Here is a 57,671-nt window from a genome sequence, read left to right on the forward strand (position 1 = left end):
GTACAAGCTATTGCCCCATCTTTTAGAGGATCGCCTACTTAGCCCAGCAGCCACTCTGCACTTCGGCCTTAAAGATCAGAGTAATAAAATTATAGCTGTAGAAAGAAAATGGCTAGAGCGCTGCCTTAGCCTGCTCGCCGAACACCAGATCACCCCAAGTGCAGCATGGAGTCTTTACGACTTTTTGCCCGAAGGTACCAACTGGTGCATCGCTCTTGATCAGCAAGCCTGCCTTGTACGCACCCCCGAAGGGCAATACAGCCAGTTTGAAGATACAAGTGTTTTAGATGGGCTAATTGGCGACGCGCCGCGTGAAGATTTAATTCTGCCGGATTTAATTCAGCACACAGAGCCCGGCACTAATTTGCTGCAAGGTGATTTTGCGCAACGCAGCCAATGGCAATTTGACTGGAAAACGCTGCAAACACCCGCACTATTATTAAGTGCAATTTTTGCAGTGGTTTTACTCGGGCAAATTGGCGACTGGTGGCAATTACGCAGCACCAAGCTGGCTTTGCAGCGTGAAATGCGCCAAACCTATGCCGCAGCCTTTCCGGGCGAGCCGGTGTTCGATCCCATCTTACAATTGCAAAGCAAGCTGCGCGAAGGGGGCGGGCTCAGCAGTAATGGCGCAGGCGACAGTCTGGATCTCCTCCTGCAAGTTGCCAATATTGCAGGAAGCGGCCTGCAATTAGAACAGCTGGAATACGCCAATGGCTCGCTCAGCCTAGAATTACCCGACTCTCAAGCCAGTAGCCTGCAAACCCAGCTAAAAGGAGCTGGCCTGTCTGCAGAAACACAAGCCGCCACAACAGGACGAATGAAAGTACTCGTCCGCGCCCAAGCCGTAAAATGAGCCACACAAGCATGAATAAATTAAAAGAATTCTGGCAACAAAGAAACCCGCGCGAGCACCTCTATTTAAGCGTATGCGGCAGTTTTGTGGCTTTTGCCATCCTCTATGCAGGCATTTGGCAGCCCATCAGCACATCACGCGCCCAATTGGGCAAGCAAGTGCCGCAAATGCAGTTGCAGCTAACCGAGCTACAAAGACAATTGGCGCAGCTTAAATCCAGCCCCGCAGGCCCAAGCCGCAACGGTGATTTACGCGCGGCAGTGCAAGCCAGCTTAGATGCTAAAAATGCCACTGCGGATATCCAGGTACTTTCTGCCGATAAACTACAAATTAAAATTGCCCAAATCCGCTTTGCCGATGCCCTACCCCTGCTTGCCGCCCTGCGCAGTGAAACCGGCTCGCGCATCAGCAGCTTGCAAGTCAGCGGCCCGGCACACAACGGCTTAGTGCAATTAAGCGCAATCGTGGAGCGCCAATGAAGCAATATCTTTATCGCCGCAGCAAATTCCTTATCCCCCTTTTGCTTCTGTTTTTAATTTTGCAATTTCCCGCTTCATTTGCTTTGAAGTTTGTCCCCCCTCCTATCCAACTTGGTGGCGTGAGCGGCACCATCTGGTCAGGGCGGCTTACCCCGCTGGGTATCAATGGCCAGCAGTTGCTGGATGAAGTCCGATGGCAGTGGCAACCGGTCAAATTATTCAAGGGACAATTAGTCTGGCAACTTGATACCCGCTACGGCAGCCAGGCAGGCAACGCACGCTTAGCACTTGGCTTAGGTGGCTCCCGGTTTGAAGCGATTAAGCTCACCCTGCCCGCCGCGCCTTTATTTGCCTTAGACAAGAAGCTCGCTCCTTTTCAGCTAGGTGGCCAGCTTGAGCTTGAGGCAGACAAAATTGCGGCTCAGCAATCAAGCGAAATCAAGCTAGCCTGGCAAAATGCCAGCTCACTGGTAACGCCCCAAGCCAACCCTTTTGGCAGCTACTTAATCAAATTGCAGCCCAATTTAGACTGGGCTATCGTTCCGCAAGGCGGTGGCGCTTTAGCAATTAACGGTCAAGGCAAGATTGACCCCAAGCACGGCCCGCAAGGCGCTTTACTACTCAAGCCAGCCAGCGGCAAAGAAAACCTGTTTGCCCCTTTACTGGATCGCATGCCGTTAAACGGCGATCAGCGTGAACTCAAGCTTGGCAGCTAAGCCGCCCGCTCTATACTCCAGCAAATCGCCTGCAGCGATTTACTTATTGGCAAGGAAAAATAATGAAAAAAATCGAAGCAATCATCAAACCTTTCAAGCTCGACGAAGTGCGTGAAGCTCTATCAGAACTCGGTATTTCCGGCCTGACAGTCACAGAAGTCAAAGGATTTGGCCGCCAGAAAGGCCATACCGAGCTATACCGTGGCGCAGAATATGTGGTCGATTTTCTGCCCAAAGCCAAGATCGAAGTGGTGCTTGAAGACAGCAAAGTAGAAACAGCTATCGAAGCCATTATTAAAGCCGCCAATACCGGCAAGATTGGCGACGGCAAAATCTTTGTCACCCCTGTTGAATATGTAGTGCGGATTCGCACGGGTGAGATTAACGAGCAAGCGATTTAATAATCCCAGCATGAAACGAGGCCTCCCTCGCCAATTAATTATTCAGAAACAACACAACAGTTGTTTTGTTAAATATAAAAATGCGACTCGAAAGGTCGCATTTTTATTGGGTAAAAATAGCGTATCAAAATAACCTTTGGCTCAAAACCACACAAAAAGACCAACACAACAGAAAAACCAGCAAAGATAAGGCAGACACCTTATGAAATCTGATTTTGTTTATAATTACCCACTGCCTTTTATAAAGACTGCATCTGCAAGAATAAAGCCTCGTGCAATATAGAGACCTTCCTGCAAGCCCTTGGTTTCTCATGGCCCTTGATCTGCTCGCCTCTTTCGCCGCGGCTTATTAATCAGGATCAGCGCATTATCTCTACGAAAGAAGCTCATTCATATAAAGATGATTTTTCTATTTCTAGCTTGGATTATGAATTTGTCCATGAAATGCGAGTTAGACATATTAATGTCACTCAAAAAAATGGAATCATTGCAACATCAAAAGCAATAAAAATTTCAATACTTAAAACAGAAATGAACTTTTAAATTAAGCATATTTATATAAATAAAAATGGTGAAAAGGATTATTTTTAAGCTAGTTGTATATCATCCTGCCCAATGACTGCTGACTTGGTGGTTGATAAAGAGATACATGGCTTTACTACAAAAGGTTTTTTAAGTGATGAAATAAAAGAAGAGGGGGTATTTAATGTAGATATTATCTTCGATGTGGGGGCCATGCGCTCAGAAGGGTCAATGGCTAGAAAAAACAGGGTTACGGTAGGGCCTTGTATTTTACACAAACATACACAACCCATTATTGCTACACCCTCTAATAGCTTTAAAAAAAGCTATTTTTTCCCTTTTGACTAAATAACCAGGGTCAGAATAAAGTTAAATATGCTTGCTTCGGTTATGAAGCTATGAAATATAGCAAGATTTAAGTTTGCTCTGACCCCAATTACGTCACAAGAAACCGCAACGCAATGTCTTTGGACTTACAATAACGAGTGCCCACACATAGAACTGGGCGGCATCACCCCAAGACAAAAACTGGCATTACACGCCTAACCTCTACTTTTAAGTGAACTTAAAAACAGGGCGATTACCGTTTTTTGAAAGGAACATGGCATTTTTCATGGCACGATCTGATATTTTTGAGGTCAATCTATGCTTGATGCTATCAACAACAGCGCAAATAAATTCGGATGTATCGAAGTTAATTACAAACAATCTGAGATAACCAAGAGCGTTTACGATATCTATGGAGTGAGAACAGATGTCACTGACAGTGGCGTCTGCATGGCCATGTCCGCGAAATACCTTCTTAAAAGCATAGAGGGAAAAGACTTCTTTTCTTGGCTTGCTGATTCATCCTCAAAGTGGGAGGTGGTGTCTCAGTATCTGGATCACGATTACTCTGCACTTGCTCCGGTAGAAATGCAGGAACGCATGCAGAAAGAGTTAAAACTCCATCTTAATCATGTTGGAACGCTAAACCTGACGCCTGACAATTTTTGCCCACAGGGACTGTCGGATGCAATGAGCATGACGCTCAACGACGACAAAGGCAGCGTTAACATGTGTTATCTGCATAACCCCACTAAACCGGGACATGCCGTCGCTTGCACTAAGGATAATGAAGGCTATATAAAGTTTATGGACCCTAACTTTGGTGAAGTGTCATTCAACTCCTCTACCGAATTCGAAAACTGGATGAGTAATGTTTTTAATAAGCACTACTCTTCTTTCTCCCATTTGAGTGTCAATATATATGAGCCCTATTCCAGTATTGATAGTCAAGCTAATAGCTTAGCAGAAACTGCCAAGCCTAATCAGTTGAGTTGAAAGCCTCAGAAAGCCCGCAGGTAATCCTCCCTCAAAATAATCATAGGTAGAAGTAGAATTACGCAATCCCCTTTGATAGTGAGGATTGTGCACTCTGTAACAATCAGCAAAAAATCCGCAAATTATGCAAGATTTTAAAAACTATAGGGTCTGCCCTTACATTTGACATGAATTACTCAATTTAAGCTGCTTTACAAATCACTGTAAATTTTATCTTATGTAAAATGTAAGACCTGACCCCGTTACTCCTAACGTTACTCCTAAAATCGCCATAATCTGGCAGTCGAAATAACGTACTGCTTTCATGTAGAACTCATCAAAGACTGCGAGAAAATTCCACTTAAAAATGAACTGTTTTTGTCGGGGGGGGATTACCAATGGAGCTCCGAGTTTAGTTTAGGGAGCGACTGATTTACAGTGGATCATCGTTTTTTGAAAGAGCACAGTTCTGTTTGGGGTTAATATATAAACTTTATATGGCTAATGAAATTCAGGGTGAGTAAAAAATTATGAAGGGCTTTCTATCCTTTGTAAATATTTATGGGAATTTCAATCTGAAGATTGGGTAACTTAAGGCACTTGCCTTTAATTAAATAGGAATTTATTTAAATGAAAATATTTTCAGCGTGCTTTCCATCCATTAATAACCGCAAAGAAAATGAAAAAGAAATTTCCGTTGATGGGCTGGACAAAAAAATACACTCTGCCATTATTAAAAACCACTGCATTTCAAAATCCGCATGTCATCATACAGCAATAGAGATTGCCATGTTTGATGGTAAAATAGGGAAAGAAACAAAGTCTGAATTATATAAATCGCTGGAAAATAACTATTCACAACGATATAGAGATATTATGGAAATTGGAGAGAACAACATAAATAGCAGTTTAGTTGTGGATCAAAAACAGAGTGGGTTTCTTAATTTTATCAAGCAAGACGGAGTCTTGTGTCATACGGCATATTTAAAGGCCAGTGATAATGGTAGTGTTGAATATTATCACACAAATTCTATGACAATTGACAAGGAAATCCTTGATGAATGTGGGTCTAATTCTATGTCACTAGTATCGGGATCAGGTATTACACATTATGAAATGAACCCCAGTTCAATTGCTGCAATAAATAGAGTAATTGCATCAAATAACTGGAGCGTTTCTTTTACTCCGGCATCTTCACTGACCGATCTGAATTAAATTTGGAAACTGTAATCAGTTCAGGACGCCTTTCCTGACAGGGGGCGTACCAATGAAATGCTTGATTTTTTAACACACTTTTAATTGCATTTTTTAATATGTTAAATTAATTATATGTATTTACTTGTATTGTTGAAAATATATTTAAGATGTCTTTTTGGAGTTTAAATTAGGGGAATAAAAAAAATTAGTTCTCATCAGCTTATCATTCCAGTGCGGGATAAAGTTGATCGATAAAAATCACCCCACCAAGGGTTTTCATATCAAAGGAAAAAGTTCAACGTGGGGACGGCAATCCTCCCTCAAAATAATCATAGGAAGAAGTAAAATTACGCAATCCCCCTTGATAGAGAGGCTATTACGGCCCCTGCAAGGGTAGGCAAGCAATACGCAAATGATGCAAACTTTTATACGGACATTTTTTACCGTTTTGGGCAATATTTGCCGGGGCTTGAGCCATGCTCATACAGGTGCATAAAATAGTGTGTTAAGTGGACAGGCGTGGCGGGGTCACGAGGGCGCGCGCTGGGTGCTGAGGGCAGATATCACCCAAAATGCATGCAAAAAAGCCCTAGGTTGCGGGTTTGCTGCTTGCTTGTATTTTTTTACGACGGCACGTAAGGATTGAAACGTATCACCTCCACCCCCAGCCAATCATTCAGCTCCTTCATCCGTTCCTGTAATGGCTCAATCTCGTTCTTCTCTACGTCACCCAAGCCGCCAGTGTTGTTGGGGATGATACGCATCAGCTGTGCCGGTACGCGATGGGCGCTGAGTTGATCGTCGCGGGTTACGTTCTTTATATTCCAGAAGTCATCCTTGGCCGCCACTTCAAAGATATGCAAGATCTGCATACCGTCTTTCTTACCGCCAGGCGCGTACACCATTAAGTTTTTAAAATCCCCTGGGCCTTTGCTGCCTTGTAATGCGGTGCGCAGATCATCGATATAACTTTGCGCGGCGTCGGTCATGTACAGAATAAAACCAGCGTGGCTACCGTTGGCAAAGTAGCGGCGGCGAAATAGCGTGGCCAATTCATTCAGCCATGTTGAATTAAGCACCGACAGGTATTCGGGCAGACCGTAAATCTCCTGATTAATATCTGGCTCTAATAACTGGAATACAGAGCCTTTCTTGAACTCGTACTCATTGGAGTAATCAAGGATCTGAAAATATTGCTCTTCTTTCTAATCTCCTAATCTCTAGGGTCAGGTTTTGCATTTGACAAATTAACCTGCTTTGCAAACCACTATAAATTTTATCTGATGCAAAATGTAAGACCTAACCCCATTACTTTTTCCTTTTTCAAACAAGCACCGCTGCAGCTTTTTCTACATTGCCAATGCCATCGATATTGCTAGGCTTAACACCTACCAGCTACACCTGTACACCATAAACACTTAGCTGCTCGCCTTCGGCTTACATACTTAATCTTTCCTATACCACCACACCACTTCTAATACAAAATCCAGACAAAAAAATAAAGCCGTGCAAGCTGCACGGCTTTATTGCAAGGATGACTAGGGCTATTGCGGCCGGTACGTTACTTTCAAGGTGTAATCTGCTGCGGAATAGCCGTTAAGCAGCAGGTAAGCATCGCCATTTGCTGCTAGGCTTAGCTCACACTTTTCTGTGCTATTCGGGCCGTCTGATTTGCAATCAAAAGTGCTGGTCGTTGGGGCGCTGCCTTTTCTAAGGTATAGATCTGCATCGCCTGTGCCACTCAACGCAGCGCTAATCTTGCCACCTGCCCCTACTTTAAACGGGCCAAAGCTTTGTTTTTGCCCTAAAGCCAGTTTGCCGGAAAAGTTTTCTACTTTATCCGCAGGGCCAGGGGTAACTGGGCCATCGCTTCCCAATTCCACCATAAAGGCCAGCGCCATTTTAGAAAACTTCAGGGCATGCTGAGCCTGATTGCCGCTATTGGCGTAGGTATCATTCGCGGTATGGATATACGGATTGTCTTGGCTAAACGAAGATTCAAACGGCATAGAGGCAAAATAACCCTGCCCGCTCCACGATGCATGATCCGAGCAGGCATAGCCGCATTTATCGTAACCAATTTTAATCGCCGGCAAATAGGATGTAAGCAGATTAGCTACAAACTGGTTTTGCGCGTTATCGGTATAATCGGTGTAAAGGTAGATATCTTTATCCGAGCCTTTGTAGTTGGTCATATCCAGCTGCATCACACCCACTACATTGGTATTAGCCGCTTTAAAGCTTTTGGCAATTTCTTGCGAGCCGCGCAGGCCCACTTCTTCTGCCGCATAGCCCATTAATTTAAGCGTACGGCGAGGCTTGTAGCCGCCTGCCACCATCACCCGCAATACCTCGGTCATGCTTGCGATACCGGACGCATCATCATCGGCCCCCGGTGCGCGCATGCCCTCGCCCGTACCTTGATTGCTGATTGAATCAAGATGGCCGCCCAATACCACGACCTCCCCTGAATTATCTGTGCCTTTAATCGTTAAGATCACCGATTTTTGCGCCCAGGCGGCATGGGTAAATTGTTCAACGGTAATATCGCTTCGCCCTGCTGCCATTTGTTGCCAGCGCGTTTTGATCCAGTTAGAGGCGTTCACACCGGATGTGGAAGTGTAATAGCGATTAGTAAAGGCAGATAAATCAACAATCGTTTGCGCAATGTTGCTGTCTTGCATTTGTGGCAGCAAGGCATTCACCACGCTTTGATTATCCAGCGTATACGAAGGCCTTATCGCGGCCAACAGCGAGGCAGTCGGCTGCAGCGCCTGACGCCCGGCCGCTTCGCTGGCGTGGAACATAAAGCCACCGCAGCGCTTTAGCTCGTGGTGCACAGCCTCTGACAAACCAAGCAATTGGTGCTCGTCCACCTCAACCAAATGTACGCGCTCCATGGCCAGCAGACCCTCTTGTGGCAGGATGCTTTTGCTCTCTTTTGCAATGGTTTTAGGCGCTAATTTTTGCAGCTGTAAATAAGCGGCATCCCCTAAAGTAATCCAGACTTTTTTAGGTGCCGCTTCAACAGCAGACGTGGCAATCATGCTGCTGCATAGCAATGCAGCCAGAATTTTGTAATTCATGTGTAAAATCCTTGGTAATTAGATTATAAATCCCAAAAAAAAAGCCCCACTCACATTCGGAGCGGGGCTAGGAACAACTTAATTACTGATGATTTGCAACCAGCGTTGCACCGCTAAATGCGGCATAAGCTTTTAGCAGCAGATGGTAAGTACCAGCTTTGGGTGCTGCGATGGTGATGGTTTCGGTATTAGTGGTGCCATCAGATTTAGCGTCATAGACCGAAGTGGTTGGCGCTACGCCAAATTTAGCGTAGATATCAGCATCCCCTGTGCCACCCGATGTTTTAAAGGTGAGGTTTTTAGCACCGGTAGGGATCACAATGGTGTAAGCCACTGTTGCATTTTTTGCCAAGCTCAAGCCTGTAACTGGCACGCCTTTAACCAGCACTTTACCTGGAAGTGGTGGCTTAACAGCGCAGCTTACGCCCACAGCTTCAAAAGCAGAGGTCACATCAGCAACCACATAACCACGGCTCAATGCTGCTTTTTCCACACCGCAAGCGCCTTGATCGAAGGTGCTATTGGCTGTCCAATGTAAGCGGTTCGCATCCACCATCACTTCAAAAGCTTTACGTGTATTCCAGCCTGCCTTGGTAGACAGCAAGTAGAAGGCTTTGTTGTATACACCGCTAGTCAAGTGAACATCGATGCTATCGTTATATTGGCTGGCATGTGCAATAGAGCGACCATCTTTCGTTGGATCGTCCATATAGCGTAAAGCCCCGTTGGCTTTAAAGATTTCCGCCCCTACCTGGAAGTCATTATTAGACTTCATATAGTATTCAGCGGCTTCACCTGCCATATCAGAGAACGCTTCGTTCATCCCGCCCGACATCTTGGAATAAACCAGGCCTGAGTTTTGCTCGGTAAAGCCGTGGCTTACTTCGTGAGCGGATACATCCAAGGATACCAGCGGATAGAAAGTATTTGCACCATCACCAAAATGCATGGCCGAGCCATCCCAGAATGCATTTTCATACTTGTTGCCATAGTGCACTTTCATGTAAAGCGTTTGAGTAATCGGACGCAGAGCAAACCAGTCTTTATACATATTGAAAACCACATTACCGAAGTAATGCGCGTCATTCAGCGGCGAGAATGCGCCATTAGCTGCCTTATAAGTATTGCGTGGGCAAGTAAACTGATAAGGTGCTGTGCCTGACGTGCCGTTTTTCAAATCAACCGTAATCACATTGCCGCTATTCATTTTGCAATCGTCGGTCACGACCAGCGGACCATATTTAGTACCGTATTCATACTGCCCTGTTTTTGTATTGCCACCAGGGCCAGTTGCGTCTTTATGTGCCATCCCTTCCCAACGATCCAGCACCACACCGGTATTGGCATCAAGAATAAAATGCGGGCGGCTTGGCTTTTTGCTATTGCTTGCCACAAAAGACACCACATAAATCAGCTGTGCCACATTATTTGCGCCCAGCGTAACGTAGAGTTTGGCCTGATCATTCTCGGTTTTAAACGCACGAGCCTGTGTTTTTGCCAACTCTAAAATCTGTGCTTGCGAATAAGTAGGCTTAGCGCTTGGCAAATCATTAGTTAAATCACGCAGCATGGCACCAGATAACTGAGCCTGACCTGCATTACGGCTTTCAACGATGCCTTCACCCCATACCGGTACACCTTGGTGAAACTGTTGATAGCGAGTCACCACCTTGCCATCTGCGTAGGTTTGGCTACGCGCAGTTTGCAACTCATCGGCCTTTAAACCCAACAAGCCATGCACACCATCGTTAGCGAGCGAACTTGTTGTCAGCCCGGCTGATGGTACATAGTTTTCTAAATCCACGCGTTCAGCAGCCATGGCATTGAAAGCTCCACCCAATAAAACGACCATCAGCAGAGGACGTGCTACATGATTTAATGCTTGCTTCATTATTTGCGACCCTTTTTAAGTTTAGCGGGGTATACCCCAATGAACGCCGGTATCTGCCGAGGATAAATGACAGGCACAGACAAGCTAATTAGCAGTGCTTAACTGCGTAATAGCAATTCGGATTAAGTCAACGCTGGATAAATGCGCCCCATAGATTTATAAATTACTAGCCGCTTATTTAAGCTGCGACTTTGTTATTAAACATTAGAAAAAAGTTTGACCAACATCAAGAATTTTTTTTAATTTGATGTTTTTTTTTAAAACCCTTATTAATTTCGTATAGATGACGCAATAAAATGCCAGACCTTTCAAAAAAAACATGATTCAATCCGGCTTAAATATTAGGGAATACACCAATAAAGCACGACTTATAAAAACCAGCTATCGCTATTCAATCCTGTTTAAAACAACTCGCAAATTGTGCTAATAAATTATTTAAATATCACACTCGGTTATTAGCAACAAAGTTGCAAATAGAGCCACAAAAAAACAATCTAGAACAGCGATGCGCGGAAATAAAAAAGGCCACTAGAAAGTGGCCTTTTTTATTTCCCATTACATATTACATTAGCGATTGGTTAATCACTCGGGGTAACTCACTATCCATATCATGGCCATACTCCCAAACCATAATACCGCCAAGCTGCTTGCTCTTAATATACTGCGCTTTGTATTTCAGGCTTTCCTGATCTTCGTAAGTCACCATCAAGTCACCATCAAATAGCCAGGGCGCTTTGGCAACTGGATCCCAATAACGCGTCGCACCCTTGGCCTTTAAAGCCTTGATATCTTGCCAGGTAATGCCGTCATCATAAGCGGCTTTTTTATAAGCATTAAATAAGCCATTATTGGTGCTGGCTACCCCTTGCCATGCGCGCCCATAGAAAGCACTACCCATTAGCAGTTTCTCTGGTTTAACACCTGCATTCAAATATAAACTCATAGCCTGATCAGCGCTCCAGCCACCGCCTTCAGGATCTGCTTTATTTTGATATAGATTAGTATGGTGGCTAGTTTTTTTACTCCAGGACCCGGCAAAGTCATAAGCCATGACTTTCATATAATCGACCGATTTAGCCACACGAATCACATCAATATTTTGTAAAAACCAAGCAGCAGCAGGCACGGCTACCGATAATTGATATTGCTTACCCGTTTTTGCACCATATTGATTTAAAGCGGCTTTGGTTTCTTCTAAAAGCTTGGGATAGTTTTCTTTATCGCTTGGGTCTTTTGCAATCGGCAACCAATCCGGGCCAACGGGGTATTCCCAATCGTAATCAATCCCTGCTAGTTTATGCTCATCAATTAACTTAATAACGTTCGCAATAAACTGCTTGCGAGTTTCTGGCGTTCTAGCCATTTGTGAGAAGCCATCAGCGCCCCAGCCTCCAATCGACACATTCACTTTTAAATGTGGATATTGGCTTTGCAATTTAGCCACCTCATCCCACATATTTGCAAATGGGGCGATGGTGGCGGTTTTATCCGAATTAGGCTGCGGCTCTAAATCTTTAATATAAACCTCGGTGCCATTACGAATTAAACCAAAGCTTAAATTCAAAGTGGTGAGCTGATTGCCTTGAATATCACTGGCTCGCCAACGGCGACCCATATCCATATCTTTAGGTGTAGAGCCAATCGGCCAGGTGCGGATATAAGCCACAACCTGTTTATCATGTGATTTAACAGTTGGAATAGCAGGCTCTACAGAAACAACCGTATTTTTTGAAGGTGTTGAAGCACATGCGCCAAGTAGTGAAGCTGCGGCGAAGGCGATTAGTATTTTTTTCATCCCCACATCCCGATCAAGAGTGAGGGGCCAGTTTACGACTTTATTTACTTCAGTGTAAATATTTCACAAATTAGTGAAATTTATACGACAGTTTTCTTCCTGTCTTTTTCGGCCTGCCGCCTTTCACGGAAAAAAGCTTTCAATAAATTGGACGATTCCTCACTCATTACGCCTTGCACCAGCTGCGTTTGATGATTCAAACGGCAATCAGCAAAGGGGTTAATGACGCTGCCCGCAGCTCCCGTTTTAGGATCTGTCGCGGCATAAACCACTCGGGCAATCCGTGCATGCATAATCGCCCCGGCACACATAATGCAAGGCTCTAGCGTGACATACAGCTCGCACTCGGGCAGGCGATAGTTACCCAAATGACGCGCCGCCTGCCTGATCGCCATCATTTCAGCGTGGGCACTCGGATCGTGACGCAAAATAGGCTGATTGCAACCACGGCCAATAATCTCGCCCCGATACACCACAATCGCCCCAACCGGCACCTCGCCCAGCTCTTTAGCCCGTTCAGCCTCAATCAAGGCCTGCTGCATAAAATCTAAATCATTCATCAACATACAACTTAATCAAAAAAAGTTCTGTAGACACAGAGGTAACAAGCAGCACACAAAGAAAAACCTTGAGAAATCACACGGCTAACAGCCCTGATTATGTCTCTTGCTCAATTTTTCCGCCCAGCATCATGGTCTCGCGTGCGTCCCACTGTAATAAAGGAGGTATTGTTTTCTCGGTGTGCTCTGTGTTCTCCCTGCGCTCTGTGTCTACAGATTCTTTGTGATTTTTTAAGCCACACCCAGCATTTCTGCCGCGTGTTGGCGTGTGGTACCAGTGATTTCCACGCCGCCCAGCATACGGGCGATTTCTTCAATGCGCTCTTCCACACTCAGCATGCGGATGGTGCTTAACACGCCGGATTTCGATTGTGTTTTGCTTACTTGCAGCTGTTGAAAACCACAGGCGGCGACTTGGGGTAAGTGGGTAATACACAACACCTGCCGCGCCGCGCCTAGGTCCGCCAGCATGCGGCCGACAATCTCGGCCACTCGGCCACCGATACCCACATCCACCTCGTCAAAAATCAGCGTAGGCACATTGGCAACCTGGCTGGTAATCACTTGCAGGGCAAGGCTGATACGGGATAGCTCACCACCCGACGCCACCTTGGCCATCGCTCTGGCCGGAGTCGTCGGGTGATTAGCCACCATAAACTCTACTGTTTCCAAACCAAAGCTGGCGGGGGCTTCATGTGCGTGCAGGGCAATTTCAAAACGGCTGCCCACCAAGGCCAGCAATTGCAATTCTTTAGTCACCATTTTAGAGAGCTTATCTGCGGCGGCCTTGCGACTGGCGGATAGTTGCTTGGCCGCTTTGCGATAATCTGCTTCTAATTTTTGAGCGCGGCGGCGCACAGCATCCAAGCCTGCACTGCCGCCTAATTCGGCTAGGCGATTTTGCCAAGTTGCTAGTTTTTCTGGCAGCTCAGCAGGCTCTACCCGATATTTACGCGCCATGCGAAAGATGGCATCTAAGCGGCTTTCTACATCAGCGAGGCGCGCAGGATCTAGCTCTAGGTGATCGCTATAACGGCGCAGCGCGTACACGGCCTCGCTCATTTGCGCTTCGGCACTGGCCAATAGCTCCAGCGTTTCTGAGATACCTGCGTCAAAATCGGCCAAGACAGATAAGCGTCCCGCCACCGATCCCAGCCATGACTGGCAGTTTTCATCGCCATCGGCCAACATCAACAAGCCACTTTGCACGCCTTCGATTAGGCTGGCGGCGTGGTGCAGGCGCTTATGCTCGGCTTGCAGCTCCGGCCATTCTGCTGCGGTAAATTGCAAGGCAGACACTTCATCCACCTGCCATTGCAGGCGTTCACGCTCAGCATCAAAAGCTTCGGCGTTATTTTCGGCAATCGCCAGCTCATCAACGACGTTTTTCCAATCTTTAAATAAACCAGCCACATCTTTTGCGAGGCCCGTGCTTTCTGCATAGCCATCGACTAATTCGCGCTGCACTTCAGAACGCAGCAAGGATTGCGGCGCATGCTGTCCATGGATATCCACCAACTGCTCGCCCAGCGTTTTAAGCTGCGTCAGCGTTGCTGCAATGCCATTAATCCACGCACGGGATTTGCCATTGCTGTCGATGCTGCGGCGAATCAGTAATTCTTCAGGCTCGTCCCCCAGCAAAGCTTCTTCTTCCAGCCAGGCCCGCGCATTTTTGGGCGGAGCAAACCGTGCTTGCAAATCGGCCTTTTCGGCACCGTGGCGCACCACCGCGCTTTCTGCCCGCCCACCCAGTAGCAAACCTAGCGCGTCAATCACGATTGATTTACCAGCCCCTGTTTCACCCGTTAAGGTGGTGAGGCCCGAGCGAAAGTCGAGAGACAGCTCTTGCACGATGACAAAGGATTTAAGCGAGATAGAAAGCAGCATGGCGCTTTTTTACACCTTGGTTACGGTTGCCACAGAGATTTTAAAAATCAGTGAAATGATTAAAAGCTAAAGTTCTGTAGACACGGAGATGAATGAGAGCACGAAGAACACAGAGTTATGAAGTTGCTTCAGTTAGCTTTGATAGTGAGCTACACCTTGAACCACAGAGTAAAACGAGGACACAGAGAACACGGAGAAAACCATCAAATTTATCGTTTCCTCTGTGAAACTCTGTGCACTCTGTGTTCTCTGTGGTTCGAGATTTTGCTCCCTCAATTTTAGGCTGAAATATCTTTAAGTATGGCTATTCACCCTGCACTACCACACTGAACATCATCACAATATTCGCGACAGACTCATCTTGTTTTTCTCAGTGTGCTCTCTTTATCTCTGTATCTACAGAACTAAGCCTTGTTATGCCACTACAATTACAAACGCTCACCCCAGCGTAGTTTTTCGCGCAGGGTGTCGTAGTAGTGGTAACTATTCGGGTGCAATACTCTTAAGGTATTGCGGTAGCGGCTAATCAATACACGATCTTTTTCTTGTAAATCACAGTGCGACTGATTGTCGTAATACACCCGTGCATCTTGAGCGCGGGTCAGCAAAAATTCCACCGCACAGGTATCGTTCACCACAATCGGGCGATTCGATAGCGATTGCGGGCAAATTGGTACCAGTGCAATCGCAGGCAGGCTAGGATGCAAAATCGGCCCACCGGATGCTAGCGCGTAAGCTGTGGAACCGGTTGGGGTTGAAATAATCAAGCCATCCGAACGCTGACTATATACAAAGCGGCCATCAATGAAGATTTCAAATTCGATCATGGCACCGGTATTACCCCGGCTAAACACCACATCATTAAACGCTAAGGCGTTGTCAATTTCATGACCATCACGCACCACGGTGGTTTCAAGCAGGATGCGCTCTTCGGGGATAAATTCACCGTGCAGCATGGCAATCACTAGCTCATCCATTTCATCGACCGAGATATCAGTCATAAAGCCCAGACGGCCCTGATTAATCCCTACCAGTGGAATGCGATAGGGGGCAAGCAAACGCGCCACGCCCAGCATGGTGCCATCCCCCCCCAGTACAATGACTAAATCCGCCACTTTGCCGATATTATCGCGGCTTACATCCTGATGCTCGGTAATGCCGTGTTCTTCCGCAGTGGCTTGATCAAGTAAAACTTTAACGCCAGCAGTGGTTAACAGCGAGGCAAGGCGGCGTATAGGCTCGTCCAGATTAGGCGTGCCAGCACGCCCTACAACAGCGACGGTTTTGAACAGTAGACTATGCATAAGCTCATTAGACCCGATTTTTTAATAAATAACACCCGTAGTCAGTTATGTTATTGCATTCTTGGGGCCTGCGCCTAGCCGGAAGATTCCCTTCTGGCTCCAAACGCTCCCCGCACTGGCCAAGCCTGACTTAAACAGAGGCAATGCACGGTGTGCTACACAGATATATTGCGGGGGGTAAATAAGGCGGCTCCAAGCAAGCAGCAGTGAAATAACCGGCAGTGCTGATCTACTTTAAAACCTAAGAAACTGCCCGGCATTTTTGAAAGCAGGGGCTTGCTCACAAGCGAAACTCCTTGTAAAACGAAGTAAGATTCGCAACTTGGTCCACCACCACCGCCCTATATGCTGAACGATCGTTCTCAAATTCTACTTAAAACCCTCGTCGAGCGCTACATTGCTGACGGCCAGCCCGTTGGCTCGAAAGCCTTACAGCATTTTTCCGGGCTGGATATTAGCTCTGCAACGATCAGAAATACCATGGTTGATTTGGAAGCCCTAGGCTTTGTCGCCAGCCCGCATACCTCGGCGGGCCGCATCCCCACCGCCTTGGGCTACCGTCTATTTGTTGACTCTTTGCTTACCGTACAAACTTTAGATCAACTCACTATGACAGGGCTGGCAGAACAATTACCGGTAGACAGCCCGCAACGCAGCGTAGCCGCCGCTTCGCAAATTTTATCGCAACTCACCCAGTTTGCCGGTGTAGTGCAAAGCCCGCGGCGGCATGAGCTTTTGCTTAAGCAAATCGAATTTATGCAATTATCCGAGCGCCGTGTGCTGCTGATTCTGGTGACCAGCGATGGCGATGTGCAAAACCGTATTTTGCAAACCGAACGACTATTTAGCAGCAAAGAGCTTAGCGAAGCCGCTCACTTTTTAAATGAATATTGCTCAGGCAAAACACTGGCGGCATTAAGCCATATTGTGCAAAACGAATTAGTCAGATTAAAGAGCGATATTGTCAGCCTGATGAATGCCGCTGTCGTGCTAGGGGCTGAATTAACAAGCCATAACGATTCGATGGTGATTGCGGGCGAGCACCAGCTGCTTGGCTTTGGTGATTTATCATCCAATGTGGCCAGAATGCGGCAATTGTTTGCCTTATTTGAGCAGAAAACCGCCCTGCTGCAATTGCTGGATTTAGGTAATCACGCAGATGGTGTAAAGATTTATATCGGCGGCGAATCCGGCCTAGCACCGCTGGACGACTGTTCAGTAATCACAGCGCCTTATCGCGTAAATGGCGAAATTGTTGGCACACTGGGGGTGATTGGGCCTACCCGAATGGATTATGAAAGAGTGATTCCTATTGTTGACATCACCGCCCAGCTATTGTCTTCGGCACTTTCTCAATAAACTCCTATTTAAATGACAAGGGCTCACTTCCTTAGCTCTGTCAGCGATACAAAGACACAATCGGCTCAAGGGATATGCTTTTTATGAGCCACAAGCCATATTCACTCTGAAATTGCTCAACACGATCTACCCAGCACAACATCTTCTCTCATGATTGCATAACCTTTCATGGATAATACAAACCACCATTAGAAAAGCGAAGACCATGCGTAAACTTCTCCCCCTATTATTAGTCAGCCTGATGGGCATGGCGCACGCCGACGAAGCCTTAGTTGCCCGCGAAGATGTACAGGCTTATATCAAGGCCACCGCTGCGACACATCAGTTTAGCGAAGAAGAGCTGGTGCAAACGCTCAGCCGCGCCACGCATAAAAGCAATGTACTGGATATCTTGGACCGCCCTTCCACCGCGCGCCCCTGGTATACATTCCGCGTTAATTTTGTAAACCCGGCCCGCAGTTTGGCAGGGGCCAAATTCTGGCGTGAGCACGCCATTGCCATCAAAGAAATCAGCGAGCGCTATGGGGTAGAGCCGGAAGTGATCGTAGCTATTTTGGGGGCAGAAACCAATTACGGCAAAAACACTGGCAGCTTTTATATTCTGGATGTGCTGAGCACCATCGCCTTTGATTACCCGCGCCGCGCCGAATTTTTTCAAAAAGAACTAACCGAATTCTTATTACTGGCCCGCGAAGAGAACGAAGACCCGATGAGCTTTAAAGGCTCTTACGCAGGTGCAATGGGCTGGCCGCAGTTTATGCCCTCATCGTTTCGCCAATATGCCGTGGATTACGATCAAAACGGCCATCGTGATATCTGGGCCCACCCTAACGACGCCATTGCCAGCGTGGCTAATTACTTAAAAGCACACGGCTGGGAAAAAGGCCAGGCAGCCTACGCTGCCGTCAATATCAACGCCGATATGAGCGATGTATTTGCCGATAAATTTAATCTGCATTACACGGTAGGCGAATTAATGCAAAAAGGCGTAGCTCCCCTTAATGAGCTGGATACCCAGCAAAAAGCGGTTTTATTTGCACTAGAAACCGAGCCTGGCTTTACCAGCCACTATCTAGGCTTTAATAATTTTTATGTCATCACCCGTTACAACAAAAGCACGCTCTATGCGACAGCGGTATTGCAGCTTTCTGAAAGTATTTTAAAAAGCTATCAGGAAGGTGAGGATTTAAAACCAGCTAAAGCCCCTGCCAACAAGCCTGCTAAGCCCGTCAAAAAACCGGGCGCTTGGCGTTAAATTTTAGGGTGGGCACGTTTATGCCCACGCGTTCTCTGTACTCATCGCCCCCTCAAAGGCCAATATGAAAGCAAGTATCATTATTTTGATCGCAATGATTTGGGGAGGGCTACAATTTGGCGTAGGCGGGGCATTGGGCGCTGGCCTGATCGCATTTATTGGCTATCTCTATCTCAGCAAAAAATCAGCCCCATCCGAACAAAATTCTAATGCGGCAATGAATGGTAGAGATTTACAAGCATCCCACCTCACACCGCCCTTGGAGCAAAGAGTCGCGCAGCTAGAGCAATCGCTCGCCGCCTTGCAAGCCGAAGTGCAGCAGCTCAAAGAGCAAGGCAAGGACAGCATCGCCGCCAGCAGCCCGGCTTTTGAAGCGGTAAGCCCAAGCATCACGCCGGCCGCATTACACGAAGTTGAACACAGCACCGTAGAAATCAGCATACCTGCTACGCCTTATCTGGCCGATCTTCAAGCCGAAAACATCCCAGCGACCAGCGCTCAATCGATTACCACTGAAACAAACGACTCCTCAGCGATCACGCCTTCTGAGACCAGCGCGATTGATAGGGTCGCGGCGCTCAGCCAGCAAGCCGCAATAAGTAGCCCAGCCATCGCAGCTGAAACAAGCGATGAATCAACGCTCCCTTCCTCGGAGACCAATGCTGTTGACCTAGCCGCTGCAGTCACCCCCCGCAGCCAGCAAGCAGTACCAAGCCGCCCTGCACCCCCACTCCCCCTGCTGCCAGCAGAGCCAGACTGGCTTAGCGAGCAATTATCCAAAGCCTTTAAAATGGGCAAAGACTGGCTACTGGGTGGCAATACCGTGGTGCGGGTCGGGATACTGATTCTCTTTTTTGGCGTGGCGTTTTTACTTAAATTTGCCGCCGACAACAGCATGCTGCCAGTGGAGTTTCGCTTTGCAGGCACGGCCATTGGTGCCATTGCACTCTTGGTGATTGGCTGGCGATTGCGTGACAAGCGCCGCGAATATGCCTTGATTATGCAAGGCGGCGGCGTGGGCGTGTTGTATCTCACCGCCTTTACCGCGCTGAAATTTGCCGTGATTCCTGCCGGATTTGCGCTGGTATTTTTGGTCTTGGTCGGCGTATTTTCGGCCATTTTAGCCATCAAACAAGACGCCAGATCGCTGGCGGTGATGGGCATTACCGGTGGTTTTTTAGCGCCGATTCTGACATCCACCGGCCACGGCAGCCATATCGCCCTGTTTAGCTATTTTGCCCTGCTTAATGCCGGTATTTTTGCGATGGCTTGGTATAAAACATGGCGGCCGCTTAATTTACTGGGCTTTGTGTTTACCTTTGGGATTGCCACAAGCTGGGGCGCGCTTAAATATAAGCCTGAGCTACTCGCCAGCACCGAGCCGTTTTTAATCTTATTTTTCCTGTTTTATGTGGGCATTGCCCTGCTCTACGCCCTACGCCAGCAAGTTGCACTCAAAAGCTATGTAGACGGCACGCTGATCTTTGGCACGCCGCTGGCCGCGTTTGGCCTGCAAGCCGCGCTGGTCCACGGCATTGAATTTGCACTGGCCGGTAGTGCCGTCGTGCTCTCTGCTTTCTATCTTTTAATTGCCCAGTTTTTAAGGGCAAAAAAACGCGACGAGCTGCGTTTACTGTTTGAAGCGCTGCTTGCGCTGGGCGTGCTGTTTGCCACGCTGGCCATCCCACTGGCCTTTGATGCCCGCACCACCTCCGCCAGTTGGGCGGTTGAAGCCGCAGCGATTATCTGGGTGAGCCTGCGCCAGCAACGTTTACGCTCGCTCTGCTGCGCTTTAGCTTTGCAAGTGATTGCAGGCATTGCCTTCTTTAATCATGCTGGCCCCCTACCTGATGATGCCCTAGCCATTCTGAACAGCGGCTATATCGGCGGCCTGATGCTAGCCCTGTCAGGCTTTTTCAGCGCCTATTTAATGCAAAAAGAAGCGGCTCTGGCGTGGTTTAAGCCTGGAAAAATTATTTCACCCCTTCTCGCTGCCTGGGGGTTGCTGTGGTGGACGGGCGCAGGCCTGAATGAAATCTGGCAATTTATTCTCCACACAGAGCAATCCTCAGCCATCGCCCTGTTTGCAGCTTTCAGTGCGCTGCTCGCCAGCCTTGCTTGCAAAAAATGGCAATGGCCACTGCTGCGCCTACCTGCTCTGGCGCTGTTTCCTGTGTTGGCGCTGATCAGCATGCAGGTATTAGCAACGCATCTTCATCCACTGGCGGGCTGGGGCTTGCTTGCATGGCCGCTTACCCTGCCGCTAGCGCTTTATTTATTGTGGCGGCATAAAGACGAAGATCAACAAGCGTTGCCCATCCTGCACACCGTCGGCATTTGGCTGACAAGCATTTTAGTTGCCGCCGAATTAGCATGGTTGATTAGCCAAGCCGTACCAGAAGGCGTATGGCGTACCACCGCATGGCCGATCATTTGCGCCGCCGTGCTCTGGCTGCTAGCCAGCTACGGCAACAAAATACGCTGGCCGATTGCCCGCTATCCACAAACCTATTTTATTGCGGGCGCGGCACCGCTGGCGGCAGGTTTGCTGCTGTGGGCGCTGTTTGCGCTGGGCAGCAATGGCAATCCTGATCCGCTGCCGTATTTACCGCTGCTTAACCCGCTCGATATTGCCCTTGGCTTAGGCGTGGTGGCGCTCTTAGCTTGGAAGCGTCGCTTAATCAACTTACAGTTGCTTGATTTATCCAAGCTGACCGCCCCCATCCTGCTCGCCATTGGCTTTCTCTGGCTTAACGCCATACTGCTCAGGGTGTTTCACCATTGGGGTGGTGAGGTTTACAGCCTGATGACCTTGATTGATTCACTCAGAATACAAGCGATATTTGCGCTGTTCTGGAGCGGCGTATCCACAATCGCCATACTCATGCTAAAACGCTTTGCCAAAGAAGAATCCTACGGCTCGATAGCCGCACGCCACGCATTGCGCGGCATATTGCTGGTGCTTTGGGCATGGCTATTGGCTGCCAACTTTAGCGATGGCAGCTTGCTCAATGTTCGCTATCTGCCGCTGCTTAATTTACTAGAGCTGGCGCAACTGGCGGTTCTTGGCGCGCTGTATCTGGCCTGGCGTGATTTCAAATCGACATCCGCCGATGCCGAGCTACCCAACTGGCTGGCGTATGCCACCCTTGCTACCTTATTTATCTGGTTTAACGGTGCCTTGCTGCGCAGCCTGCATCACCTGCTGGCCTTCCCGTTCTCTTTATTAGAAGCGCTGCATTCCAGCAACTTGCAACAAATACTCATGCTGGCTTGGGGGCTGTTTTCATTGGCCGCGCTCCAATTTGCCAAACGGGACAGCATGTTGCGCCTGCTGGCCATTGCCTGCGCGCCCGTGATGTTGGTGATGTGGCTATGGACTTTCTACGCCAACCTCAGCGAGGCTGGCAGCCGCTGGCCGCTGATCAATCCGCTCGATTTAATCCAGATCGGCATCTTTGCCCTACTCGGCCTATGGCTCTACCGCGTGGACAAGCTGCGCGGTGGCCTGCCGATGCAATGGCTTAAAATCGGCACCGGTGCCACGCTATTTGTCTGGCTGAACGGCGTTTTGCTGCGCACCTTGCATCATTGGGGCGATGTGCCCTATCTGCTCGGGCCGCTCTTGCAATCAACGCTAGTGCAAGCTTCGCTGTCGATATTCTGGACCGTGCTGGCCTTTGGCTTAATGCTGTTTGCCACGCGCAAAACCGACAGATCACTCTGGTTTAGCGGCGCAGCGCTATTGGTTGTCGTGGTTGCTAAGCTGTTTATGCTCGATCTATCCAGAATCAGCGGGATCGAGCGCATCATCAGCTTTATTGGCGTAGGCGTCTTACTGCTTATCATTGGCTATTTATCGCCGCTGCCACCCAAGAAGGAAGAGCCATGAGATTAATCTGCATACTGATCTTATGTATCAGCCCCTTGGCTTGGGCAAAAAACCCCACGCCAGTACCGCTGCCATCGCCGCTGACACCGGCTGTTTTTAGCCATCAGCAAATATTGCTACTCAGCGAGTCGTCGCCCTTCTACCGGCTGGATGTGCCTATCACGGTGTACCAATTTAGCCAGCGGGCCGATTTGGGCGATCTGCGGGTCTTTAACGCCGCAGGTGAACTGGTGCCCTATGCACTGGAAACAAGAGCAGCCCCGCAGCAAAATCAGCTTAGCCAGACCTCCCTGCGTTTTTTTCCTTATGACAGCAAGGCCAGCATTGAACAGCGTGATATTTCTATTCAGATCCGCAGCGACGGGCAGTTGAGCGCGCAGAGTCATACGTTCAGCAAGCAGCAAGAGAGCAGCTATATTGTTGACGCCTCACAAATCAAAGGGCAACTTGAGTCGCTGATTCTGGGCTGGCAAGAAGCCAACTATCAGGGCCAGATCAGGCTGGCGGCCAGCGACGATTTGCAACAATGGCAAGCGCTAGGCAGCACAGAAATCATCCAGCTCGATTACCAAGGGCAAACGCTCAGCCAGCCGAAAGTGGAATTGGGCGGCATCCGCGCCAAATATCTGCGCATCAGCAGCGACACCCCGCTCACGCTTAAAGAAGTGCGCTTGCAATCATCAATTGAGCAATCTGCTCCGGCAAAAAGAGCATGGCTAGCACCCGTCACGGCCCAGCTCAGCCAAGACGAGTATCTGTTTGATCTTGGCGTGCATGCACCGATCGACAGGCTGGAGATAGCCTTGCCACAGCTCAACACGGTAGTGCAAGCATCACTAGCAAGCCGTGCCACCCCTGCCGAGCCATGGCAGAACGCGCAAAGCGGCGTGCTTTATCGTCTACAAGGAAAAACAGCTGAGGCCCACAGCCCCGCGCTATCCATCTCCCCCAATAACCATCGCTACTGGCGCTTAAGCGTCAATCAAAATAGCGGCGGGCTAGGCCAGGGCCTACCTCAATTGAAAGCAGGCTGGACACCCCAGCAAATCGCCTTCGTCGCCCGCGGGCAAGCGCCATTTACGCTGTCTTTTGGCAATATGCGGGTGAATAGTGCGGCGATCAACTCGGCGGATTTAATCATCGGCAACGCGGTGGCATCGGCTGTAGCGGGCGCTTTGCAGAATAAAACCACTCCCCTCGCACCGGCCATCGCCAGCGAGCCCTCATCCGCCCGCAGCTATGGACTATGGGCGGCGCTGGTTTTGGCGGTGGGAGTATTAGGGGGAATGGCCTGGAAACTCATACGACCAGCACAGGGCTAAACCATGTCGGATCACTTTTCTAAGGTTGCAACACACTATTTCGCAAGCAGGCCGCATTACCCCGCAGCCCTTTTTGAGTGGCTAGCCAGCCAATGCCCCGAGCGACAACGGGCATGGGATTGCGGTGCGGGAAGTGGTCAGGCCTCAACCGCGCTTGCCTTGCACTTTGATTCGGTATTAGCCACCGACATCAGCCAGGCGCAGCTTGATTTACTCCCTGGTAATCCAAAGATTCTCACTCTTTGCACTACTGCAGCAGACAGCCAGTTGCCCCCCAATAGCGTGGATCTTATTTGCATCGCCCAAGCACTGCACTGGTTTGATTTAGATGCTTTTTATTTAGAAGCTAAGCGAGTTTTAAAAAAGGAGGGGCTGATTGCTGCCTGGTGCTACGGCACACCCGTCATAGACCATCCGCAAATTAATCATTTATTCCAAACGTTTTACCAAAGCGGCGTTGGCGCATATTGGCCGCCAGAAAGAAAACACGTTGAAAATGGCTACACCGATCTCCCCTTCCCCTTTACCCGACTGGCCTGCCCAAGCTTTGAACTCAAGGAAAAATGGCAGCTTGAGCAATTAATTGCCTATGTGCAAAGCTGGTCAGCCACCGCTCGCTTTATTGAAGAAAAAGGCTTCAACCCCGTTGAGGCACTCAAGAACGCGCTGGCAGAGCACTGGCAAACCGAGCACACCATCAGCTGGCCCATTACCTTACTGATAGGGGCGAACTGCCCTGAGTAGCTTTAAGGCTGCGGATCAATCGGATCAGCGCTGTGGATGGAGGCAGCTCGGGTGCTGTAGCTTGCCTATCCTGGCTCAGCACATGCGGTAATGATACAAGCCGTCTGAATAAGAAACTTGCACCGCTATTGCCAGTGCCTTGCCGGGCAAACGGCAAATTAAGATTAGCCCAATCATTATAATCACTTAATACAGAGAGGCTTGAATCCTGATTAATATCCCGCGAATAAGCCACTGTATTCTGACTGCCATTTGTATTCCAATCGGCATAAAACCCGGCATTATTCCCTCTGCCTATCAAGGCAGATTCAATTAAGGCATTTTCATTTAAATTTACACTGCTGCCATCCGAGAAATCCATACGATAATCTGTGCTGCAAGGGCTGGCATCTAAGCTGCAGATACCGCCCCAGCTAAAGCCCAGCGCATTGTTGTTAAGGTAATAACGTTGCACCGCACCCGCCGCCTTGGGATCTGTACCAAGGCCCGGCAATTGGTAGAGATAATTCATCACGCTATAGTAATTAGGCTTGTAGTTATTCGCTTGATTACCCCCATGCTCTAAACCAAAATTATGGCCTAATTCATGCATGATGGTGCTGGCCTGATAATTCAGTAATAAGTTTGTATTACTTCCCGAGCCGCTTGATAAGCCCCAATTACCTAATGTCACCAGTAAATCATTGCCATTGATTTCAGCCAAGCCTGAAGAGCCTGCCGAGCCATCCAGCTCTTGCGAGTTTGCCATTAATAGATAATGAAATATCGTTTTGCGCCGAATATCCAAACTCGCCGATTTATAGCTATATAAAGAGGCGCAGCCTGTTTTACTATCTAAGCTAATACATTTCGCATAAGTCACGGTATTGGCCCCTCCTGCCAAACCACCGCCTAAATGAAATAAGGCCGGATTAAACGTAGCGGCGTAAAGGCTGCCGGTATCAAAATGAATGCTAAAGCCTCTGGCTGTGAAAACGTCCACCACTTTTTGCAGCGCCTCTTTACGCGGAGTAATACCGGCATCGCTGGAAGCCATATGATCGACTTGCACAAAGATATCGCGCTGGCTCGTTCTGGCCCCCATCGCGAATAAATCTAAACCCGCAAACGTGCCACTCTCTACTTCTGCGCTATCAGGAATCCCATCATTATCACTATCCACCGCTGTGGCGGGCACATCGTTAGGCCCGCCGGGCGTAGCAAAGGGAATCTGTACCCAATCTACGGTGCTCTTGCTATTGGCCTGTAGCGGAAAAGGCCGCGCTAAAGACTTACCATAATCTTGCGATGTAGCAGGCAAGGCAGCCACATTTGCCCCTGCCCATGCCGCACTTGTTAAAGGCACATGGCTGCTATTGCCAAAGCGAACAAAATCCAAAGTAGCCCCCGCAAAAGTCAGCTCCACAGCGCCATTGGCATCCCAAAAAGGCACAGCCTCGCCGTTTTTGATATAAGCCGCTTGGCTGTTATCGCTTACGCTATCGTCTATTTTTGCAATCACCACAAAATAGCCGCCCGCTGCCAGCGTGATTGCAGGCAGGCTAAAGCTAACGGGCGAGACAGATAGGGTAAAAGGGGAAGAGCGTAAGCCGGAACGCGTGCGCAAGCTAACCCCACTGAGCGACACCGCGCTGCTCCCTGGGTTATGAATTTCTACCCACGCACCCGCGTTAGTTGAATCATTGGTGGAAACTTCGCTGATTAATAAACCTGCATTGGCGGCAGTAACAGGTGTTGGTGTAGGAACAGGGCTAGGCTGAGGGCTGGGAGCAGGGCTAGGCGCTAAAGTAGGAGTAAGCGTAGGGCTAGGGCTGGAGCTTGGTAAAAAAGTAGGGACGGCACTGGGCTGAGGCGCGGCGGTAGGCGTTGCCGTAGGTGGGGTAGTTGGCGTTGCCGTCGGTAAAGGCGTCGTCGTCACGATCGAGGTAGCAGGTGTCGGCGCAACGCTATCCCCCGAGCCGCCTCCCCCGCCCCCGCCGCAGGCTGTTAAGCTGATCGATGCCAACAATAGATAATACGGCGCAGTTGGTTTCATTCAGCCAGCCCCTTGTTCCGACCTAAACGCATCCCGGCGCAAACCTACGCCCCCTCATTACCATAGCAAACAGACGATTGCTCGGCAGGGAATCATTGGCGGATCAGAATGGGGATATGGGTATAAAGACTTGCCACCTTACAACCAGTAAGCAGAAATACCTCCCTAACATAAAACCCAAATCTTAAACCACGGAGAAAAGGGAGAACACGGAGGGCCACGGAGAAAAACGTATATACAAGGTTTTCTCCGTGAAACTCCGTGTTCTCGGTGTTTCAAGATTTGGGTTTTGGTGTGGGGCATAAGCTCTCAGGGAGCACTCAACACCAAACCTCTACTCGCTCACATGTTCAATTTGCAGCTGCACCACGCGGTTGCCGCGGAACTCGTTTACGCCTATGCGGTACACCGCAATGATTTTGGGCGGCAGCGGGTCGGCATGGCCAAAGCGCATGGCGTCCAGCACTAGGCCATGCGGATTGGCGAGTTTGAGCTTTAAGTGCCGCTCACCCACCAGCCGCTGCTCAACCACGCTGAATTCGCCCTGGAACACCGGCGCAGGGAAGCCCTGCCCCCAGACTTGTTTGTCTAACGTTTCAGCCACGTCCAGCGCAAAAAGCTCGGTGGACAGCTCGCCATCGGTTTCAATTTTTCGCTCTAGCGTGTCGGCATTCATCAGCTCATGGCATACCAACTCAAACGCGGCTTTAAAACGTGCAAAGTCAGCCTGGCGCAGGCTTAAACCCGCAGCCATGGCGTGGCCACCAAATTTCAGGATTAAATCGGGGTGGCGCTTGGATACCAAATCCAGCGCATCACGCAGATGCAGGCCCGGGATGGAGCGGCCCGAGCCTTTGATTTCATCGTCATTGCCATCGGCAAACACGATGGTTGGGCGGTGAAAGCGATCTTTCATTCTGGAGGCAATAATCCCCACCACGCCCTGATGCCAATCGCCTTGATAAAGGCTGATACTGTAAGCGTCTTCTACATCGATGCCTGCCAAAATGGCTTCCGCCTCGGCGCGCATGCCCACTTCAATCTCGCGCCGTTCGCGGTTCATGCCATCCAGCTCTTTAGCCAGCGGCGTGGCTGCGGCTTCTGAATCGGCCAAGAGACAAGCGATTCCTAGGCTCATATCGTCCAGACGCCCTGCCGCATTCAGCCTTGGCCCCAACGTAAAGCCCAGATCAAAACAAGATGCTTTGTAAGGCAAACGCCCCGCTGCAGTAAACAAGGCCAAGACACCAGCACTGGCCCGCCCTGCCCGCATGCGTTTCAGGCCCTGCTCCACCAGAATGCGATTATTGCCATCCAGCCTCACCACATCAGCCACCGTGCCCAAGGCAACCAAATCCAGCAGCGTCGCTAGATTTGGCTCTTTGATGCCTGCAAAAACCTGCCGCTCGCGCAGCTCGGCTCGCAGCGCCATCAGCACATAAAACATCACGCCTACACCTGCCAGATTTTTACTGGCAAAAGTACAACCCGGCTGATTCGGGTTCACAATCAGCGTGGCGGGCAATTCATCACCTGGTAAGTGGTGATCGGTAATCAGCACATCAATGCCCCGCGCCTGGGCTGCAGCCACACCGGCCACGCTGGCTATGCCGTTATCCACCGTTAAGATTAAATCCGGCGATTTTTGCGCCGCCAGCTCGACGATTTCTGGCGTAAGGCCATAGCCATATTCAAAGCGATTGGGCACCACAAAATCGACCACCGCGCCCAGCATCGCCAAACCACGCATCCCCACCGCACAAGCCGTTGCGCCATCGGCATCATAATCAGCCACGATCAGAATGTGCTCTTTCGCAGCTATCGCATCCGCAAGGCGCTTGCCCGCTTCAATAATATTTTTTAAGCCATGAAAAGGCAGCAAATGCACCAACTCGTGCTCCAGCTCGGAGCGGCTGGCAATACCGCGAGCCGCATACAAACGGGCTTCTAGCGGGGACAAGCCTTGCTCACAAAGCAGAGATTCGGCGGCGGAAGGGACAATACGGGGGGAAATGGTGGTCATGGCTGACTCGAAGTGACGGATATAAAAACTTCTAAAACTAACTTCTGTGGACACAAAAAACACAGCGTTTAAAGGCAGAACACGGAGAAAAAACTAAGGCTAGACCACGGTACGCCTAAAACTAAACGACGACTTTATCATTTTTGAGAGCCAGACTAAGGCGTAAAAAGTGATGAAAAACCTTTACGATTCTCTCTGTGTGCTCTGTGTTCTTCATGGGCTCTGTGTCTACAGACCTTTTTAGCCCGAGGCAAACGCCCAAGGTAACTTCGGCTTTTGCCAGATCTTCCAGCGTAAGGATCGGTCTGTTTGCAGGGCGAGGCCCAGCTCCGGGAAGGTGATCGCTAGCGATTTACGCTTACCAGATTTTAAATCAGCCAAGAGCGGTGCAAACCAGTCTTTTTCTAATGCCAGCCAGCCCTCACGCCAATCGTGAGCATTGCCGTAGCAGGCCCCTAGTCGTAGATGATCAAGCATCACCAAGGCGTCACCGCTTGGCAGTGCGGCAGCGTTGGCAGGAAGGGGCTGCACCTCTGAGCCACCGATATGCATCAGACCACGCAGCAGTAAATCATCTGCATAAACAGGCAGCTCGAGCACAACGGGGGTATCGGCAACGGGATAATGGGAGCCGCCCCACAGCCATAGACTATTGATGGTTTGTGCGTCGCTACGCTTATCATTCACGGCATGGGTGTAGAGATACATCTGAATTTCATTGAGCAGACGATGCCACTGTAGCGCGTCCGTGCCCTTAGGCAAGAGCGTGTTGATATCTCGGCCAATGGCGGCATCGAGTGATGTCCACATGAGCTGTGGATCTGCAGGTAAGCGTACATACCAGCGCGTTGGCGTGGCAGCCACAAACAGCATGCCGTCTTCACTAAATACGCTATTCAAACCTGCCACCAGCGCATCTGCCTCGGCTTGGCTCATTTGAAAATGATGCGCATCAAACAACAGCAGACCATCTCGCTCAATTTTAAGATGTACCGGATCGGCCCTTAGCCAAAAGCCCCCTTGGGCCGCGGGCTGATCCAAACCCAGTGTTAAAGCTGCCGCAGGTAAACTCTCCATGCCAAACAGCCCTGCCAGCCATGACTCTACCGTTTGCCTGTGCGCAGGCAGGCGCTCGCCACGGCCGCACAGCAGCGCCGTTGCGGGCAAATCTAAGCCGGTAGTAATAAAGCGACACTGATCCAAATCGGGCCAGTCGGCATAAGAAATAACAAGATGAAGTGACATAGGGGAGTTTTACAGGTGGGTTTGCTTAGGCGTAAAAACGAGGTGTTAGTTCAATTGCTAAGTAAGGTAGGGTGGGCACGATAAGACGTGTACCCACCCTACCTTTGTTTATATGAAGTAACGCAAGCTAGCTAATCAGTCTTCTTCCAGCTGAAAGCGGCGGCGATTGAGCTCTTCTTCTTTCACGCTATCGATTTCACGCATCAGGCCACGTACATCCGCTTTTTTCTCGCTGCGGCGGGCACGGCCAGTCAGCACAACGTCGGGATGCAACTCACCTTTCTCGTAATGGCTCCAAATCTCGAAGGCGTAATCGGTATTCAGTAACTCTGGGGCAAACTGACCAAAGTAAGTTGCCAAATTACCCACATCGCGCTCCAGCATACTAAACGCGCTGTTGTTGCCTGCCGCATCCACAGCCTGTGGCAAGTCGATAATCACAGGGCCATCTGCATCGACCAGAATATTGTATTCGGATAAGTCGCCATGAATCACGCCGGCGCAAAGCATTAATACCACTTGCTTGATTAGCATGGCGTGATAAGCCAAAGCCACTGTATGGCTCAGCACAACATCATTTAAACGTGGAGCAGCGTGGCCTGCGGCGTCGGTAACCAGCTCCATCAAGAGCACGCCTTCAAAGCAGTTGTATGGGGTAGGAACGCGCACGCCTGCCGCGGCTAAACGGTGTAAAGCGTCTACTTCGGCGGTTTGCCAGACTTCTTCAGCCATTTTGCGGCCATAACGGCTGCCTTTTTCCATAGCACGGGCATCACGCGAGCCTCTAACCTTACGCCCTTCTTGGTAGGCCGCGTTTTGTTTAAAGCTACGCTGATTCGCTTCTTTGTAAACCTTGGCGCAGCGAACGTCGTCGCCACAGCGCACTACGTAAACCACGGCTTCTTTGCCACTCATCAGCTGGCGGAGTACTTCATCAACAAGTCCATTCTGAACAAGCGGTTCTAATCTTTTCGGGGTTTTCATTTTCCAAAGTCCGGTATAAGCAAACAGCAGTGTGCCTTATGCCATAAATTCGCTTTTAGCGCAAAGATCGGAGCTAAAAAGGTTTTCCTTTGCGGCAGATATCCAACACATTTCTGACACCAAGCATGCAAAACAAAAAAGCTTTCACTCTTCACCCCCAAGCAGCAGAACGCCAATTGAGCCTACCCAAACAGATATACTGTAAACAATCACCCGTTCAGAGATTCACTATGTATTTAGGCCATTTGCATCACCACAACCTGCCACTGCCCGCCGCCATAGAAACCGCGCTGGATTATCTGCGCAGCACCGATTTCTCTAAAATGGAAATCGGTCGTTACCCCATTGATGGCGAACAGATGTTTGCCCTAGTGCAAACGCCCATCACCCAGACATGGGAAAGCGGCAAGCCAGAGTTTCACGCCCGCTATATTGATATTCAGTATTTATTAGAAGGCGAAGAATTGATTGGCTACGCGATTGCCAATGACACGCTCACCAAAACACATGATCAGCTGGCGGAAAGAGATATCGCCTTTGTTGCTCCGATCAGCGACGAATCTAGACTGTATTTAAAACCGGGCATGTTCGCTATTTTTTACCCCGGCGAGCTGCATAAGCCATGCCGTGCAGTGAATGAGCCGATGCGGATCAAAAAAGTGGTCATTAAGATTGCTAAAAATCAACTCAACTCATTAACAGCGACTTAGGCCGTTTTGAGGGCTGGCATGTCTGCTCAAAAATACGTAATTAAAAGGGCATAAAGGCGTTTTGTGCGTAAGCATCAAAAACAACAGTTTTGCCGCGCAAACCGCCTGAGTACTGTGAGACGCATCACTGGACTAAAACCACTAACACTTATGCCAGTGAAAGCGCGCAACTTAGCAAAGCGCGGCAAAATTGACCGGAAAGCTTACTTAGCTTATCAACATTTTGCACAAGAAACCCAGCAACTACGCCCTTAGGCCGCCATATAAACAACTCAAATCAGGCACTAAAAAACAAGGATATGCCTCAATCACGGCATAGCGCTTGCATAAAACATCACGAACAATCCAAAAACAAAAAACTTACTGTACTTCAGTACAGTATAAGAATTTACTAAACCTAGATACCCTGAAAATATCTTATCAATTTCTGGTTAATACCTCATGGCCGAACAGATCAATACCACCAAGCCGCACGCTACAATCGTTCAAATCGATGGCAAAGCTTATTTACGCGACGCCAGTGGGAACATTATTCCGCTCAAAGAGGGCCAGAAACTTGATGAGCAGCAGATTTTAGTCACCACAGCAGACGGCCACGTTCAACTGCAGCTCCCCAATGGTGAGCTCGTCGATATTGGCCCGGCCCGCACAGTACAAATAGACGCAGAGCTACTCGGCGTATCGCCGGTAGATACTACCAGCGCCGCAATCAAAGCACTGGAAGCCTCTGCCGCAAACATTGCAAGCGCACTTGCAGATGGACGGGATCTTTCTACAGAACTGGAAGCCACCGCAGCCGGCCTCAGTGGCGCAGCCGCGGGTGAAGGACACTCCTTTGTACAATTACTGCGTATTGCCGAAGGCGTTAATCCACTGGCATTCAACTTTGCTGCGGGCCAGCAAACCACAACCGATCTGCCGCTAAACCAAGGTGCGGCACAAGAAACGCCTGCTCAGGAAAGTATTCAGGCAATCAATGATGCAGTCACCCTTGATGAAGACGGCGAAAGCCGCATTAATGTACTAGGTAATGATGTAGGGAGCGGCCTAACCGTCAGCACTGCTACGGCCACGAACGGCAGCATTGTCATTAACCCGGATGGCACACTCACCTACAAGCCTAACGCCAATTTTAACGGCACAGATCAAATCACCTACACCATTATCAACACCAACGGTAGCAGCAGCACCGCCACTGTTGCGGTAACGGTTAACCCGGTTAATGATCTGCCTAATCCGGTAGACAGCAACGGCAACCCTCTAACGGTTCCCGTGCAAATCACGACCAAAGAAGATACCCCCATTGCAGGAAAAGTCACCGCCACAGACCCCGACGGAGACCCGCTGACCTTTACGCCTAAAGATCAGCCAACACATGGCACAGTGACCGTAAACCCAGACGGCAGCTACGTTTACACTCCTGCCCCGGATTACAACGGCAAAGACAGCTTTACCGTAACGGTAAGCGATGGCAAAGGCGGCACCGCCATTATCACCGTTGATGTAACCGTTGACCCGGTCAATGACGCCCCCGTTGGCGCAAATCAAACCATTACAACGCCTGAAGACACCCCGATTACTGGCAAGCTTGTTGCAACAGATAAAGACGGCGACCCGCTCACCTTTGTTGCCAAAGATCAGCCTACACACGGCACCGTGACCGTTAAGCCAGACGGCAGCTATGAATACACCCCTGCGCCTGATTACAACGGCAAAGACAGCTTTACCGTAACGGTAAGCGATGGCAAAGGCGGCACCGCCATTATCACCGTAGATGTGGGCATCACCCCTGCTGACGACCCTGCAAATATCAGTGGTAACGACCAAGGCACAGTGCAGGAAGACGGCGTACTTATTGCTAACGGCAAACTGACCGTCTCGGACAAAGATGCCGGCCAGTCAGAAATAAAACCACAAACGGTTACCAACGAATACGGCACTTTCAGCATCGCAAAAGATGGCACATGGTCGTTTACGCTAGATAACGCAGCAAATGCAGTTCAGAGCCTGAGCGACAAAGACAGCCTTAATAAGACATATCTTGTTGAATCACTCGATGGCACCAAGCACAACGTAGTCATCACTATTAATGGTAAAGATGATGCCGCTGAAATCACCCCAAGCAAGCCGGGTGATGATGCTGGTCAAGTTAAGGAAGACAGCGTTCTTACCACTGGCGGCACTTTGTTGGTGAATGATAAGGATGCAGGTCAATCCAGCTTCCAGGCCCAAACTGATGCAGCAGGCACTTATGGTAAGTTCAGTATCGGCACAGATGGCAAGTGGACTTATGCGCTGAACAACGCCGCAGCCAACGTTCAAGCTCTGGCTGAAGGCGAAACCAAGACTGAAACCTTCGTGGTCAAGTCTGCCGACGGCACGACTTCAAGTGTTGTTGTGACCATCGTTGGTACGAACGATGCAGCGATCATCACCCCAAGCAAACAGGGTGACGATGAGGGCCTCGTTAAGGAAGATACGCTTCTAACCGCTACAGGCACTTTATTAGTAAGCGATAAGGATGCAGGTCAATCCAGCTTCCAGGCGCAAACTGACACAAGCGGTACTTACGGCAAATTCAGCATCGGTACCGATGGCAAGTGGACTTACACGCTGAACAATAACGATCCTATCGTTCAAGCCCTGAAAGACGGTGATGTAAAAACTGAAACCTTCACCGTTAAATCGGCAGATGGCACAACAAGCACGGTTACCGTAACCGTCAACGGTACCAACGAATCCGCCACTGTCGGCCACGGCGCAGTGCAGGAAGATACCGTACAAAGCAGCACTGGCACACTGACTGCCACCGGCGGCGCGACCTTTGTACCGCAAACTGATGCCACTGGTACTTACGGTAAGTTGACTCTGGGCAGCGATGGTAAGTGGACTTACACGCTCAATAATAGCGCTGACAATGTTCAGGCTCTAAAAACGGGTGAATTCAAAACCGAATCATTCAATGTCACGCTGAGCGATGGTACTCAAACCACCATCACCATCGATGTGCAAGGTCTGGACGACAAGGCCGTCATCACCCCAAGCAAGCCGGGCGATGATGCAGGCTCCGTCAAGGAAGATACAACGCTGACTACCAGCGGAACCTTGCTAGTGAATGATAAGGATGCAGGTCAATCCAGCTTCCAGGCGCAAACTGACACAAGTGGCACTTACGGTAAGTTCAGCATCGGCACAGATGGCAAGTGGACTTATGCACTGAACAACGCCGCAGCCAATGTTCAAGCTCTGGCCGAAGGCGAAACCAAGACTGAAACCTTCACCGTTAAATCTGCTGATGGCACAACCTCAAGCGTTGTTGTGACCGTTGTTGGTACGGATGATGCAGCGGTCATTACCCCAAGCAAGCCGGGTGACGATGCTGGTTCCGTCAAAGAAGATACCAAGCTGACTACCAGCGGAGTCTTGCTCGTCAACGACAAAGACGCGGGTCAATCCAGCTTCCAAGCCCAAACTGATGCAACAGGCACTTACGGCAAATTCAGCATTGGTACCGATGGCAAGTGGACTTATGCGCTGAACAACGCCGCAGCCAATGTTCAAGCTCTGGCCGAAGGCGAAACTAAGACTGAGACCTTCACCGTTAAATCTGCCGATGGCACGACTTCAAGTGTTGTTGTGACCATCGTTGGTACGAACGATGCCGCCGTGATCACCCCTAGCAAGCCGGGTAATGATGCAGGCCAAGTTAAGGAAGACAGCGTTCTTACCACTGGCGGCACTTTGTTAGTGAATGATAAGGATGCAGGTCAATCCAGCTTCCAGGCACAAACTGACACAAGCGGCGCTTACGGTAAGTTCAGCATTGGTACCGATGGCAAGTGGACTTACACGCTGAACAATAACGATCCTATCGTTCAAGCCCTGAAAGACGGTGATGTAAAAACTGAAACCTTCACCGTTAAATCGGCAGATGGCACAACAAGCACGGTTACCGTAACCGTTAACGGCACCAACGAATCCGCCACTGTCGGCCACGGCGCAGTGCAGGAAGATACCGTTCAAAACAGCAGCGGCACGCTAACTGCCACCGGCGGCGCGACCTTTGTACCGCAAACTGATGCCGCTGGTACTTACGGTAAGTTGACTCTGGGCAGCGATGGTAAGTGGACTTACACGCTCAATAATAGCGCTGACAATGTTCAGGCTCTAAAAACCGGTGAATTCAAAACCGAATCATTCAATGTCACGCTGAGCGATGGTACTCAAACCACCATCACCATCGATGTGCAAGGTCTGGACGACAAGGCCGTCATCACCCCAAGCAAGCCGGGTGACGATGCAGGCTCCGTTAAAGAAGATACAACGCTGACTACCAGCGGAGTCTTGCTGGTCAACGACAAGGATGCAGGTCAATCCAGCTTCCAGGCGCAAACAGATACGAACGGCACTTACGGCAAGTTCAGTATCGGCACAGACGGCAAGTGGACTTATGCGCTGAACAACGCCGCAGCCAACGTTCAAGCTCTGGCCGAAGGCGAAACCAAAACTGAAACCTTCACCGTTAAATCTGCTGATGGCTCCACCTCAAGCGTTATTGTGACCGTTGTCGGTACGAACGATGCAGCGGTTATTACCCCAAGCAAGCAAGGTGACGATGAGGGACTGGTTAAGGAAGATACAAAGCTGACCGCTACAGGCACTTTGTTGGTGAATGATAAGGATGCAGGTCAATCCAGCTTCCAGGCGCAAACTGACACAAGCGGCACTTACGGTAAGTTCAGCATCGGTACCGATGGCAAGTGGACTTACACGCTGAACAATAACGATCCTATCGTTCAAGCTCTGAAAGACGGTGATGTAAAAACGGAAACCTTCACCGTTAAATCGGCAGATGGCACAACAAGCACGGTTACTGTGACCATCAACGGCACCAACGAATCCGCCACTGTCGGCCACGGCGCAGTGCAGGAAGATACCGTTCAAAGCAGCACTGGCACACTGACTGCCACCGGAGGCGCGACCTTTGTACCGCAAACTGATGCCGCTGGTACTTACGGTAAGTTGACTCTGGGCAGCGATGGTAAGTGGACTTACACGCTCAATAATAGCGCTGACAATGTTCAGGCTCTAAAAACCAGTGAATTCAAAACCGAATCATTCAATGTCACGCTGAGCGATGGCACAAAAACCACCATCACCATCGATGTGCAAGGCTTGGACGACAAGGCCATCATCACCCCAAGCAAGCCGGGTGATGATGCTGGCCAAGTTAAGGAAGACAGCGTTCTTACCACTGGCGGCACTTTGTTAGTGAATGATAAGGACGCAGGTCAATCCAGCTTCCAGGCCCAAACTGATGCGGCAGGTACTTACGGTAAGTTCAGCATTGGCACAGATGGCAAGTGGACTTATGCGCTGAACAACGCAGCTGCCAATGTTCAGGCTCTGGCCGAAGGCGAAACCAAGACTGAGACCTTCGTGGTCAAGTCTGCCGATGGTACGACTTCAAACATTGTTGTGACGGTTGTCGGTACGAACGATGCTGCCGTGATCACCCCTAGCAAGCAAGGTGACGACGAGGGACTGGTTAAGGAAGATACAAAGCTGACCGCTACAGGCACTTTATTAGTAAGCGATAAGGATGCCGGGCAAGCCAGCTTCCAGGCGCAAACTGACACAAGCGGTACTTACGGTAAGTTCAGCATTGGCACAGACGGCAAGTGGACTTATGCACTGAACAACGCCGCAGCCAATGTTCAAGCTCTGGCTGAAGGCGAAACCAAGACTGAAACCTTTGCCGTTAAATCTGCCGACGGCACGACTTCAAGTGTTGTTGTAACGGTTGTCGGTACGAACGATGCTGCAATCATCACCCCAAGCAAGCCGGGTGATGATGCTGGTCAAGTTAAGGAAGACAGCGTTCTTACCACTGGCGGCACTTTGTTGGTGAATGATAAGGATGCAGGTCAATCCAGCTTCCAGGCCCAAACTGATGCAGCAGGCACTTATGGTAAGTTCAGTATCGGCACAGATGGCAAGTGGACTTATGCGCTGAACAACGCCGCAGCCAACGTTCAAGCTCTGGCTGAAGGCGAAACCAAGACTGAAACCTTCGTGGTCAAGTCTGCCGACGGCACGACTTCAAGTGTTGTTGTGACCATCGTTGGTACGAACGATGCAGCGATCATCACCCCAAGCAAACAGGGTGACGATGAGGGCCTCGTTAAGGAAGATACGCTTCTAACCGCTACAGGCACTTTATTAGTAAGCGATAAGGATGCAGGTCAATCCAGCTTCCAGGCGCAAACTGACACAAGCGGTACTTACGGCAAATTCAGCATCGGTACCGATGGCAAGTGGACTTACACGCTGAACAATAACGATCCTATCGTTCAAGCCCTGAAAGACGGTGATGTAAAAACTGAAACCTTCACCGTTAAATCGGCAGATGGCACAACAAGCACGGTTACCGTAACCGTCAACGGTACCAACGAATCCGCCACTGTCGGCCACGGTGCAGTGCAGGAAGATACCGTTCAAAGTAGCAGCGGTACGCTGACTGCCACCGGCGGCGCAACCTTTGTGCCGCAAACTGATGCCGCTGGTACTTACGGTAAGTTGACTCTGGGCAGCGATGGTAAGTGGACTTACACGCTCAATAATAGCGCTGACAATGTTCAGGCTCTAAAAACCGGTGAATTCAAAACCGAATCATTCAATGTCACGCTGAGCGATGGCACAAAAACCACCATCACCATCGATGTGCAAGGCTTGGACGACAAGGCCATCATCACCCCAAGCAAGCCGGGTGATAATGCTGGCCAAGTTAAGGAAGACAGCGTTCTTACCACTGGCGGCACTTTGTTGGTGAATGATAAGGATGCAGGTCAATCCAGCTTCCAAGCGCAAACTGATGCGGCAGGTACTTACGGTAAGTTCAGCATTGGCACAGACGGCAAGTGGACTTATGCACTGAACAACGCCGCAGCCAATGTTCAAGCTCTGGCCGAAGGCGAAACCAAGACTGAAACCTTCACCGTTAAATCCGCTGACGGCACAACCTCAAGCGTTGTTGTGACCGTTGTTGGTACGAACGATGTTGCCATCATTACCCCAAGCAAGCCGGGTGACGATGCTGGTTCCGTCAAAGAAGATACCAAGCTGACTACCAGCGGTATTTTACTGGTGAATGACAAGGATGCAGGTCAATCCAACTTCCAAGCCCAAACTGATGCAGCAGGCACTTACGGTAAATTCAGTATCGGCACAGATGGCAAGTGGACTTATGCGCTGAACAACGCCGCAGCCAATGTTCAAGCTCTGGCCGAAGGCGAAACTAAGACTGAGACCTTCGCCGTTAAATCTGCCGATGGCACGACTTCAAGTGTTGTTGTGACCGTTGTGGGTACAAACGATGCAGCGATCATCACCCCAAGCAAGCAAGGTGACGACGAGGGACTGGTTAAGGAAGATACGCTTCTGACCACTAAAGGCATTTTATTGGTAAGTGATAAGGATGCAGGTCAAGCCAGCTTCCAGGCGCAAACAGACACCACTGGCGTTTACGGCAAGTTCAGCATTGGTGCGGATGGTAAATGGGCTTATGTTCTGAACAATACGGCCGCCAACGTTCAAGCACTAAACGAAGGTGAAACCAAGACTGAAACCTTTGTGGTGATGTCGGCTGATGGCACAACGTCTAATGTCGTAATCACGGTTAAAGGGACAAACGATACGCCAAGCAGCACAGGCGGCTCGGTTTCTGGCTCAGAAGATACGGCTTACGCCTTTACATGGAATGACTTTAACGCGGATTCTGTGGCAAACAGCCTGTCTATCAAGTTAAGCTCTCTGCCTGCGGATGGTGTGCTGCAATACAACGGGGTAACCATTACCAACCCTAGCCAATTCACCATCAGCAAAGCCGACATTGATGCTGGCAAGCTCACCTTTGTGCCTGATGCCAATGAATCGGGTAGCAATAGCTTTAGCACTGCGGGTGTGGGCGATCAGAAATCTGACTATGCCAAATTTGATTACCAGGTCAGTGATGGCGGCCTTAATAGCGCCAAAGTCAGCATGGTTGTCGATATCAAGCCTGTTGCCGATATACCAGTTATTTCGATTGGCGGGATCAGCTTGGTGAATGGTTCTACATCGACCGTTACGCCACCAAAAGGTGACGGGCTGACGCAGCAATACTATGCGCCTGATGCTAACGACAATCTGAACACCACAACAGCCAGAACACCCACACACATCGAAGCAGAGCTGGAAGGCAAAGTGCCAACCAGCACGACAATCGTGTCCACAGCGGATGTTTATGTTCCTGCAGGTGCATCTGCACCAACAGGTATCGCAACGGATTCTGCCTACCGGGTCAGTGGCTTGGTCTATATGGAAGAAGGCAAAACCTACACCTTCAGCGGCTATGTAGATGACACGTCTCTGCTTAAAATCGGCGGCAAAGAGCTGATGAACCGCCCTTACGATGGTTATGGCAATTTCACAGCCACCCCTTTTGTTGCGGGCAAATCAGGTTACTACACCGTTGAGTTTATCGTTTACAACGCGTCTAACGTGGGCGCAATGGATCTGAATGTCAGTGTAAATGGCGCAGCGGCCATCGACTTTAACGCCACTAATTTCTCGATCTACAGCAGCTTGGCTCAGCTTGAAAGCAAGGGTGGATTGCACAGCAATCTGGTTGCAACCGGCGATGGCGGTTACTACCCGCAAGGTATCAGCGGGCAAGAAGACAGCTTTATCAAGCTCTTTGGCTTAGCGGCCAAGCTAAGTGATACCGATGGCTCTGAAAGCTTACAAAGCCTTTCGCTCACCGAGCTTAAAGCAGGCAGCACCGTCTATGATGGCGTACGTACCTTTAACGTTGTCAGTGATGGCGGCGCATTAAACCTGACAGGCTGGGATTTAAACAATCTGCAAATCAAACCACCACTTAACTTCTTTGGTGAGTACAAAGTAGGCCTGCAAGCGGTTAGCATAGAAAACAGTACAGGGCAAACGGCAACAAATAACGCCTATGTATCGATTCAGGTCGCCAATACCAATGACGTGCCAACCACCAGCGACGATAGCGCAACCATCCGCGAAGACAGCACACCGAATCCTATTACCGGCAATGTGCTCAGCAACGATGTCGACGTTGATGGAGACAAGCTTGTTGTTCAGGCCATCAACAACAATGCCACAAATGTTGGCAAAGCGATTAGTGGTCAGTTTGGCCTGCTCACCATCAATGCAGATGGCAGCTATAGCTACACGCTGGACAATAGCAACCCGCGCGTGAATGCGCTCAACGATAGAGATACTTTAAGCGAGAAATTCAGCTACACCGTATCCGATGGCAAAGGGGGCACATCAACCGCCACGCTCACGATCAATATTCAGGGCAATACCGATCCGGTGGTAATTATGGGATCGAGCTTTAATGATCAGATTGGCGATATGTACGGGGAGTCCAATAGCCTGTGGACTAACGAAAAAACAGAAGGCACAGTGATTGATCTGCAATTGGGTGGTGGAGCCGTAGCGGGCGCACCGAATCCAAACCCTGGCCAGCGCTTCCAGTACACCCAATCTGTAAATCAAGTGATTGATGCAGGCGGCGGCAACGATTACGTTGAATCGGGCCGTGGCGATGATGTCATTTATGCAGGTGATAGCGATTCTGCCGGCTACAAGTTTGCAGATATCCTCGGCCACAAACTAATGACACTGGATCTGGGCTCTTTAGTTGACTCAAGCACCCAGCTATTTAGCGCAGCAGTTGGCGTAAGCAATCCTAAGGCCGATGTGGTCAACGGCGGCAGCGGCAACGACGCCATCTTTGGTCAGGCGGGCGTGGATCTGCTCTATGGCCATACCGGCAACGACTATCTGGATGGGGGTAACGATAACGACGCCTTACGCGGCGGCTTGGGCAATGATGTACTGCGCGGCGGTTCGGGTAATGATGTGCTTAAGGGTGACGCAGGAGATGATACTTTCCTCTGGATGCCGGGCGATCAAGCGGTTACACGAGGCGCTACAGCAGCAGGCTCTGGCAATGAGTTCGGCATTGGTGCCAATGTAAACGTGGTAAAAACAGCCACGGATGTGGTGATGGATTTCAATCAGAACACCACAGCAGGCAACAACGATAAGCTGGATATGCGTGATCTGCTGATTGGCGAAACCCATGGCAGCAACGATATTGGCAACTTGCTGAACTACCTGCATGTTGAAAAATCAGGCAGCAGCACCGTAATTCACGTCAGTACCGCAGGTGAATTTAACGGCGGCTATAACGCAGCAAAAGAAGATCAAACCATTATTCTGCAAGGGGTTGATCTGACTGGTGCGACTGATGCCGACATTCTGAAAAATCTATTGCAAAACAATAAGCTAATTGTTGATTAAGCTTTAAACAGTGCATAGCAAACGGCTCCTGATGGAGCCGTTTTTTTTATGGTCATTAACAATAAAATCCGCACAAAAAATCAATCACACAATCGCTGACAAAACTAAATAACAAATGTAAGAAATATGAAGCTTTTATTTCATTTAAGCAGGTTAAGATCTCTCCCCTGATCTGCAAACACCTGAAATGCAATGCCAATATCAAGCTGCACAAGCTGACTCAACACCCGATATAACGCCATTAAACCGACCCCGAAGTCTGCTAAACACGAGATCGCAATGACCCAACCAGCATTTAACCGCGTTTTTAATGTGTTATTTCTTTGCACCGCCAATTCAGCACGCAGCATCATGTCGGAAGGCCTGCTCAATGTACTGGGGCATGGGCGTTTTAATGCCTATAGCGCAGGTACACATCCCAGCGGGCAAGTCAGCCCATACGCCATTGAGCTACTTCAGTCACTGGGCTATGACACCCGCGATTTACACTCTAAATCATGGAGAGAATTTGAAGGTCACCTCGCCCCACAGATGGATATCGTGATTACCGTCTGTGATAAAGCCCATGGAGAAATATGCCCTAGCTGGCCAGGCCACCCCATCAGCGCACATTGGGGCTATGAAGACCCGCATGGTGAAACCGAAGCTGAAAAACACGCCTCATTTTGCAAAATATTTGCCCAAATCAAACGCCGGATTGATTTACTCGTTAGCCTGCCCTCAGAAAAACTAGAGCATTTAACGCTAAATAGCACGGTACAGGAAATCGGCAAAATTTCAGTCTACCAATAAACAGATCAATCCCGCCCACGCATGGCCGCCTCTTGAGACAAAGCCAGCAAAGTGCGCTGTGTAGCCAAAATAGCAGGCATTAACAGCAAGAGCTCATCACACAAACGGGTGGTGGTTTGGCTAAGCTCGGCACTCAGCCAATCGCACGCTCCCGGCGTTTGAGCTTTAAGCAAAGGCGCAGGCAGCACATTCAGCAGTAAATCCGGATGTAAAAAACGAATACCGTGCGCAGCGCGAAACAAAGCCTTCACGATCGCCTGCCGCTGCTGTCCGCCATCTGCCAATACTGCCGTTGTATCAGCAATATCATCCATTCGATCAAATAAGCTATACAGGGTGCGCTGGCAACGCTGAATCGATTCAAAACTCACTCCACTTTGCTCGCACTCGCTCGCTGCTGCCGAAATCAATCCCCGCATCGTTACCAGCCGTGCATTAAAGCGCCCGAGCGCCACTCCCATATCCAGCGGTACACGCCGCGCAATATGGCTATAAATCAGTGCCGATTCACGCAAATTATCCGACAATAAAAAGCGCCAATGATCCAGCGCCCGCTGCGGGAATAAAGACGCCGCCATCATCGCAATCAAGGAGCCCAAAGCCACATTGGCCGTGCGCCAAAGCGACTCATCCACCGTGCCATCCCCTACCCCCGCCACAATTACCAGCGTAATCCCCACAGTCAGCGCGGTATAACCCGCCTTATCAATAGCATGGTAGGCGCTTAATAAAATCACCAAAGACATCCAGCTGAAAGCAAGCAAGGGCGAAACGCTATAGAGAGCCAAAGCCAACAAACCCGCCAGCGCGCCCACCGTGGTCCCCACCGTCCTCTGCCTCGTCTTTTGCGCCACCGCCCCCAAATGCGGCACATTGCCCAGCATCACCACAATCGTCACCAGCATCCAGCTGCCGTGCTGAATAGGGAAACTCAAATTAATCACCAGCCCAAAAATAAAAGCCAAAGTCACCCGCAAAGCATGAATCTGGCGATGATGCTGGTAAAGAAATAAAGGATTTTTTACCGCGCGCCACGGCGCAGTCAGGAATCGAGCTAGTTTCATAAGCCTTACTATAACAAAGCAGGCTATGAGTAGAGAAGATGGCGTGATTTATCGCTCTGGTGCACGGCATAAATTACACCATTCACAAACGAAGCTTTTCAAATGATCGGGCATTCCTGATATTAAGCAGCCCCACCAATAAACAACACCCCTGCAAACGATAGCGAGTATAAAAAACGCGAGTGGCAGAATGCCACATCGCGTTTATTCAAAAGCCATACACTTAGATAATTAAAATACTTTGCTTGCTTTAATGTCGTAAGGATAGTTACCTTCACACATGCTAGGCTTGCTGCGCTTTTCAGTGCGGGTATACGTCCCTGATAAGGTTTTGGTATTCAAATCCAGATTAAGATCTTGTGACCATGTCATTAGACCAACACCACTGGCATTATCAAATGCTTCGAATTTAAAATTATTAAGTGCCATTTTTCCAGGATAATTAACTGCAATATCTGCAACCTTACTACCATCCCAAACCCGGTAAATACCTTGGCCATTAGCCTCTGGCTTAAACAGCCACGTAAAACCTACAGTTGAACCTGCTAAATTATAATCACACGCAGTTTGAGTAGGTACGGATTTACTTTGCTGACCAATTAATAACCCGGTCCACATATCGTAGCTACCATAGCGCTTACCATTTTTACGGGCGCCAACGATATCAAAAGTGCGCTTTTGTTCCAGCACCAACTTACCTGCATCATTAAAATCCTGATCTAACGTTTCTCGTTTTACATAACCCAGCTTAGGAATATGCCAACGTTTTTCAGTCCAAACAGTGCGCCCAGTTCCCCCTTTATTTTTATAACTGGCATTTGTTTTTTCCTCAGACACACACGCAACTAAAGTGCCCAATTTAGTCGCAACAGATTCACGGCCTAAGAATCGATATTCAGATTTAAGGCTTTCTGCCCCGATCGCACCGCCCAACCAATCAGCGCTTACTGTGCGATTGTGTTCAAAGCTTTTAGGCTGATCTTTTACCAAATCATCGATCAGCATTTCGCTGGTCGCACTCGCAGCAACACGTTTTTTCAACCAATAATTCTCTTTGCCATTTTGATCTATTGCTACTTCAGACCAGCCCAACATCTTTTTACGATCTGGCGAAGAATAATCCATAGCCAAAATAGTTAATGGATATTTAGTAGCCTCAGCATGATTCGTTGAATCTTCGTTAATAATATATTCACTGGGAGTTTGTAATACCGATTCACCATCCACAGTCACAGCCTTGGTGTTGGCATCAAAATAATGTTTATAAATTCCACCAGTCCAACCTTCAACAAACTTCTCTGTGCCTGACCAGTCAATTTTCTTACGGCCATCCCAAGTAAAAACAGCCAAATCGCCTTCAGCGCTATCGGTCACTTTTAAATCAGCAGGCAAAGACAATGAAGCAATACATTGGCCTAATGTTTCTTTAGCTGGATCGACCGTCACATCAGATGTTGTTGCTGCGCCAGGTGCATCATCACCACTGCCGCCACAAGCGGCTAAGACAAACGCCGCAGAAATAGCAAGGGCCATTGCACTATAAGAAATATTTTTCATATTAACCGCTTATCGAGAAAATTTTGAGTAAGGCTTGAATTATCTCAAATAATGTTTTGTAAGTATATGACGTTATGCTTTACTACTGCTTTTTGTCAAAATCTCTGAAAATTTGCATAAAATGCCACTCAGCGCGCCCATTTTCGGCGACTCGGCAATATAGTAAGCGGCTTCACCACTCAGGCTTGCGCCAACTCATCAACCTTAACCAAATACAAAAGTGTAAAAGCAATAATCATCACCACTCTAAAAGCTGATTGTTGCCCATTCCAGATCGCAGATTGCCACATTAAAAACCACTCCCCACCTATTGCAATAAACCCAAGGAACCACAAAATAATTCCAAGGGTCAGCCCTGCAATAGCAGGCCCCTTCGCCTTATTAAAAGCAGCAATATCTTTAATTGCCATCAGCAAACGAAAGCCCCCTGCCCAACATAAAATAGCCACTGCCCATTCAATAAAAATCAAAAAATGATATGCAGTACGATGTACAACAGGCGATTCAATAGATCGCCACATCACGCTATTATCAGGAAACGTTGTATCCATTTTTAAAACATGATTTACAAATCGATAATTAGACTGATAATCCATTAAATTATTAAGCGCCACTAAAGAAACAAAAAAAGCAACGGCCCAAACAAGGGCAACTTTTGAGAGTCTGGTATACATTGAATCCTCGGGAATCAGGCTGGAAAAAGTGTTTCAAACAAGTACCTTCAGTCTACATTTTGCAAAGATAAAAACATAGACTGCAGAAATATTTTGTAATAAATCAGAAAGAAAAAGAATACGATAACGAGCCTGAGAGGCTCCGTTAAAGTAAACACCCCCATCGATCGCGCCCATAAAAAAGCCAGCCGAAGATGGCTGGTTTTGTGTGTGGGGACTATCGACAGCAAGGCCAGCCTATTCACGTAAGGCCAAAACCTCAAAACACAGAAAAAACTTTAGCCTTATCTCGCAAAATATTTCATCGAAATGTCGAGAATAATTTAACACTTGTAATTATATTGATAGTCACTAGGCTTGTTATGTACACCTAGGAGCGCTTAAGCGATGTTGGTATTAGAAAATGTGGGGGATACTTCAACAGTTGCTTTATATGGCCTTCATCATGGTAACTGCTTTAACTGGGCAACCGGCTTGGCTCTCCCTCCAGGCAATCCACTTTGTAACGATTTAGCAGCACTCGCGGCAGCAAATCCAGCGGCCCCCTGTGCTGCTGTATTTACAAGGCTTCAGCACGTTCTCCCCGCTATAGTTTTCGATCACACCTTTCAGCCCATGGCTCAAAGTATGGATACTGGGGCATGGTATATGTGCGTATTCATGATTGGGAATAATTTTATGGGGGGAGAAGAAGGACGAGAAGTCCATTTTGCCCGCTTATGCCAAGATGGCTTTTTTGGGCGACCAGCTGCAAATGTAGATTACCTAACTCGATGCCAATACAACCCAGTTCAAGATCGTTGGTATAGCCACAACCCCAATTCAGAACTGCTAACAGAATATGTTCACGGTTACTATATGTTCTTCGTTAAGCGACCAATCATGGCAAAAAAAGCCACTGTTGCTGCTAAAAAAGGCGTCTCGACGTTTGACCGATCAAAAATAAACCCCGCCTTTTTTAAGAAAACTTCAGCTGAATAACTCCCCTTTATTGATCTGTTATTAATTCCACCCCACATTTACTTACCACAAAATTTCTTATTGATTTTAAACCAAACAAGAAAAGTGTGATAATTGTGAATTAATCACCTGTTTAGCATTCGGAAGGCTCCATGAGCCACTTACGCCTATTATTTTTGCTCGCTACCAGCCTCTTAGTAAGCAATGTTGCAGCAAAGCAACCGACTCATCATCAAGCCACCATTCAACAGCCAGCAGAAGAGCCGCTTGTTAGATTGCTTGGCGTGAAACATGCCAATTTAATTACGGATCGTGTATTCAAGCAGATAAATATCTTTCAGATTCTTTGGTTTTGTTTTAATTAGAAAATGATTGCTAATTGTTTGATATTAATCATAAATATCCATTTTTATTAAGTAAACTCGCGCGCATTAGTAGAAAACCTGTAAAGAAAATGAAAAATAATCGCAAAAAGGGCTTGCGCACCTCAGCTAACTTGATTATTATTCGGCCTCTTCTCGCGGAGAGATGGATGAGTGGCTTAAGTCGCACGCCTGGAAAGCGTGTATAGGTTAATAGCCTATCGGGGGTTCGAATCCCCCTCTCTCCGCCACCAATACAAAGCCTTGATTTATCAAGGCTTCTTAAAAAAAGACCGACCTCAAATGAGGCGGTCTTTTTTTTCGGGGATAACTCAGGGATAACTTTGAGATCTCACCCTTCATTTCTTTCCAGCACTTTCCACACTTCTGGGCCAACGCATCGCAACTTAATTGAGTCGCCACAACGCGGCCAGCCTCCTAAGCTCTTTTCATTTAGGAAGCGTCTATGCTCTACTTCTCGAACCCCGCCAATGGACACACCTTCGCTGTAACGCTGGGCCGTGATCCGTTCGACCAATCCCCGATTCTATTGATTTACCGTTCTGGCGATTGCCTAGGCCATGCGCCAGTCACCGAGCGCCCTACTTCATTTCTTAAACGTCTGCGTGAAATTCGCAAGATGCGGCGGCGTCATGGCTACGAGCTTAAATTTATTTCTTGCCGTGGTTGCGCTGCGCGTCCTCTTAAACAATATGCGGAGCGAAAGAAAGACCGCCCCGCCTAATTGGCGTCTAATTGATTGTCTTGGCGTTTTTCGCATTCCCAAAGTTAAACGCCAGAAAATCCAACACAGCACGGGCCTTGCTTAATGCGCCCCGCACTTTCGGGCTAGGCACTAGCGCGGCAATCACCGAGGCGACACCCACAACAGACGACGCGGCTTGAAGCAAATCAGGTAGTTGAGTAAGTAAGTTCATTTGATGCTCCTTGAGTAAAAAATGAGCACTCGACGAGCGCCCTTGTGGCTATTGAATTGCTTGGATGGAATACCCTGCATATCCACCGATTGTGTGGATAAGCCCCGATAGCTATGCATCACCAGCTGGACCAAGGCCCAAAGCTAGCCGAGCGCGGCGGTAAAACTTGGATCGCTCGCCCAGCCCAGTCAGCCCGCCATTAATCGCACGGGTGCAGCTGGCTAGATCACAGAGCAAGGCCCACTGCACGGCAGTTCGCCCGTGATACGTCGCCATATTGGCGAAAAACGCCGCCGCGCTACGGGTGGCCACTTCTGCCGTCTGCAATAGCTCCGGCTTTTGCACCAAGGGCAGGTTCAGCCAGCGCTCCATTGCGGCGTAATTGTCTTTGCCAGTGAGCTGAATCAAACCCGCCCCGCGATACATCCAGCCATCATTTGGGCCCGTATTCCCCATGCGCTTGCCGTAAACGTAATTGGCAATCTCTTGCGGTTTACGGGCGTAGCGCTCTGCCAGCTCTGGCGTGTTAAAGCGCTTTTCCCATGTGTTGCGCAAACCTTCCGCGCTGTAGTTCAAATTTTCAACCAAACTGGCGAGTTGATTGGATTCATGCGCCACCTGTGCCAAAAACATGGCCAGCACTTCAGGCTGCTTCAGCCTGAATTCAACGCAAGCCTTGGAAAGTAATGGCGAAAAAATAGCCGCTTTGGCGCGGCTTAGGTTTGGCATGATGGCGCAGAGCTGCGCGGCAGTAATCAGATCAGGCATTGTCTTCATCCTTGCTTTTGCCAGGAATCAAGGCGGCAAGCTGGCGCTGAATCCAAGGCACATCCCCCAAAATAGCCACTGCCGTTTCTGAAACAGTGAGCGCCACATTCCCCGCCAACCAAGAAATAGCCCCCGAAAAGGCAGGGCTCAAACTCCAAAACTCAGCGGCGGCCCAGCCAGTAAAGGTTGCCCCCACAAAGGCGGATAGCAGCAGGATAAATTTCTGCCACGGCGGACGAGCACCTAGACGGGAGTAAAGCATCACAACCCCGAAGGCTGCGCCGGTGGCTGGTGCGGCAATATCTGTAACCAATATACGGTCTGGCATAAGCCCTCCTATGGGCGTAAAAAAACCGCCCTAGGCGGTTGTGGGTGATTACTGCGTCTGGTAATACTCGTTTAACTCTTGCTCTCTTTGGTCATCCAGCGCCTCCCGTTTGGTGGAGGGTAGATTTTCATCATCCCTGATTTGGTGCTGGCGGCTCTTTGTGGCCCCTCTTATCTGCTGCCCCGTAATCGCCTCGTCGGGATTCCTCTCGTTGAATGCAGCAATATTCTCAATGGCTTTTTCATATCGAAGCTGTGCAGTCTCTTGCTGATCGCCATCGGCAGCATTAGCCGCTTCCAGCGTCTCAATGGCCGCGCTTTTTAGTTCGCTTTTTCTGGCGCCCAACTGCTTAACACGCTCTCGTTGTGCCGACTCTCTGGCTCGGTACTCTCTAACCACGGAAGGATTCAGCCCTAGCAACTGCGCCGCGTCTTCGCCCCAATTGGTTTCAACCACCGTTACGCCGGTTTTAGGATTAACCACGCCACCATTAACGACCATGCGCGTGGCCTTCATTACATTGGCCAAAGCCGTCGGCAGTGCGGACTGAGCGCCATCAACGACATTACCCTCTGCCATTTTCCCCGTACCCTGCACGACCCGCCTTGCCGAGCCATACACCGGCCCAAGTAAAGATAAGGCCTGTGCATCAGCCCAATTTTCAGGCGCATCGTTAAAGCCCATGGTCTTGGCTTCCCGGAAGACCAAGTCATTCATACTAATCCGGTCGGCAATATCAACTCCTAGCAAAGACAGTACGCCCCGATCCAGCGCTTTGCCCACGTCCTGCCCTGCGTGGTCAACCAGCCATTTACGCCACTCTACTTTCCAGTCCCATGGCTCGTCTTCATCACGACCAAAGCCTGACAAGAAGGCCTGCATCGCGGTTGCGGCAAACCCAGCACCTAGCGCCATGCCTAGTGTTTTATTACCACCGGCAAACTGAACCGCACTTTTACCGACAGCTGCACCTACTCCGGCAGCCAGCGGCAGCATCGGCAAGCTCGTCAATCCTGCCGCCAAGGTCTGCGCGACAACCATCGTTCCCATGATGCGTTTGGCGCGTTCGCGATCACCTAGCTTCTTTGGATCAACCAAGGCAGAAAGGTTGTGCCCTAAGAAGCTCAGCATATTTACGGCGTAGCTCTTATACATCAACACCACCCGAGCCTTGTCGTTCTGCAGCATCGGCGGCATATTGGAGATATTTAGATTGAACTGCGTATTATCCAGCGACTCCGCCGCGTAACGGGTTGCCGCCTTAATATCGCCCGTTTTCTCCAACTTCAAGCGGAATGCCGCCAAGGCCGTGGCCTGCCTATTCACCACTTCCGTGGTATGCATAAACACGCCCATATTATTGCTCACAAATTCCAACCCTCTGGCCGTTGCTGTGTTGCCACGAATGGTCGCAGTATGGGCTGCGCGATAAGCATCCATTGCGCTAGAGATATCAATTTTGCCCATGGCTTCTAGCGTGGTAAGCAGCGTTTTTTCATTACTACTTAATGTACCGCCCGCCTTATTCAAGTCAAATAAATGATTGCCGCCATCACGCATTACAGAAGCCATAATTTCTTTATTGGCTCGAATCAGCTGGGCAGAGGCTTTACCCGCGCTAAATTCCCCGCTCAGCTCCGAAAGCGTCAAGGATTGCTGCATGATATTCACTAAACCAGAAGAGACATTAAACGCCAGCGTCATGGCAAAGCCTCCGGTTTGCAGCATGCCGGCTATTTTTGAGGTTTTATATTGAACCGCTCGCTCGTAACGGGCACGCACTTCATCGACCACAGGGCTTAGCCAGCCCGCCGTTTTACCTGCACGATCCAAAGCATCCGTGATCTGGTCGCTGTATTCCAAATTACTGATTTGCGTCGCCAGACTCACAGCGGACTTGGCGAGTGCGCGAGTCATATCCAAGCTATAGCCAGGTGTACCCTTGCGGTGCATAAAGTGCTTCCGCGCCGAAGCACTCGGCAGGGCATCAATAAAGGTCTGATTTAGCGTGTCAAGCAAAGCATCGCGCTGCTCTTTGTTGCTCACGCCCAGCTCAATCGCCTCGGCTAGCTTGCCCACCACAGAGCCAGAGATTTGTGCTTCTGATGCTTTGGCCGGTGCATTGCTAATATCCCGCTGCGCCGTCGTAAAGCCACGTGACTGTAAGTGCTTAAGCGCCTCATCTGCTTGCTCACGGCGTTCATACTGCAAGCGCACCGTTTCCAGCTTGCCGTCTACCGTTCTGCGCCCTGTTACGACGTAATTGCCATCACGGTTCAAAGGGAAGTAAGGCCCGTCCCCTAGCTCTTGGTCAAAGCGCTGCTGCAAATCCTTCAATAGAATTGCTCGCTTATCTTCATCCATATCCAAGCGTTTAATCCGCTCGATCAAACCATTGCGGATATCCTCACTCCGGCGCGCGTAATACTCCTGCGTGGCGGTGTAAATGTCTTTTGCTTCTTGCGGTAGAGCATTAAAGGCATTGGATAGCTCGGCATGTTTGGCCTTCCACTCCGGCTTCCAACGCCCGTTCACCTCGCTTTCAGGATGAATCTGCCAAAGCGTCGCCTGCGTCATAATGTCCGATAAGCGATCTGCCGCCCTGCTGTCGTTCGTGGCTAAGTCACGAAAAGCTTTAATGTGATTGTTCGCCGCCTCAGTAGCCAAGGCAGTACGGCGGCCATCGGCCCAGCCCATAAAGTCATAAGCACCACGTATTTCAGGCAAGCGGTCTTGGTAAGATTTAACCAATCCCCACATGGTATCGAACTTGTTTTTAATCGCCTCAATCTTGTCGCCTGCTGTATTGGTCCAGCCCCTGGCTTCTTGAGCATGGCGATCTACATCACGGGCAATCTGGTCGGCCAGCTCATTCTGAGCGGCAGTATCACGGCGATTAGCCGCGCGACTATAGAGTGTCTTTGTTGACTGGCCCTGCCCTTCGCGCTCAGCCAATACCCCCGCCTCTTGCTTAGCCAGCTGAACCAGCAAATCAGGTGTGACCAGATTAGGCGACAAAGGTAATTTAAACTTCACCGCCAGCTTAGCCAGCTGCGTTTTAACCGCATTCACCACCGACTGCAGCCACTCCCGCACGGTACGCGGCGCTTGCGTCCCGAGGCTAGCGGCTTCTTCTACGGCATAAGCCAAACGCTCTTTTAAAGCATCATTACCCGTAGTTTCGCTATTTAGAACACGCTCATCCACTGCGGCCATAAAGTCACCCATGGGCGTGCCCAGCTTGGCCTTGGCCCAAATACTCAGCGTCTTTTGCATCGCTTCGTAATACTGCCCAAATACGCCACCATTCGCGTCGGAAGCGTGGGAAACCTCATGCAGCAATACGGCCAGCGCGTTGTCTTTGCCAACTTTAGAAGAGTCTAGGGTGATAGTCTCGCCGTCATATTTGGCTTGAGCGCCATCCTCTACCTCGCCAAATTGCAGGCGGCCAGAGTCGATCAGCTTGTTTGTGGTGTCGGTACCAAGGGCAGTATTTAGCGCGGAGGTCAGCGCTTCGGGGCTAGACCGGCTCAACCGCTCGCTCTTGGAGTAGCGAATATCAGGGTTAAATTGGCTAAATGTGCCATTGTTACCAATTGCAGATTTGACTTGGTTCGGACTAAAGACGACGAATACTTTGTTTTTATTTCTTCCGTCATTTCCCATAAATGAAATGCCGTCATATCCCATATCGCTTAAATTTTCAATTACAACGCTTACGCCTTCTTCTTTTAATAAATAATTTTCAGACAAACTCTTTTCTGCGGATTTAAACCAGCTTTCGTTTGTAACACCGCCTTCGTGATGCTTTGAAATTCCTTCGAATTGTGATTCCCATTTTACAGGGTCGGCCTTGGCATCCATATCCAATGGATTTTTAATGTCTAGGAATACGGGATATACGGATGGAGAATTCCCCTTTCCTTTGTTCGAATAGTAATCCGCCTCTAATGGGGACGATGTAAAATACCCTCCCCCACCAAACTTTCCATATGATGACTTTGCCATATCAAAAACGCTAAATGCCTTCCCTTTTTCACTAGCATTGGCGCCATGAAAAACCACAAGTGGCTCGCCGTGCTCATTAACAACCTTTGACGCGTCTTTGGGTGATGTCTGCCAATCACCAAACCAAGACTTAAACTCTGAGCTCTGGCTCTGTTGCCGTTGCTGTGAATTCAACGCGGAGAGATGCAGCGGCATTTCAATATTTGTACTTACCTCCTCATCCTGCTTAGCCGCGCGCATCATCCTATCTTTCCCAGAGCCTTGCGCCTCCTCGCTCATTGAGTAATGGGTGGATGGCCCGTTGTTGAATTGAATTGATTCCCCCGTAATTTTTTTTACCGCCAACTGAGCAGCATATAACCCATTGTCAGTATTTTGGCGCTGCCATGCGCCTATACTTGGCGCCCATTTAAAGCCGTGCGACTTGAGCATTTCGCGGGTAGTTACTTCTGGCTTACCATCAAAGAACAACTGAACCCTCTGAGCTTGTTCGTCGTTCACAATACGAATATCACCAGCGACCTGCTCTTGCGTGCCGTTTTCGGACTGTACTTGCGCAGCCTCTGACTTTGCGCTCAGCTCTGCTACGCGGCTTTTTAATCGCTTAATCTGAGCGTTATTATTCGTTAATTCATAAGACTCGTAGGGGGATTCACGACCTTCCTTTCGAGCAAGCGCATTTTGCTCTTTCATCTTTGTTTGCAGACGCTCGCGCTGTTCAAGATTCGTCTGGGCCTGAGCTAATGCGCTTGATGGCGAATGATCAATTGGCCCCTGTGCAGCTTTCAGTAGGCGCTTTAACCCCTTACTCAAAAACTCCCGCGCCTCATCAACACGTCGTTGCTCAGTTTCTAGTCGTTTATTATTGCGAGGCACATTAAAGTTAGATCCTCCTGTAATCATTGTGCTTGCAGTGTTGCCACGCGCATGGAGGCGAGCGTTGTATTTGGCGGTATAGCCGTTCACTAAATCAGCGTATTCATCAGCGATTCTTGTGCGCGCCTCTTCATTAACCTTGCGATAAATGGGCTCAACCTTGTCCCATACTCCCTGCAAATCCTGAACGTAACCATCCATTTCTTGCTGCGCTCGGCGCTCTGGGGTGTGCGAAGTATGCCGGTGCGAGTCTTTAGCGGCTGCCGCCACCGCATTACGATCTAACAGGACGGGCGGAGGAATTCGCTCAGAGGTGATCTCGTTACCTACCCCTTCACGGCTATCGTTACCGACTTGCTCTCCATTTGTGAGGGCGACATTACCCTCTCCGCCCCGTTCAACAAGTCCGCCGTCCAGCGCGACACTGTCGATTCCCGCTCCGGCTGGGGTTGAGATTTCGGCAGGGGCTTGGGCCTCTTCGAGCGTTCGCCGATAACTGGACTGATCGGGTTGTCTTCCATCTAAAATCTCCGTAAATGCAGCCGCTTCATCGGCCTGATGAATGTAGGGGTCACGTAAAATCTGCTGTACCAATTCTGGATTAACGCGGCTCGCCTTGGCGGCCAGATCAACGTGAGCGGCTTCGGCAGGGGTAATGTCCATTTCTTGCACTGCTTGTGCAACATGATCCATGCCGCCAAATGGCTGGGCAGATTCAGGGGGTAACGTAGGCTGCAAGGCCTCTGGCGCTGCTGTTGGCTGCAACTCCTCAGGAGAAGGCGTGGCGATTGGGCCTTGCTCAGGCGATTGTGTTGGCGCAACAGGCGCGGCTTGTTGCTCTGCCTTTCTTTGTTTGATTGCGGCAATCTCTTCCAGTGTGCCACTTGACTCCATCCATGCGTTTTTAGCGCGCTGATAAGTCGCGTTGCTTTCTGCGTTGCCGCCCAACTTCTCGGAGATTTTCCCCATGACAGCCAAAGCACCGTCTCGCCGCTGGGTATGAGCAGCCTCAGCACGTAAGAGCGAGGCCCACTTATCAAGGGCCTGCGGATTGTCTGCTACATTGCCCGCTTCATCGGCGTAAAGGGTTTGGCTTTTATCTTCAATCGCACCTGCTGATTGCTCGTTGCCGGTATACACGCGCCCATCGGCGCTTGCTTCCCATACGGGCATCGGTGAAATTGGTTCACGTCCACGCTCATTGATCGGCGCGTCAGCGGGAATATATTCAGGACCGAGCCCCTGCAACCCTGCTTGCAAAGTAGCGGGTACGTTTTGAGTGAGCGCTTGCTCGTCACTATATGGTGACGTATCAGGCGGCATTTCCAGCGACTGCATCGCCGCGCCACTTTCTGTAGCTACACGAATCTGCTCAGCGCTCAATGGCTGGGTAATGCCGGTTTGTGGATCTATCGTTTCGGTTAATGCCGCGTCACGGCGAGCCTTGTGTTGTGCGTGCAGATTAATCGCCGCCCCAGCGCCACCAAATGACGCAGCGCCAACCAAGCCGCCAATCGCAGCGCTTTGCAAATCAGCAGGCAATCTATCAGCGTACTCATTCCAATCACCAGCAACACGGCCATTTGTGCCGTAATGCTGATCCATGGCTGATTGCCCTGTCTGCGTAATCATTTCTTGGGTCGGCTCAATTGCAACGGCACGGCCTAATTTACTAAGTATTTTTCCGCCACTGGCTTTAAACACTTGAGAAACCGCGCCTGCACCAATCGTGTCGCCGATCCCTTCTAACCCGCCCTGCACAATACCGTTTGCCAGCGCATCCCCTTTGCCTAGCCCAGCGTCCCGCGCTTCGTTGTACGCACTACCGCCCTGAGAAAGTCCGCCAGAAACCCCCATTACTGCGGGATTAAATCCCGACCCCATCGCAGGCAACACCTGTTCGGCCGTCGATTGAACGCCGCGGTAAATATCACGCCCTACAGAATTACTTATAAATTGCGACTGATCCGACACCGCGTTAAGCGACTCCATGGCTTCGGCATTACCCTTAAAGTAATCTGCGACCTTATCCGCCCCAAGCTGGTCAGCAATGGCATAACCCACATTGTTAATCATCTTATTGGGGCCAGTCGCAATGCGAGAGACGAAATCTAAGCCCGCCATCACAGGATCAATAGGCTGCGCTTCCAATGCGGCCTTCTTCTTAGCCGCAATCAGCTTCATGCCTTCTTGCTGGATAAACTTAACCGGGTCTTGCCCATCAATAGCCGCAAGCTTGGCCTTCGCCCGAAGTCCAACAAGGTCGTATTCGGTCAATCCTGTTTTAAGTAGAAGGCTTTTATCTGCATTTTTTTGCTGAACAATTCGCTCTTGTGTATCCGTTGCACCAGCCAAACCGCTACTGCGCTCTAAGGCGCGAGGAGAAGGCGGAGCCGCTCTAGTGAGTTTCGAGCCATCCACATCAATGCTGCCGCCCGACAGCAATATCTGATCAGCCCCTTTGCCAAATATCTTGTTTACATAGTTCAGCGTTTCCGGCTGCCACTGGCCGTCTTGCACATGCTTACCGCTGCCGTTATAGGTCGCTACGGTCTTAAGCCAGTCGCCTTTATGGGTACGCAAGCGCTCAGTTAATAGATACGCCGCCCCTTGGATGTTTTGGGCAGGATCTTTGGGGTTGGTAATCCCAATGGCGGAGAAATTGCCAGGCATAATCTGGCCCGCGCCCGTCGCCCCGCTCTTCTTGTTCACAATGCCGGGGTCAAAATTGCTTTCAACAGAAACAATACGTTTAAGCATATGGCTCATGACCGCAGGCTCCACCCCTGCATAAGGCGCGTATTTCTCAGCAGCAGCGTCAAACTCCCGGTCAAAGCGGGTACTTACGTCACTGGCAACCAGCTTGCCACTTGTCCTACTAGCAGCGGGCGCAGGGCTCGGTGCGTCCTGTGTATCCAGACTGTGCGCCGTATTTTCTAGCGCCGCCCTGTAATTTTCCTGAGCTAAACTAAATACACCCATTGATCGCGCCCATAAAAAAAGCCACCCGAAGGTGGCTGGTTTGGCCTCGCAGAAACGCGAAGCGTATGAATTTCAATTTAGCTGAATCGTAGCAAGTGAACGACAGCTTGTCATTAGCATAATTTTTTACTTTGTCCTCTTTGTATTCTTGGCTAAGATTACGCACGCACAACAACAACTTAAATGGTGCGAAATAATACAAAGGGGGCTTTATGCGTGTTCTTGTTGCTTTATCACTTTGCGTGGCGTTATCTTCATTGGCTAACGCAGATGAAAATAAGCAGGTATTTCAACAGCCAACTTCTCCAGTGCACTGGCTCGACTTAGGTATCGTTCAAGGCGTTCATTTTTCCTTGGCCGTACCAGAACAGCCCAACATTGTGGGTATCTGGCGAGTGGCTGAACTTACTACGA

General features: G+C 49.5%; 37 protein-coding genes, 1 tRNA gene and 1 pseudogene (2 of these 39 only partly in view). 21 read left to right on the forward strand and 18 right to left on the reverse strand.

All coding sequences use genetic code 11. The features are described 5' to 3' along the window. From gspL to VN23_RS22435, 8 genes are all read left to right on the forward strand, one after another. Positions 1 to 856 carry the 3' portion of a type II secretion system protein GspL gene (gene gspL / locus VN23_RS08745; protein ID WP_046352770.1) on the forward strand. 203 nt of this gene lie to the left of the window's left edge, so only the last 856 of its 1,059 coding nucleotides appear in the window; the start codon falls outside the window, past its left edge; it ends in the stop codon at positions 854 to 856. An 11-nt stretch (positions 857 to 867) separates the two neighbouring features. Then, positions 868 to 1,335 (forward strand): type II secretion system protein GspM, encoded by a 468-nt coding sequence (gene gspM / locus VN23_RS08750; RefSeq protein ID WP_197433066.1) that lies wholly within the window; start codon positions 868 to 870, stop codon positions 1,333 to 1,335. Continuing rightward, positions 1,332 to 2,051 (forward strand): type II secretion system protein N, encoded by a 720-nt coding sequence (gene gspN / locus VN23_RS08755; protein ID WP_052746688.1) that lies wholly within the window; start codon positions 1,332 to 1,334, stop codon positions 2,049 to 2,051. The genes gspM and gspN overlap by 4 nt, the downstream gene beginning before the upstream one ends. A gap of 62 nt (positions 2,052 to 2,113) precedes the next feature. Beyond that, positions 2,114 to 2,452, forward strand: coding sequence for a P-II family nitrogen regulator (locus VN23_RS08760; protein WP_046352769.1), 339 nt, complete (start codon positions 2,114 to 2,116; stop codon positions 2,450 to 2,452). A gap of 615 nt (positions 2,453 to 3,067) precedes the next feature. Then, the gene (locus VN23_RS08765) at positions 3,068 to 3,322 is read left to right on the forward strand and encodes a hypothetical protein (protein WP_046352768.1); all 255 of its coding nucleotides are present in this window, start codon (positions 3,068 to 3,070) and stop codon (positions 3,320 to 3,322) included. Positions 3,323 to 3,619: 297 nt separating this feature from the next. Next, complete coding sequence (locus VN23_RS08770; RefSeq protein WP_046352767.1) at positions 3,620 to 4,297, forward strand: YopT-type cysteine protease domain-containing protein; 678 nt, start codon at positions 3,620 to 3,622, stop codon at positions 4,295 to 4,297. A gap of 609 nt (positions 4,298 to 4,906) precedes the next feature. Then, on the forward strand, positions 4,907 to 5,491 hold the full coding sequence (locus tag VN23_RS08775) for a hypothetical protein (RefSeq protein ID WP_052746687.1): 585 nt from the start codon (positions 4,907 to 4,909) through the stop codon (positions 5,489 to 5,491). A 226-nt stretch (positions 5,492 to 5,717) separates the two neighbouring features. Further along, complete coding sequence (locus VN23_RS22435) at positions 5,718 to 5,870, forward strand: anthrax toxin-like adenylyl cyclase domain-containing protein (protein ID WP_197433067.1); 153 nt, start codon at positions 5,718 to 5,720, stop codon at positions 5,868 to 5,870. A 226-nt stretch (positions 5,871 to 6,096) separates the two neighbouring features. Here VN23_RS22435 and VN23_RS08780 read toward each other — a convergent pair. The 7 genes and pseudogenes from VN23_RS08780 to VN23_RS08810 form a co-directional block, all read right to left on the reverse strand. Continuing rightward, positions 6,097 to 6,606, reverse strand: a pseudogene (locus VN23_RS08780) (phage portal protein); the annotation flags it as partial. 411 nt (positions 6,607 to 7,017) lie between these two features. Further along, positions 7,018 to 8,559: a M28 family metallopeptidase gene (locus VN23_RS08785; RefSeq protein ID WP_046352766.1), complete on the reverse strand. Its 1,542-nt coding sequence runs from the start codon at positions 8,557 to 8,559 to the stop codon at positions 7,018 to 7,020. An 82-nt stretch (positions 8,560 to 8,641) separates the two neighbouring features. Beyond that, positions 8,642 to 10,450, reverse strand: a complete 1,809-nt coding sequence (locus VN23_RS08790; RefSeq protein WP_082752700.1) for a M4 family metallopeptidase — start codon at positions 10,448 to 10,450, stop codon at positions 8,642 to 8,644. 562 nt (positions 10,451 to 11,012) lie between these two features. Beyond that, a complete protein-coding gene (locus VN23_RS08795; RefSeq protein ID WP_046352765.1) occupies positions 11,013 to 12,245 on the reverse strand; it encodes a glycoside hydrolase family 18 protein in 1,233 nt (410 codons plus the stop codon). A gap of 80 nt (positions 12,246 to 12,325) precedes the next feature. Beyond that, the gene (tadA, locus tag VN23_RS08800) at positions 12,326 to 12,805 is read right to left on the reverse strand and encodes a tRNA adenosine(34) deaminase TadA (protein ID WP_197433068.1); all 480 of its coding nucleotides are present in this window, start codon (positions 12,803 to 12,805) and stop codon (positions 12,326 to 12,328) included. 231 nt (positions 12,806 to 13,036) lie between these two features. Continuing rightward, entirely contained in the window at positions 13,037 to 14,692 is a 1,656-nt protein-coding gene (recN, locus tag VN23_RS08805) for a DNA repair protein RecN (protein ID WP_046352763.1), read from the reverse strand. A 428-nt stretch (positions 14,693 to 15,120) separates the two neighbouring features. Further along, the gene (locus tag VN23_RS08810; RefSeq protein WP_046352762.1) at positions 15,121 to 15,996 is read right to left on the reverse strand and encodes an NAD kinase; all 876 of its coding nucleotides are present in this window, start codon (positions 15,994 to 15,996) and stop codon (positions 15,121 to 15,123) included. Positions 15,997 to 16,341: 345 nt separating this feature from the next. Between VN23_RS08810 and hrcA the strand changes: the two genes are divergently transcribed. From hrcA to VN23_RS08835, 5 genes are all read left to right on the forward strand, one after another. Continuing rightward, positions 16,342 to 17,355 carry a heat-inducible transcriptional repressor HrcA gene (hrcA, locus tag VN23_RS08815; protein WP_046352761.1) on the forward strand — a complete coding sequence of 338 codons (1,014 nt, stop codon included), beginning with the start codon at positions 16,342 to 16,344 and terminating at the stop codon, positions 17,353 to 17,355. A gap of 205 nt (positions 17,356 to 17,560) precedes the next feature. After that, positions 17,561 to 18,610, forward strand: a complete 1,050-nt coding sequence (mltB, locus tag VN23_RS08820; RefSeq protein WP_046352760.1) for a lytic murein transglycosylase B — start codon at positions 17,561 to 17,563, stop codon at positions 18,608 to 18,610. A gap of 64 nt (positions 18,611 to 18,674) precedes the next feature. Then, the gene (locus tag VN23_RS08825; protein WP_052746685.1) at positions 18,675 to 22,502 is read left to right on the forward strand and encodes a DUF2339 domain-containing protein; all 3,828 of its coding nucleotides are present in this window, start codon (positions 18,675 to 18,677) and stop codon (positions 22,500 to 22,502) included. Continuing rightward, positions 22,499 to 23,824, forward strand: coding sequence for a DUF3999 domain-containing protein (locus VN23_RS08830; RefSeq protein ID WP_046352759.1), 1,326 nt, complete (start codon positions 22,499 to 22,501; stop codon positions 23,822 to 23,824). The genes VN23_RS08825 and VN23_RS08830 overlap by 4 nt, the downstream gene beginning before the upstream one ends. Before the next feature lie 3 nt (positions 23,825 to 23,827). Then, a complete protein-coding gene (locus tag VN23_RS08835; protein WP_046352758.1) occupies positions 23,828 to 24,568 on the forward strand; it encodes a class I SAM-dependent methyltransferase in 741 nt (246 codons plus the stop codon). Here VN23_RS08835 and VN23_RS08840 read toward each other — a convergent pair. The 4 genes from VN23_RS08840 to VN23_RS08855 all read right to left on the reverse strand — a co-directional run bounded on the left by VN23_RS08840 (position 24,534) and on the right by VN23_RS08855 (position 30,855). Next, positions 24,534 to 26,603, reverse strand: coding sequence for a lamin tail domain-containing protein (locus VN23_RS08840; protein ID WP_052746684.1), 2,070 nt, complete (start codon positions 26,601 to 26,603; stop codon positions 24,534 to 24,536). The two genes, VN23_RS08835 and VN23_RS08840, sit on opposite strands and share 35 nt — an antisense overlap. A gap of 334 nt (positions 26,604 to 26,937) precedes the next feature. After that, positions 26,938 to 28,626 carry a single-stranded-DNA-specific exonuclease RecJ gene (gene recJ, locus VN23_RS08845; RefSeq protein WP_046352757.1) on the reverse strand — a complete coding sequence of 563 codons (1,689 nt, stop codon included), beginning with the start codon at positions 28,624 to 28,626 and terminating at the stop codon, positions 26,938 to 26,940. Between the two features lie 240 nt (positions 28,627 to 28,866). Continuing rightward, positions 28,867 to 29,871: a hypothetical protein gene (locus VN23_RS08850; RefSeq protein WP_046352756.1), complete on the reverse strand. Its 1,005-nt coding sequence runs from the start codon at positions 29,869 to 29,871 to the stop codon at positions 28,867 to 28,869. 135 nt (positions 29,872 to 30,006) lie between these two features. Beyond that, the gene (locus VN23_RS08855) at positions 30,007 to 30,855 is read right to left on the reverse strand and encodes a PA4780 family RIO1-like protein kinase (RefSeq protein WP_046352755.1); all 849 of its coding nucleotides are present in this window, start codon (positions 30,853 to 30,855) and stop codon (positions 30,007 to 30,009) included. Positions 30,856 to 31,085: 230 nt separating this feature from the next. Between VN23_RS08855 and VN23_RS08860 the strand changes: the two genes are divergently transcribed. From VN23_RS08860 to VN23_RS08870, 3 genes are all read left to right on the forward strand, one after another. Then, positions 31,086 to 31,565, forward strand: coding sequence for a YhcH/YjgK/YiaL family protein (locus VN23_RS08860; protein WP_046352754.1), 480 nt, complete (start codon positions 31,086 to 31,088; stop codon positions 31,563 to 31,565). Positions 31,566 to 32,006: 441 nt separating this feature from the next. Further along, positions 32,007 to 41,948, forward strand: a complete 9,942-nt coding sequence (locus VN23_RS21805) for a retention module-containing protein (RefSeq protein ID WP_062654864.1) — start codon at positions 32,007 to 32,009, stop codon at positions 41,946 to 41,948. Between the two features lie 279 nt (positions 41,949 to 42,227). Beyond that, complete coding sequence (locus tag VN23_RS08870) at positions 42,228 to 42,740, forward strand: arsenate reductase ArsC (protein ID WP_046352751.1); 513 nt, start codon at positions 42,228 to 42,230, stop codon at positions 42,738 to 42,740. 5 nt (positions 42,741 to 42,745) lie between these two features. On the opposite strand, the gene VN23_RS08875 is transcribed toward VN23_RS08870, so the two are convergent. The 3 genes from VN23_RS08875 to VN23_RS08885 form a co-directional block, all read right to left on the reverse strand. After that, a complete protein-coding gene (locus VN23_RS08875) occupies positions 42,746 to 43,804 on the reverse strand; it encodes an FUSC family protein (protein WP_052746683.1) in 1,059 nt (352 codons plus the stop codon). A 231-nt stretch (positions 43,805 to 44,035) separates the two neighbouring features. Beyond that, on the reverse strand, positions 44,036 to 45,361 hold the full coding sequence (locus VN23_RS08880) for a hypothetical protein (RefSeq protein ID WP_046352750.1): 1,326 nt from the start codon (positions 45,359 to 45,361) through the stop codon (positions 44,036 to 44,038). Between the two features lie 179 nt (positions 45,362 to 45,540). Further along, positions 45,541 to 46,035 (reverse strand): DUF2165 family protein, encoded by a 495-nt coding sequence (locus VN23_RS08885; protein WP_046352749.1) that lies wholly within the window; start codon positions 46,033 to 46,035, stop codon positions 45,541 to 45,543. A gap of 387 nt (positions 46,036 to 46,422) precedes the next feature. Here VN23_RS08885 and VN23_RS08890 point away from each other — a divergent pair, with 387 nt between their 5' ends. The 4 genes from VN23_RS08890 to VN23_RS08905 all read left to right on the forward strand — a co-directional run bounded on the left by VN23_RS08890 (position 46,423) and on the right by VN23_RS08905 (position 48,102). Continuing rightward, entirely contained in the window at positions 46,423 to 47,016 is a 594-nt protein-coding gene (locus VN23_RS08890; protein ID WP_046352748.1) for a hypothetical protein, read from the forward strand. 131 nt (positions 47,017 to 47,147) lie between these two features. Beyond that, positions 47,148 to 47,360, forward strand: a complete 213-nt coding sequence (locus VN23_RS08895; protein ID WP_046352747.1) for a hypothetical protein — start codon at positions 47,148 to 47,150, stop codon at positions 47,358 to 47,360. Between the two features lie 157 nt (positions 47,361 to 47,517). After that, positions 47,518 to 47,608: transfer RNA gene (locus VN23_RS08900), tRNA-Ser, on the forward strand. A gap of 215 nt (positions 47,609 to 47,823) precedes the next feature. Beyond that, positions 47,824 to 48,102, forward strand: a complete 279-nt coding sequence (locus tag VN23_RS08905) for a hypothetical protein (protein WP_046352746.1) — start codon at positions 47,824 to 47,826, stop codon at positions 48,100 to 48,102. A 7-nt stretch (positions 48,103 to 48,109) separates the two neighbouring features. On the opposite strand, the gene VN23_RS08910 is transcribed toward VN23_RS08905, so the two are convergent. The 4 genes from VN23_RS08910 to VN23_RS08925 form a co-directional block, all read right to left on the reverse strand. Beyond that, positions 48,110 to 48,295, reverse strand: coding sequence for a hypothetical protein (locus tag VN23_RS08910; RefSeq protein ID WP_046352745.1), 186 nt, complete (start codon positions 48,293 to 48,295; stop codon positions 48,110 to 48,112). A gap of 111 nt (positions 48,296 to 48,406) precedes the next feature. Further along, positions 48,407 to 49,063 (reverse strand): glycoside hydrolase family 19 protein, encoded by a 657-nt coding sequence (locus VN23_RS08915; protein ID WP_052746682.1) that lies wholly within the window; start codon positions 49,061 to 49,063, stop codon positions 48,407 to 48,409. Continuing rightward, positions 49,056 to 49,391, reverse strand: a complete 336-nt coding sequence (locus VN23_RS08920) for a hypothetical protein (RefSeq protein WP_046352744.1) — start codon at positions 49,389 to 49,391, stop codon at positions 49,056 to 49,058. The genes VN23_RS08915 and VN23_RS08920 overlap by 8 nt, the downstream gene beginning before the upstream one ends. Before the next feature lie 48 nt (positions 49,392 to 49,439). Continuing rightward, a complete protein-coding gene (locus VN23_RS08925; RefSeq protein WP_046352743.1) occupies positions 49,440 to 57,257 on the reverse strand; it encodes a PLxRFG domain-containing protein in 7,818 nt (2,605 codons plus the stop codon). 212 nt (positions 57,258 to 57,469) lie between these two features. On the opposite strand from VN23_RS08925, the gene VN23_RS08930 reads away from it, so the two are divergent. Beyond that, on the forward strand, positions 57,470 to 57,671 hold the 5' portion of the coding sequence (locus VN23_RS08930; RefSeq protein WP_046352742.1) for a hypothetical protein. Its footprint extends 149 nt past the window's final position; only the first 202 of its 351 coding nucleotides appear in the window; it begins with the start codon at positions 57,470 to 57,472; its stop codon lies beyond the right edge, outside the window.

This window comes from Janthinobacterium sp. B9-8 (assembly GCF_000969645.2).
Lineage (GTDB): Bacteria > Pseudomonadota > Gammaproteobacteria > Burkholderiales > Chitinibacteraceae > Iodobacter.

What these genes read in the sequence shown, in the direction of transcription:
- gspM (WP_197433066.1), top strand. Translation starts at nt 868, where the DNA reads ATGAATAAATTAAAAGAATTCTGGCAACAAAGAAACCCGCGCGAGCAC.
- gspN (WP_052746688.1), top strand. Translation starts at nt 1,332, where the DNA reads ATGAAGCAATATCTTTATCGCCGCAGCAAATTCCTTATCCCCCTTTTG.
- VN23_RS08760 (WP_046352769.1), top strand. Translation starts at nt 2,114, where the DNA reads ATGAAAAAAATCGAAGCAATCATCAAACCTTTCAAGCTCGACGAAGTG.
- VN23_RS08765 (WP_046352768.1), top strand. Translation starts at nt 3,068, where the DNA reads ATGACTGCTGACTTGGTGGTTGATAAAGAGATACATGGCTTTACTACA.
- VN23_RS08770 (WP_046352767.1), top strand. Translation starts at nt 3,620, where the DNA reads ATGCTTGATGCTATCAACAACAGCGCAAATAAATTCGGATGTATCGAA.
- VN23_RS08775 (WP_052746687.1), top strand. Translation starts at nt 4,907, where the DNA reads ATGAAAATATTTTCAGCGTGCTTTCCATCCATTAATAACCGCAAAGAA.
- VN23_RS08785 (WP_046352766.1), bottom strand. Translation starts at nt 8,559, where the DNA reads ATGAATTACAAAATTCTGGCTGCATTGCTATGCAGCAGCATGATTGCC.
- VN23_RS08790 (WP_082752700.1), bottom strand. Translation starts at nt 10,450, where the DNA reads ATGAAGCAAGCATTAAATCATGTAGCACGTCCTCTGCTGATGGTCGTT.
- VN23_RS08795 (WP_046352765.1), bottom strand. Translation starts at nt 12,245, where the DNA reads ATGAAAAAAATACTAATCGCCTTCGCCGCAGCTTCACTACTTGGCGCA.
- tadA (WP_197433068.1), bottom strand. Translation starts at nt 12,805, where the DNA reads ATGAATGATTTAGATTTTATGCAGCAGGCCTTGATTGAGGCTGAACGG.
- recN (WP_046352763.1), bottom strand. Translation starts at nt 14,692, where the DNA reads ATGCTGCTTTCTATCTCGCTTAAATCCTTTGTCATCGTGCAAGAGCTG.
- VN23_RS08810 (WP_046352762.1), bottom strand. Translation starts at nt 15,996, where the DNA reads ATGCATAGTCTACTGTTCAAAACCGTCGCTGTTGTAGGGCGTGCTGGC.
- hrcA (WP_046352761.1), top strand. Translation starts at nt 16,342, where the DNA reads ATGCTGAACGATCGTTCTCAAATTCTACTTAAAACCCTCGTCGAGCGC.
- mltB (WP_046352760.1), top strand. Translation starts at nt 17,561, where the DNA reads ATGCGTAAACTTCTCCCCCTATTATTAGTCAGCCTGATGGGCATGGCG.
- VN23_RS08825 (WP_052746685.1), top strand. Translation starts at nt 18,675, where the DNA reads ATGAAAGCAAGTATCATTATTTTGATCGCAATGATTTGGGGAGGGCTA.
- VN23_RS08830 (WP_046352759.1), top strand. Translation starts at nt 22,499, where the DNA reads ATGAGATTAATCTGCATACTGATCTTATGTATCAGCCCCTTGGCTTGG.
- VN23_RS08835 (WP_046352758.1), top strand. Translation starts at nt 23,828, where the DNA reads ATGTCGGATCACTTTTCTAAGGTTGCAACACACTATTTCGCAAGCAGG.
- VN23_RS08840 (WP_052746684.1), bottom strand. Translation starts at nt 26,603, where the DNA reads ATGAAACCAACTGCGCCGTATTATCTATTGTTGGCATCGATCAGCTTA.
- recJ (WP_046352757.1), bottom strand. Translation starts at nt 28,626, where the DNA reads ATGACCACCATTTCCCCCCGTATTGTCCCTTCCGCCGCCGAATCTCTG.
- VN23_RS08850 (WP_046352756.1), bottom strand. Translation starts at nt 29,871, where the DNA reads ATGTCACTTCATCTTGTTATTTCTTATGCCGACTGGCCCGATTTGGAT.
- VN23_RS08855 (WP_046352755.1), bottom strand. Translation starts at nt 30,855, where the DNA reads ATGAAAACCCCGAAAAGATTAGAACCGCTTGTTCAGAATGGACTTGTT.
- VN23_RS08860 (WP_046352754.1), top strand. Translation starts at nt 31,086, where the DNA reads ATGTATTTAGGCCATTTGCATCACCACAACCTGCCACTGCCCGCCGCC.
- VN23_RS21805 (WP_062654864.1), top strand. Translation starts at nt 32,007, where the DNA reads ATGGCCGAACAGATCAATACCACCAAGCCGCACGCTACAATCGTTCAA.
- VN23_RS08870 (WP_046352751.1), top strand. Translation starts at nt 42,228, where the DNA reads ATGACCCAACCAGCATTTAACCGCGTTTTTAATGTGTTATTTCTTTGC.
- VN23_RS08875 (WP_052746683.1), bottom strand. Translation starts at nt 43,804, where the DNA reads ATGAAACTAGCTCGATTCCTGACTGCGCCGTGGCGCGCGGTAAAAAAT.
- VN23_RS08880 (WP_046352750.1), bottom strand. Translation starts at nt 45,361, where the DNA reads ATGAAAAATATTTCTTATAGTGCAATGGCCCTTGCTATTTCTGCGGCG.
- VN23_RS08885 (WP_046352749.1), bottom strand. Translation starts at nt 46,035, where the DNA reads ATGTATACCAGACTCTCAAAAGTTGCCCTTGTTTGGGCCGTTGCTTTT.
- VN23_RS08890 (WP_046352748.1), top strand. Translation starts at nt 46,423, where the DNA reads ATGTTGGTATTAGAAAATGTGGGGGATACTTCAACAGTTGCTTTATAT.
- VN23_RS08895 (WP_046352747.1), top strand. Translation starts at nt 47,148, where the DNA reads ATGAGCCACTTACGCCTATTATTTTTGCTCGCTACCAGCCTCTTAGTA.
- VN23_RS08905 (WP_046352746.1), top strand. Translation starts at nt 47,824, where the DNA reads ATGCTCTACTTCTCGAACCCCGCCAATGGACACACCTTCGCTGTAACG.
- VN23_RS08910 (WP_046352745.1), bottom strand. Translation starts at nt 48,295, where the DNA reads ATGAACTTACTTACTCAACTACCTGATTTGCTTCAAGCCGCGTCGTCT.
- VN23_RS08915 (WP_052746682.1), bottom strand. Translation starts at nt 49,063, where the DNA reads ATGCCTGATCTGATTACTGCCGCGCAGCTCTGCGCCATCATGCCAAAC.
- VN23_RS08920 (WP_046352744.1), bottom strand. Translation starts at nt 49,391, where the DNA reads ATGCCAGACCGTATATTGGTTACAGATATTGCCGCACCAGCCACCGGC.
- VN23_RS08925 (WP_046352743.1), bottom strand. Translation starts at nt 57,257, where the DNA reads ATGGGTGTATTTAGTTTAGCTCAGGAAAATTACAGGGCGGCGCTAGAA.